Annotated in this window: 37 protein-coding genes (1 of these 37 running past the window's edge); 16 read left to right on the plus strand and 21 right to left on the minus strand. The window is 74.6% G+C overall.

All coding sequences use genetic code 11. The features are described from left to right. The 3 genes from rsgA to AB0R04_RS06495 all read left to right on the plus strand — a co-directional run. Positions 1 to 712, plus strand: the 3' portion of a protein-coding gene (gene rsgA, locus AB0R04_RS06485; RefSeq protein WP_363368696.1) for a ribosome small subunit-dependent GTPase A. Its footprint begins 422 nt before the window's first position; the window shows 712 of its 1,134 coding nt (coding positions 423-1,134); its start codon lies beyond the left edge, outside the window; it ends in the stop codon at positions 710 to 712. A 258-nt stretch (positions 713 to 970) separates the two neighbouring features. Continuing rightward, positions 971 to 2,539 (plus strand): AlkA N-terminal domain-containing protein, encoded by a 1,569-nt coding sequence (locus AB0R04_RS06490; RefSeq protein WP_363368698.1) that lies wholly within the window; start codon positions 971 to 973, stop codon positions 2,537 to 2,539. Further along, a complete protein-coding gene (locus tag AB0R04_RS06495) occupies positions 2,536 to 3,045 on the plus strand; it encodes a methylated-DNA--[protein]-cysteine S-methyltransferase (protein ID WP_363368700.1) in 510 nt (169 codons plus the stop codon). Before AB0R04_RS06490 ends, AB0R04_RS06495 begins: the two co-directional genes overlap by 4 nt. A gap of 26 nt (positions 3,046 to 3,071) precedes the next feature. Here AB0R04_RS06495 and AB0R04_RS06500 read toward each other — a convergent pair whose 3' ends face one another. After that, positions 3,072 to 3,590, minus strand: a complete 519-nt coding sequence (locus tag AB0R04_RS06500) for a GNAT family N-acetyltransferase (protein ID WP_363368702.1) — start codon at positions 3,588 to 3,590, stop codon at positions 3,072 to 3,074. A 95-nt stretch (positions 3,591 to 3,685) separates the two neighbouring features. Further along, positions 3,686 to 4,192, minus strand: a complete 507-nt coding sequence (locus AB0R04_RS06505; RefSeq protein WP_063347089.1) for a MarR family transcriptional regulator — start codon at positions 4,190 to 4,192, stop codon at positions 3,686 to 3,688. Between the two features lie 190 nt (positions 4,193 to 4,382). Here AB0R04_RS06505 and AB0R04_RS06510 point away from each other — a divergent pair, with 190 nt between their 5' ends. Beyond that, positions 4,383 to 5,942 (plus strand): MFS transporter, encoded by a 1,560-nt coding sequence (locus AB0R04_RS06510; RefSeq protein WP_363368704.1) that lies wholly within the window; start codon positions 4,383 to 4,385, stop codon positions 5,940 to 5,942. 46 nt (positions 5,943 to 5,988) lie between these two features. Here AB0R04_RS06510 and pth read toward each other — a convergent pair whose 3' ends face one another. The 4 genes from pth to AB0R04_RS06530 form a co-directional block, all read right to left on the minus strand. Next, a complete protein-coding gene (gene pth / locus AB0R04_RS06515) occupies positions 5,989 to 6,576 on the minus strand; it encodes an aminoacyl-tRNA hydrolase (protein WP_363368785.1) in 588 nt (195 codons plus the stop codon). 110 nt (positions 6,577 to 6,686) lie between these two features. After that, a complete protein-coding gene (locus tag AB0R04_RS06520; RefSeq protein ID WP_244293597.1) occupies positions 6,687 to 7,271 on the minus strand; it encodes a DUF305 domain-containing protein in 585 nt (194 codons plus the stop codon). Positions 7,272 to 7,411: 140 nt separating this feature from the next. Continuing rightward, positions 7,412 to 8,077 (minus strand): DUF3105 domain-containing protein, encoded by a 666-nt coding sequence (locus AB0R04_RS06525; RefSeq protein WP_363368706.1) that lies wholly within the window; start codon positions 8,075 to 8,077, stop codon positions 7,412 to 7,414. Between the two features lie 103 nt (positions 8,078 to 8,180). After that, complete coding sequence (locus tag AB0R04_RS06530) at positions 8,181 to 8,693, minus strand: hypothetical protein (RefSeq protein ID WP_363368708.1); 513 nt, start codon at positions 8,691 to 8,693, stop codon at positions 8,181 to 8,183. Positions 8,694 to 9,035: 342 nt separating this feature from the next. Between AB0R04_RS06530 and AB0R04_RS06535 the strand changes: the two genes are divergently transcribed. Continuing rightward, on the plus strand, positions 9,036 to 10,520 hold the full coding sequence (locus AB0R04_RS06535; RefSeq protein WP_363368710.1) for a hypothetical protein: 1,485 nt from the start codon (positions 9,036 to 9,038) through the stop codon (positions 10,518 to 10,520). Between the two features lie 62 nt (positions 10,521 to 10,582). Here AB0R04_RS06535 and AB0R04_RS06540 read toward each other — a convergent pair whose 3' ends face one another. Next, positions 10,583 to 11,098: a hypothetical protein gene (locus AB0R04_RS06540; protein ID WP_363368712.1), complete on the minus strand. Its 516-nt coding sequence runs from the start codon at positions 11,096 to 11,098 to the stop codon at positions 10,583 to 10,585. 146 nt (positions 11,099 to 11,244) lie between these two features. On the opposite strand from AB0R04_RS06540, the gene AB0R04_RS06545 reads away from it, so the two are divergent. Together AB0R04_RS06545 and AB0R04_RS06550 are read left to right on the plus strand one after the other, a co-directional pair. Then, positions 11,245 to 12,525 carry a histidine kinase gene (locus AB0R04_RS06545; protein WP_363368714.1) on the plus strand — a complete coding sequence of 427 codons (1,281 nt, stop codon included), beginning with the start codon at positions 11,245 to 11,247 and terminating at the stop codon, positions 12,523 to 12,525. Then, positions 12,510 to 13,157 carry a response regulator transcription factor gene (locus AB0R04_RS06550; RefSeq protein ID WP_363368716.1) on the plus strand — a complete coding sequence of 216 codons (648 nt, stop codon included), beginning with the start codon at positions 12,510 to 12,512 and terminating at the stop codon, positions 13,155 to 13,157. Before AB0R04_RS06545 ends, AB0R04_RS06550 begins: the two co-directional genes overlap by 16 nt. 84 nt (positions 13,158 to 13,241) lie before the next feature. Here the strand turns inward: AB0R04_RS06550 and AB0R04_RS06555 are convergent, their stop codons facing one another. From AB0R04_RS06555 to AB0R04_RS06570, 4 genes are all read right to left on the minus strand, one after another. Then, a complete protein-coding gene (locus AB0R04_RS06555) occupies positions 13,242 to 13,841 on the minus strand; it encodes a TetR/AcrR family transcriptional regulator (protein WP_363368719.1) in 600 nt (199 codons plus the stop codon). Between the two features lie 118 nt (positions 13,842 to 13,959). Beyond that, positions 13,960 to 15,006, minus strand: coding sequence for an agmatine deiminase family protein (locus AB0R04_RS06560; RefSeq protein ID WP_363368721.1), 1,047 nt, complete (start codon positions 15,004 to 15,006; stop codon positions 13,960 to 13,962). Positions 15,007 to 15,077: 71 nt separating this feature from the next. After that, positions 15,078 to 16,793 (minus strand): urease subunit alpha, encoded by a 1,716-nt coding sequence (locus AB0R04_RS06565; protein ID WP_363368723.1) that lies wholly within the window; start codon positions 16,791 to 16,793, stop codon positions 15,078 to 15,080. After that, positions 16,790 to 17,500, minus strand: coding sequence for an urease subunit gamma (locus tag AB0R04_RS06570; protein ID WP_363368725.1), 711 nt, complete (start codon positions 17,498 to 17,500; stop codon positions 16,790 to 16,792). The genes AB0R04_RS06565 and AB0R04_RS06570 overlap by 4 nt, the downstream gene beginning before the upstream one ends. 559 nt (positions 17,501 to 18,059) lie before the next feature. On the opposite strand from AB0R04_RS06570, the gene AB0R04_RS06575 reads away from it, so the two are divergent. Together AB0R04_RS06575 and AB0R04_RS06580 are read left to right on the plus strand one after the other, a co-directional pair. Continuing rightward, complete coding sequence (locus AB0R04_RS06575) at positions 18,060 to 18,575, plus strand: ATP-binding protein (protein ID WP_107452835.1); 516 nt, start codon at positions 18,060 to 18,062, stop codon at positions 18,573 to 18,575. Positions 18,576 to 18,953: 378 nt separating this feature from the next. Beyond that, the gene (locus tag AB0R04_RS06580) at positions 18,954 to 21,302 is read left to right on the plus strand and encodes a SpoIIE family protein phosphatase (RefSeq protein WP_363368727.1); all 2,349 of its coding nucleotides are present in this window, start codon (positions 18,954 to 18,956) and stop codon (positions 21,300 to 21,302) included. A 6-nt stretch (positions 21,303 to 21,308) separates the two neighbouring features. Here AB0R04_RS06580 and AB0R04_RS06585 read toward each other — a convergent pair whose 3' ends face one another. The 5 genes from AB0R04_RS06585 to AB0R04_RS06605 all read right to left on the minus strand — a co-directional run bounded on the left by AB0R04_RS06585 (position 21,309) and on the right by AB0R04_RS06605 (position 26,489). Next, a complete protein-coding gene (locus AB0R04_RS06585) occupies positions 21,309 to 22,367 on the minus strand; it encodes a DUF2637 domain-containing protein (protein ID WP_363368729.1) in 1,059 nt (352 codons plus the stop codon). Positions 22,368 to 22,581: 214 nt separating this feature from the next. After that, positions 22,582 to 23,517: a (2Fe-2S)-binding protein gene (locus AB0R04_RS06590; protein WP_363368731.1), complete on the minus strand. Its 936-nt coding sequence runs from the start codon at positions 23,515 to 23,517 to the stop codon at positions 22,582 to 22,584. 168 nt (positions 23,518 to 23,685) lie between these two features. Next, positions 23,686 to 24,624, minus strand: a complete 939-nt coding sequence (locus tag AB0R04_RS06595) for a hypothetical protein (RefSeq protein WP_363368733.1) — start codon at positions 24,622 to 24,624, stop codon at positions 23,686 to 23,688. A 237-nt stretch (positions 24,625 to 24,861) separates the two neighbouring features. Beyond that, positions 24,862 to 25,713 (minus strand): hypothetical protein, encoded by an 852-nt coding sequence (locus AB0R04_RS06600; protein ID WP_244293324.1) that lies wholly within the window; start codon positions 25,711 to 25,713, stop codon positions 24,862 to 24,864. A gap of 164 nt (positions 25,714 to 25,877) precedes the next feature. Beyond that, positions 25,878 to 26,489: an NTP transferase domain-containing protein gene (locus tag AB0R04_RS06605; RefSeq protein WP_363368736.1), complete on the minus strand. Its 612-nt coding sequence runs from the start codon at positions 26,487 to 26,489 to the stop codon at positions 25,878 to 25,880. Positions 26,490 to 26,635: 146 nt separating this feature from the next. Between AB0R04_RS06605 and moaA the strand changes: the two genes are divergently transcribed. The 3 genes from moaA to AB0R04_RS06620 all read left to right on the plus strand — a co-directional run bounded on the left by moaA (position 26,636) and on the right by AB0R04_RS06620 (position 30,142). Next, positions 26,636 to 27,631, plus strand: coding sequence for a GTP 3',8-cyclase MoaA (gene moaA / locus AB0R04_RS06610; protein WP_363368738.1), 996 nt, complete (start codon positions 26,636 to 26,638; stop codon positions 27,629 to 27,631). A 120-nt stretch (positions 27,632 to 27,751) separates the two neighbouring features. Then, positions 27,752 to 28,510, plus strand: coding sequence for an HNH endonuclease family protein (locus AB0R04_RS06615; protein WP_363368740.1), 759 nt, complete (start codon positions 27,752 to 27,754; stop codon positions 28,508 to 28,510). 60 nt (positions 28,511 to 28,570) lie between these two features. Next, positions 28,571 to 30,142, plus strand: a complete 1,572-nt coding sequence (locus tag AB0R04_RS06620) for an alpha/beta hydrolase (RefSeq protein WP_363368742.1) — start codon at positions 28,571 to 28,573, stop codon at positions 30,140 to 30,142. A 105-nt stretch (positions 30,143 to 30,247) separates the two neighbouring features. Here AB0R04_RS06620 and AB0R04_RS06625 read toward each other — a convergent pair whose 3' ends face one another. Then, on the minus strand, positions 30,248 to 32,698 hold the full coding sequence (locus tag AB0R04_RS06625) for a glycosyltransferase family 39 protein (RefSeq protein WP_363368744.1): 2,451 nt from the start codon (positions 32,696 to 32,698) through the stop codon (positions 30,248 to 30,250). A 127-nt stretch (positions 32,699 to 32,825) separates the two neighbouring features. Next, positions 32,826 to 33,944: an alpha/beta hydrolase-fold protein gene (locus AB0R04_RS06630; protein WP_363368746.1), complete on the minus strand. Its 1,119-nt coding sequence runs from the start codon at positions 33,942 to 33,944 to the stop codon at positions 32,826 to 32,828. Between the two features lie 156 nt (positions 33,945 to 34,100). Between AB0R04_RS06630 and AB0R04_RS06635 the strand changes: the two genes are divergently transcribed. Both AB0R04_RS06635 and AB0R04_RS06640 read left to right on the plus strand, forming a co-directional pair. Next, a complete protein-coding gene (locus tag AB0R04_RS06635; RefSeq protein WP_063347071.1) occupies positions 34,101 to 35,060 on the plus strand; it encodes a hypothetical protein in 960 nt (319 codons plus the stop codon). 270 nt (positions 35,061 to 35,330) lie between these two features. Beyond that, positions 35,331 to 36,881 carry a putative Ig domain-containing protein gene (locus tag AB0R04_RS06640; RefSeq protein WP_363368748.1) on the plus strand — a complete coding sequence of 517 codons (1,551 nt, stop codon included), beginning with the start codon at positions 35,331 to 35,333 and terminating at the stop codon, positions 36,879 to 36,881. Positions 36,882 to 37,058: 177 nt separating this feature from the next. Here the strand turns inward: AB0R04_RS06640 and AB0R04_RS06645 are convergent, their stop codons facing one another. Further along, positions 37,059 to 38,315 carry an alpha/beta hydrolase gene (locus AB0R04_RS06645; protein ID WP_363368750.1) on the minus strand — a complete coding sequence of 419 codons (1,257 nt, stop codon included), beginning with the start codon at positions 38,313 to 38,315 and terminating at the stop codon, positions 37,059 to 37,061. Between the two features lie 129 nt (positions 38,316 to 38,444). Between AB0R04_RS06645 and AB0R04_RS06650 the strand changes: the two genes are divergently transcribed. Beyond that, positions 38,445 to 38,903 carry a MarR family transcriptional regulator gene (locus tag AB0R04_RS06650; protein ID WP_363368752.1) on the plus strand — a complete coding sequence of 153 codons (459 nt, stop codon included), beginning with the start codon at positions 38,445 to 38,447 and terminating at the stop codon, positions 38,901 to 38,903. A gap of 31 nt (positions 38,904 to 38,934) precedes the next feature. On the opposite strand, the gene AB0R04_RS06655 is transcribed toward AB0R04_RS06650, so the two are convergent. Together AB0R04_RS06655 and AB0R04_RS06660 are read right to left on the minus strand one after the other, a co-directional pair. Continuing rightward, positions 38,935 to 39,627, minus strand: coding sequence for an aspartate/glutamate racemase family protein (locus AB0R04_RS06655; protein ID WP_363368754.1), 693 nt, complete (start codon positions 39,625 to 39,627; stop codon positions 38,935 to 38,937). A gap of 48 nt (positions 39,628 to 39,675) precedes the next feature. After that, positions 39,676 to 41,544 (minus strand): CocE/NonD family hydrolase, encoded by a 1,869-nt coding sequence (locus AB0R04_RS06660; protein WP_363368756.1) that lies wholly within the window; start codon positions 41,542 to 41,544, stop codon positions 39,676 to 39,678. A 338-nt stretch (positions 41,545 to 41,882) separates the two neighbouring features. Here AB0R04_RS06660 and AB0R04_RS06665 point away from each other — a divergent pair, with 338 nt between their 5' ends. Continuing rightward, complete coding sequence (locus AB0R04_RS06665; protein WP_363368758.1) at positions 41,883 to 43,004, plus strand: HoxN/HupN/NixA family nickel/cobalt transporter; 1,122 nt, start codon at positions 41,883 to 41,885, stop codon at positions 43,002 to 43,004. The last annotated feature ends 129 nt before the right edge of the window (positions 43,005 to 43,133 follow it).

Raw genomic sequence — 43,133 nt, forward strand, 5'->3', positions numbered from 1 at the left:
CGCCGCCTCGCTCGCCGCCGATCCGGACCTCGGCCGGATAGAGCGCTTCCTCGCCCTGGCCTGGGAGTCCGGCGCCGACCCCCTGGTCGTCCTCACCAAGGCCGACCTGGTGGACGACGCCGAGTTCATCCGCGCCGACGTCGAGGCGGTCGCGCCCGGTGTCACCGTGCTCGTGGTCAGCGCCGGGACGGGCGAGGGCATGGACGTGCTGCGCGCCTGCGCGCCCGGCACCACGGCCGTGATCGGCCAGTCCGGCGTCGGCAAGTCCACGCTCACCAACGCGCTCGCCGGCGTCACGGCGATGGCCGTCCAGGAGGCCCGCTCGGTCGACCAGAAGGGCCGCCACACCACGACCACCCGTGAGCTGATCCCGTTGCCCGGCGGGGGTGTGCTCATCGACACCCCCGGGCTGCGCGAGGTCGGCCTCTACGGTGGCGAGGGCGTGGACCTGGCCTTCGCCGACATCGCCGGACTGGCCGAGGACTGCCGCTTCCACGACTGCGGCCACCACACCGAGCCCGGCTGCGCGGTGCAGGCGGCGCTCGCCGACGGCACCCTGCCACAGCGCCGGATGGACAGCTACCTCAAGCTCCAGCGCGAGAACGAGTGGATCGCCTCCCGCTCGGACGCCCGACTGGCCTCGGCCCGGGCGAAGAAGTGGAAGTCGCTCTCCAAGTCGATGCGCGCCGCGGGAGGCTCCGTGAAGCGCTGACCAGGAAATCCGACAAGGAAAGCCGACCAGGAAATCAGGGGGCCGTGGCCAGCCTCCGCCCGGGCCACCCGGCTCAGCGGAGGCCGGGCGGGCCGGCAGCCGGAAGTGCGTGGGCCCCCGGCGTGGGCCCCGGCGTGGCCCCCAGCGTGGGCCCCGGCGTGGGCCCTCCGGGCCGGTGCTCGGGATGGGTGGGTGGAGGTGGGCGGAGGGTGGGGTGGGGGAGGGGGGAGGGGGGAGGGGGGAGGGCCCCCAACGGCCATGTCCGATTCCCGCCAGTCACCCCCACCCCAGTGCCGCAGACTGGACAGCGTGATCGACGACGACATCCGGTACCGAGCCGTGGACAGCCGAGACGCCCGCTTCGACGGCGTCTTCTTCACGGCCGTCACCTCCACCGGCATCTACTGCCGACCGAGCTGCCCCGCCGTGACCCCCAAGCGCGTCAACTGCGTCTTCTACCCCAGCGCCGCGGCCGCCCAGGGGGCCGGCTTCCGCGCCTGCCGCCGCTGCCGCCCCGACTCCGTACCGGGCTCCCCGGAGTGGAACCACCGCGCCGACCTGGTCGGTCGCGCGATGCGCCTGATCGGCGACGGCGTGGTGGACCGCGAGGGCGTCGCGGGCCTGGCCAGCCGCCTCGGCTACAGCTCCCGCCAGCTCCAGCGCCAGCTCATCGCCGAGCTGGGCGCCGGCCCGATCGCGCTGGCCCGCGCCCGCCGCGCCCAGACCGCCCGCCTGCTGCTGCAGACGACCGAACTCCCGGTCACCGACATCGCGTTCGCCGCCGGCTTCGCCTCGGTGCGGCAGTTCAACGACACCGTCCGCGAGGTCTACGACCGCACCCCCAGCGGTCTGCGCGCCGAGGTCGTGGCCGGCCGCCGCGTCGCGACGCCGGCCGGCGGCCTCACCCTGCGCCTGGCCTACCGCGGCGCGCTCGACAGCGACCACCTGATCGACTTCCTCGCCCTGCGTGCCGTCCCCGGCGTGGAGGAGGTCGTCCCCGGTCCGCGCTCCGGCGTCCGCACCTACCGGCGCACCCTGGCGCTCCCGTACGGGCACGGCATCGCCGAGGTCGACGGGCTGGCGCCGGGCGAACCGCGCACCCGCGGCTGGCTCGACTGCCGCCTGCTGCTCGCGGACCTGCGCGACCTCCCGACCGCCGTCCAGCGCCTGCGCGGCCTGTTCGACCTGGACGCCGACCCGGACGCGGTCGACGAGCAGCTCGGCGCCGACCCCGTGCTCGGCCCCCTGGTCCGGGAACGCCCCGGCCTGCGCTCGCCCGGCCACGTGGACCCGCACGAGCTGGCCGTCCGCGCGGTGCTCGGCCAGCAGATCACGGTCGGCGCCGCCCGTACGCTGGCCGGCCGGCTGACCGAGAAGTACGGCGCCGCGCTGCCCGAGCCGAGCGGCGGCCTGCGGTTGCTGTTCCCGACGGCGGCGGTGCTGGCCACCGCCGACCCGGAGGACTTCGCGATGCCCGCCGCCCGCCGCCGCGCGCTCACCGGCCTGTGCGCGGCCCTGGCCGAGGGGGCGGTGCGACTCGACGGCGGGGTGGACCGGGAGGAGTCCGCGGCCAAGCTGCTGGCCCTGCCCGGCATCGGCCCCTGGACCGTCGGCTACCTGAGGATGCGGGCCCTCGCCGACCCCGACGTCTTCCTCCCGGGCGATGTGGGCGTCAAGCACGGCCTCGTCCGGCTCGGCGCCCCCGGCGACCCGAAGAACGCCGCCCGCGCGGCCGAGGCGTGGGCCCCGTGGCGCTCCTACGCCGTGCACCGGCTGTGGGCCGGGCCCGCGAGCGCCAGCACTGGAACGGAGAAGGCAGAGGCATGAGTACCACCGTCTACACCACCATGGAGAGCCCGTTCGGCCGGCTGCTGCTGTCCGGCGTCCTGCCCGAGGGCGGCGGCGCGGCGGCGCTGGCCACCGTCACCGCGCCCGGGCAGAAGTACGCGCTGCCCGAGCCCGCCGACGACTGGGTCCTCGACCCGGAGGCGCTCGCCGAGCCGGTCGCCCAGCTGACCGCCTACTTCGCGGGCGAGCGCACCTCCTTCGACCTCCCGCTCGCCCCGGTGGGCACCGAGTTCCGCCGGCGGATCTGGGCCGCCTTGGACGAGATCCCGTACGGCGAGACCGTCACCTACGGCCAACTCGCCGATCTGGCGGGGGAGTCGCCGCGCGCGGTGCGGGCGGTCGGCGGCGCGGTGGGCGCCAATCCGCTGCTCATCGTCCGCCCCTGCCACCGCGTCATGGGCGCCAACGGTTCGCTGACCGGCTTCGCGGCGGGCGTGGACTGCAAGCGTCGGCTGCTGGAGCTGGAGAGCGGCACGCTGTTCTGACGCGTCCGCCCGGGCGGCGGCGCGGCTCAGCCCGCCGCCGCCCGCAGGTCCACCCGCCAGTTGTGGCTGCGCATGAACCGCCCGGGCGGGAACTCGAAGTCCGTCTCGCCGACGAGGTTGAACCCGGCCTTCGCGCAGACCGCGTTGGAGGCCGGGTTGTCCACCGAGGGGAAGGCGTGCAGGTGGCGGTGGGCGGCCTCGCGGCGGGCGGCCGCGACGGCGGCGCGGGTGGCGGCGACGGCGACGCCCCGCCCCTGGTGGCCGGGCAGGACGTTCCACCCCATCTCGTGGACGGTCTCGCCCTCCCAGGTGCGGGTGCCGTAGCCGACGGTTCCGACGGCCTCGCCCTCGGGGAGCAGCACGATCCGGTACATGCAGCCCAGGCCGGACGGGACGAAGTCCAGGTAGCGCCGGTGCCGGACGAGGAGTTGCTCCTCGGTCTCCGGGCCGCCGACGTGCTTCTTCATCTCCGGGGTGTTGACCCGGCGCAGCAGTGCGAGGTCGGCGTCCGTCCAGGGCTCGATCAGTACCTGTGCTGTGCTCATGCCGGGGACGGTAGCGGTCCGTACGGGTCGGTGACCAGCGGTTTTGCAGGCGTCCGGGGGTGCTGGCCAGGGTTCGGCCGGGGCCCGGCCGGGGTTCAGGCCTGGTCGGGGCCCTGGCCGGCCTCGGCGAGGGCGCGGGCGAGCTGTTCGAGGGCGGGCAGGGCGTGGACGACGGCGTCGCGGTCGGTGGGGTCGAGGGTGTCGAGGGCGGTGGCGATGCGGCGCTCGTGGGCGCGCTGCCAGTCGTCGAGCTGGCGCCGGCCGGCCGGGGTGAGGGCGATGCGGGCGGTGCGACGGTCGCCGGGGTCGGCCTGGCGGTCGACGAATCCGGCGTCGAGGAGCTTGCCGATCAGTCCGCTGACGGTGTTGGGGGCGAGCCGCTGCCGGGCGGCGAGTTCGCCGACCCGCAGGGGCGCGGCGGCGAGGGTCTGGAGGAGTTCGACCTGCGCCATGGGCAGGGACTCCCACGGGTAGTCGGTGCGGATGCTGCTGCGCAGGGCGCGGCGCAGGCGGGTGACGGTGTCGGTGAGCCGCCGGGCGTGGTCGACCGCCGTTTCGGGGGTTTCGGTGGCGGGGTCGGGGACGTGTGGTGACGACGGCATGGCGGACAGCGTATCGCCTGGTACGGGCCGGTCCGGCGGGTTGTCCACCGTCGAGCGGGGCCTCCCGGAACTCTGCGGAGCTCGGTGGAACTCTGCGGATCCCCTTGGAGCTCGGTGGAACTCCCCGGGCTCCCATCGGAAGGCGAGCAACTCGTAGAAAGAACATATCTGCGTCCGATATATTTGTGGCATGAACGCCACCGCCCTTGCCGCGCGGCTGCTCACCGAGCGGCCCCGGCCCCGCGGCATAGCCGGCTGGCGTCACGCCCACTGGCTGGCCGTCGGCACCGTCTGCCTCGGGGCCTTCCTCGGCCAGCTCACCGCCAGCGTCACCGCCCTCGTCTTCCCGGCCCTCGGCCGGCACTTCGACGCCGGCTTCGCGGCCGTCGAATGGGTCGCCCTCGCCTACCTCCTGGTACTGGTCGCCCTGCTCGCCCCGGTCGGCTGGCTCTCCGACCTCATCGGCCGCAAGACCATGTACCTCGGCGGCTTCGCCGTCTTCGCCCTGGCCTCGCTCGGCGCCGGATACGCCGGCAGCCTCGGCGTGCTGGTCGCCTGCCGGGCCGTCCAGGCCGTCGGCGGCGCGATGATGCAGGCCAACAGCGTCGCCCTGGTGGCGCGCGGCGTCCCGGAGTACGCGATGCGGCGCGCGCTCGGCATCCAGGCGGCGGCCCAGGGGCTCGGTCTGGCGCTGGGCCCCAGCCTCGGCGGGCTGCTGGTGGAGCACGCCTCCTGGCGGTGGGTGTTCTGGATCAACGTGCCGATCGGGGTGCTGGGCATCCTGGCCGGCTGGTTCCTGCTGCCCCGCACCCGCACCGGGCCCCCGCCCGCCGTCGGCGCCGGGAAGCAACTCGCCGTCGGCACCGGGAAGCAGCTCGCCGCCAGCACCGGGGGCCCGCCCGCAGGAGCCACCGCGCGCCTGCCCGCTCCCCGCACCGAGGACGGCCCGCTCGCGCCGGGCGTGGCGAGCCCGCCCGCCACCGCGTCCGGCGGCCGCTTCGACCTGGCCGGCCTGCTGCTGCTCACCGGCTCCACCACCGCGCTGCTGCTCGCCCTGTCCACCGCCTCCGGACTGCCGCTGCCCGGCTGGGCCGCCGCCGCACTGCTGCTCGCCGCCGCCGTCCTCGCGCTCGCGCTGGTCCGTCAGGAACGGCGGGCCGCCCGGCCGATCCTGGCGCCCGGCCTGGTCAACACCCCCGGGGTGCGGTCCGGGCTGGTGGTTTCGCTGATCGGCTACCTGCTGCTGTTCTGCCCGCTCGTGCTCGGCCCGGTGCTGCTGACCGGCGCGGGCGTGCCGGTGGCCCGGGCCGGCCTGGTGATCACCCTGCTGCCCGCCGCGTTCGCGCTCGCCGCGACCGTCGGCGGCGCGCTGCTGCCGCGCGGCTGGTCGGACGTCGCCCGCTGCCGCGCGGGCGCGGTGCTCGCGGGCGCGGGGCTGCTGCTGTTCGCGCTGCTGCCGGTCTCCGGGGCGGCCGTGGCGGTGCCGCTGCTGCTCGCCGGCTACGGGCTGGGACTGCTGCTGCCCGCCAACAACGCGCTGGTGATGCGGGCGATCCCGGCGCAGTGCTCGGCGGTCGGCGGCGGCATGGTGAACATGGCCCGCAGTCTCGGGACGGCGCTCGGCACCGCGCTGCCCGTCCTCGGGGTCCATCTGGCGGGCCCGGCGTCCGGCGGCCGGACGGTGCTGCTCGCTCTCGCGGCGGTCGCGGTGGCGGCCGTGGCCCTGACCCGGCCGGTCCGCCAGGCCTGAGCCGGGACCTCTGCCTCCGGGTCCGAGCCCGGACCTCCGCCCCTGGCTAAGCCTCCGAGCGGACGTTCAGTGCGTCCTGGGCCCGGTTGAGGCCGCGCCGCACCAGCGTGTCCAGCGCGTCCGCGCACCGGTCCAACACCCCTGGCAGGGCGGCCTGTTCGTGGTCCGAGAACTTCTTCAGCACGAAGTCGCCGGCGCTCTGCCCCTTCGGCGGGCGCCCGATGCCGAAGCGCAGCCGCACGAAGTCGGGGGTGCCGAGCACCTCGCCCACCGAGCGCACGCCGTTGTGGCCGCCGGGGCCGCCGCCGCGCTTGAGCCGTCCGGTGCCGAACGCGAAGTCCAGGTCGTCCTGCACGACCACCAGGTGCTCGACCGGGACGCCGTAACGCCGCAGCAGGCCGGACACCGGTCGGCCGGACAGGTTGATGAACCACTGCGGCTTGGCCAGCACCACCCGGTGGCCGTCGACCTCGATCTCCGCCACCAGGGCGCTGATCCCGCGCCGCCGGAACCGCGCGCCGTATCGTTCGGCGAGCCGTTCCACGGTCAGGAAGCCGGCGTTGTGCCGGGTCAGCCGGAACCACGGGCCGGGGTTGCCCAGTCCGGCGATCAGCCAGGGTGCGGCGGGGGGCATCGGGAACTCCAGGGGCTTGTCGCGGACGCGGGACGGCCGGGGCACGGTACGCACGGTACGGGACCGTCGACCGCGCCCCGGCCGTCCGAGGACACGCGCAGTGGGGTGGGTCAGGACTCGGGCACGCCGGGGGCGGCGCCGCGCTCCGTGAGCATGTCGGTCATCAGCTGCACCTCCGAGGTCTGCGCGACCACCATCGACTGGGCGAGCCGCTTCTCGGCGTCGTTCTTCGCCAGGTCCACATAGCCCTGGGCCATTTCGACGCCGCCCTTGTGGTGCTGGATCATCAGCTGCAGGTAGTACACCTCGGCGTCCCGCCCGCTGAGCGAACGCAGCTTCGCCAGTTGGGTGTTGGTGGCCATGCCGGGCATCAGCGAACCGTCGTGGGCCTGGTAGTCGTGGCCCATCCTCATCCACGCCATCGGCTTGGCCGCCGAGTGCTGCGGCAGCCCCCACTGGTCGATCCAGCCCATCATCATCCCGCGCTGGTTGGCCTGGGTGTTGATGATGTCGAAGGCGAGGGTGCGGGTCGGGTCGTCGCCGGTGCGGTCCCGGACGATGAACGACAGGTCCACCGCCTGCTGGTGGTGGGTCGCCATGTCGCGGGCGAACCCGGCCTCGGGCGAGTCGTCCGCCGGGACGGCCACCGAGGCCGACCCGGACGCCGACGTCCCGCTCGCCACCAGGGCGGGCACCCCGAGGGCCAGCGCGAGGGCGGCGGCCAGCGCGGCCGGCCACCACAGCCGCCGACGGGCCGGGCGCGGCGCCCCGGCCTCGTCCGCGAACTCCTCGGCGGCGTGCTCGGAGCCGTCCTCGGGCAGCGCCGCGTCGGCGGTCACATCTGCCCCATGGTGCAGGAGGCGCCCGGCTCCTGGGTCTGCTTGCCCTGGACGTACTTGGTGAAGAACTGGTTCACCCGGGGGTCGCTCGCGCTGTCCACGATCAGCTGGGTGCTCCAGGCGTTCAGGGTGATGGCGCCCTTCTCGTCCGGGTACGGGCTCATCAGCGAGTACGGGGTGGTCTTGACCTTGTCGGACAGGGTCTTGATGTCGTCCGGCGTCGCCTTGCCGTTGTACGTCACCCAGACCGCGCCGTGCTCCAGCGAGTGGACGGCGCGCTCGTTCTCGACCGGCTGGTCGTAGACGTGGCCCATGCAGTCCAGCCAGATCGCGTTGTGGTCGCCGCCGACCGGCGGGGTCATCGGGTAGCTGACCTTGTCCTTGACGTGGGTGCGGCTCAGCTCGCCGAAGGTCTGCACGCCCGGGATGTCCGCGTTGGCGGCGGCCTGCTCCTTCTTCTTGCTCTGGTTGGCGTCCATGACGATCCAGGTGCCGGTGGCGATCGCGCCGATCACCAGCACACCGGCCGCGACCGAGGCGATGATCTTGTTGCGGCGGTCGCGGCGCTGCTCGCCGGCGCGCAGCTCGGCTATCCGGGCGCGGCGGTCGGTCGGGCCGGGCTTGCCGGACTGCTTGCTGGACTGCTTCGAGGCGGAACCCATGGTGGTTGTCCTTGTCCCCGCCGCGCACTGCTGGAGGCGCGGCGGTCAGCTGAAAGAAGGGGAGGGGCGGATCCGCCGGCGGATGCCGGGCGGTGGGTTCCGCTCAGGACCGGTGTACTTGCAGCTCGTGCAGATCGGGTGCCGGATGCGGACCGTCCAGCAGCCCGGCGGGCACCACCTTGGGCAGCGCCTCGGCTGCCGGCGCGAGTGGTGACGCGGCCGGCTGCGGATGCGGCGGCGGGTTCGGCAGCTGGGCGTCCTGCGCGCAGTACGGGTGGCTGGAGCAGCCGTTGTCACGGCGGGGCTGCCCGCCGTCGGCGGTGCACCACGTCCAGTGCCGCTGCTCGCCGGCGCGCTGGCGCTGGTCGGAGGCCTTGGCGGCGGGGCCGGCGTGCGGGGCGTGACTGGAGACCGTCGTGACGGTGACGGTGACGGTGACGGCGGCGGTGACGGTGGTCGGCGTCGGAGCGGCGTGCGCGCCGACCGCCTTCGACTGACCGGCGCACGGCAGCGTCGTGAGCAGCGCGACCAGCAGCAGAACCCACAGCACACCCACCGGGCGGCCCGCCGGAGCGGCCCTCCCCGGTCGAGGTGAGCTGGGGGCCGACGCGGTCATGCGCACATTTAATCAGCCGAACGAGTGAAGCGATGCCCCTCCTCCACCCCCATTTTCGGCCGCTCCCGGACCCGAACACCCCGGAAACGCCCTGCTCCGGGCACATCCGGCAAGCAGGGACGGAACGGGACCGAACGCAGGGGTGAACCCGGGGGTGGACGCAGGGGCGGACGCGGCACCGGACTCCCCGGTGAAACCCGAGGTCGACGCGGTGGCCGGGAACGCCCCGGCGCTGACCGGTTGTCGCCGAAACCCGGACAGCGTCGTTGCACTTGGAGACAATGACGTCGAGTCCGGCCCCGCCGGGGGCGGCGCGACCACGGACCGACCAGGAGCCGCCAGATGAGCAAGCAGGGTGCCCCCGCACAGCCGCACCGGCCGGACGACGGCTGGTGGGAAACGGTCTACGACGGCCCGGCGGGCACCCTCCCCGACACCCCGCACGCGGACCCCGGCGACGGCAGCGTCGACGACTGGTTCGATACGGCGGTCGGCCTCATCGGCCAGCAGCGCACGGCCGAACCGGAGCCCGTCCTGGACGCGGAGCCGGAGTCGGAATCGGCAGCGGTGCTGGAACGGGACAGCATCGACGACTGGTTCGACACCGCGATCGGCGTCATCGGACCCCAGCGGACGGACGAGGAGCGGGTCATCGCCCCTGACGTCCAGGAAACCGAAGCCGACACCGCCCCCACACCGGTCTCCCTGGACAAGCCCACCCCCGAGCCCGCGCCGCAACCCGAGCCGGAACCCGAGGCCGAACCCGAGGCCGCCGCCGAGGAACCCGAGCCCGAAGCCGAACCCGAGGCCGCCGCCACCGAGGAACCCGCCCCCGCCCCGGAACCCGCCCCAGAACCCGACACCCTCGCCACCACCGCCGTCCCCGACCCGCGCCCGGCCGTCCGCTCGCCGCTCGCCGACGGCGCCCCCACCGTGCCGCACATCGGCGAGCGCCCGCCGACCTACGGCCCGGAGCCGACCGCCGTCCCGGAGGCGGACCCGGGCGTCCTCGGGGCGCTCGTGCCGGACACCGTCCTGGAGGGCGCCCAGTACGGGCCGTCCGTCCTGCGCGCCGTCTCCGTCCGCGGCGACTCCGCCCGCTTCCGGGGCGAGTCGCGGCGCGACGCGCTGCTGGTCACCAGGTTCGGGGACGGTCCGGACGGGCTGCTGCTCGCTGTGCTCGCCGGCATCGACCGGACCGGCACCGCCGCGGACGAGGCGCTTCCCCCGGAGGCCGTCGCCACCAGCACCCGTGAGGCCTGCCGCCATCTGGCCGCCGCGGTCGGCCGCAGCCGTGAGGGCCTGGCCGCGGACCTGCGCGACGGCGCCCGGGACCGGCTGCGCTACGGCCTCCAGCGGCTTGCCACCGGCGCCGTCGCCCCGCTGCGCGCGCTCGTGCCCGGAAACGAGGGGGACGGCACACCGTCCCCGGCCTCGCTGCACTGCCTGCTGCTGTCGCTCGACCCGGCGGCCGGCCACCGGGCGGCCTTCGGGGTCGGCCCGGGCGGGCTCTACCTGCTGCGCTCCGGCCACTGGATCGACGCCTACGCGGCCCGCCTGCTGCACCACCCGGACGGCCAGCAGCCGTCGGAGGAGCCGAGGCCGTTCCGCTTCCGGCTGGTCCCCGCCACCCCGGGCGACGTGCTGCTGCTCTGCACCCCCGGCCTGGCCCGCCCGATCGCCGACGAGCCTGCCGTCGCCCACTTCCTGTCCACCCACTGGGCCCACCCGCATCCGCCCGGCACCGTCGACTTCCTCCGCCAGGTCCAGGTCCGTGCCAAGGGCTACGCCGACGACCGTACGGCCGCCGCCGTCTGGACCGACTGACGACCGACTGACGACCGAATGGCCGACCGACGCCGACCGCGCACCAGGCGCCCGACGCCCGGTCAGCGCGCCTTGGGAAAGGCGGCGCGCAGCGCGGAGCCGCGGACGGTGACCGCGGCCCGGAGGACGGGCAGCATGCAGACGACCTGAACGGCGGCGTACCAGGGCGGGCAGACGCCCGGGATCAGGTCGACGCCGATGATGGCGATCGGCATGGTGACGGTGAGGGCGCCCAGCCGTTCGAAGGCCCGGCGGGACCCTCGGGAGGTGGCGACCGCCAGCCGGTGGAGCAGCACGGCGACCACTGGTAGCAGCACCGCCCGGACCCACATGAACGTGTTCACCGGGTGGCCGCTGCCCGCCACCGCGACGACCGCCAGGAACGCGACGGCGCCGAGCGCGCCGTAGACCTTGACGCAGGCCGTCACCGTGCCGAAGGCCCGCCGGGTACGGGGGTCGTGGAGCAGCGCCGCCTCGGGCGTGCCGGGCGTGTCGCTGCCGGGCGTGTCCGTGCGGTGGGCGTTCGTGCGGTGCATCTTCGTGCGGTGCGTGTCCGTGTGGTGCGTGTTGGTGTCCATGTCCACCGACGCTATGAACCGCCCGGCCGGGGCGGTATCGGTCTGGGCCCACACGTGGGTGGGGCCAGACCCACTCCTCGGCCGATCGGGGCGGTGGCGGGCTCGGCGCGGTGCACAGTGGGAGCACCGTACGGAAGGGGAGAGACGTGGGACGGCTGGGTTCGTGGGTGGCGCGCGCCGGGGTGGGGTTCGTGCGGGCGTGCGTCGTGGCGGCCGTCTGCCTGCTGCTGCCGGCCGTGTGGGCCGCGGCGGTGGCGCTGGGGGTCTGGTGGGGGGCGGGCAACCCGTGGTCGTGGACGGCGCCGTTCGTGCTGGTGGGCGTGGGCACGCTCGCCCTGCCCCGCCCCGTCTGCCGGATCGTCCGCTTCCTCGTCGCGCGGTGGACCGCCACGGTGATCCCCGCCGGATACCGGCAGGCCGGGCCGGTGGCGCGGATGTCCACCGGGTTCTGGTGGAACGGCTTCTCCTACGAGCGCACCCGCCGGGACGCGCTGATGGACCAGCGCTGGCGGGTCCGCTGGCGGGACCCGGCGAACTGGCGCGACCTGCGGTTCGCGGGGATCGCGCCGTTCACCGCCGGTCTGCTCGCGTGCCTCCCGCCGGCCGGGGTGGTCGTGGCGGCCTGCGCGGTCCTCGGGTTCGGCGGGCCGGAATCCGCTGCGGGCCTGGCCGGGGCGCTCGGCGCGGTCGTGGCCGTGGCCTCCGCCCCGTACGCCTGGCGGCCCGTCGTGCCGGTGGCGGTCCGCTTCCTGCGCCCGTCGCCGGCGATGGCGCTGGCGGAGCGGGTCGGGGAACTGACTGCCCAGCGGGCGGAGGTGACGGTCGCGCAGGCCGCCGAGATCCGCCGGATCGAACGGGATCTGCACGACGGGGCGCAGGCCCGCCTGGTCGCGCTCGGGCTCTCCCTGGCGACCGCCGGGAAGCTGATGGAGCGTGACCCCGACCAGGCCAGGGCGCTGATGCGGGACGCGCAGGCCGGTGCCACCGCCTCGCTGGCCGAACTCCGCGACCTGATCCGGGGGATCAGCCCGCCGGTGCTGAGCGAGCGGGGGCTCGTCGACGCCGTCCGCGCGCTCGCCCTGGACGTCCCGCTGGAGGTGGCCGTCAGCGCCGACGCCCCGTTGCGCCTGGACCCGCCGATCGAGTCCGCCGTCTACTTCGGCGTCGCCGAGCTGCTGACCAACGCCGTCCGGCACGCCGGGGCGTCCGGGGTGCGGATCTCCCTCACGCGGGACGGCACCGGTGTCGCCGCCGCGGTCGTCGCCGAGGTCGAGGACGACGGCCGGGGCGGGGCCGACGTCCGGGCCGGCGGCGGGCTGGCGGGCCTGCGCCGCCGGCTCGCGGCCTTCGACGGAACCCTGGAGGTCACCAGTCCGTCGGGCGGGCCGACCCGTGTCAGGATGACGGTGCCATGCGAATCGTTGTAGCCGAAGACCTCTACCTCCTGCGCGACGGGATGGTCCGCCTGATCGAGGCCTGCGGGCACCAGGTGGTGGCCACGGCCGCCACCGGGCCCGAGACGCTCGACGCGTTGCGCAGGTGGCGCCCGGACGTGTCCGTCATCGACGTCCGCATGCCGCCGACCCAGTCGGACGAGGGGCTGCGGGCGGCCCTCGCCGCCCGCGGCGAGATGCCCGGGCTGCCGGTCCTCATCCTCTCCCAGCACGTCGAGCAGCTGTACGCCCGGGAGCTCCTGGCGGACGGCTCCGGCGGCGTCGGCTACCTCCTCAAGGAGAGCGTGTTCGACGCCGACCAGTTCATCGGTGCCCTGGAGCGCGTCGCGGACGGAGGGACGGCCATGGACCCGGCCGTCATCGCGAGACTGCTGTCCAACACGCCACCGAACCGGGGGCTCGAACGGCTCACCGAACGCGAGTACGCCGTGCTGGGGCTGATGGCCGAGGGGCTCTCCAACCAGGCCGTCGGCCGCCGGCTCTTCCTGAGCGAGAGCGCCATCGGCAAGTACACCACCGCGATGTTCGGCAAGCTCGGCATCACCGACGACGACGACACCAACCGTCGCGTCCGCGCCGTCCTCACGTACCTGAACAAGTCGTAGCCTGACGGGCCGCCCGGCCCGGGCCCTTTGGCGGAGAAGTCCGTGGACCGGTCGGTCTGTCCACCCCGCCTCAGCCCCCGGGGGTCAGGTGCGCAGGAGGATCGCGGTGACGGCGGTGGCCTGGGTGAGGGCGGCGGGGCGGTGGGCGGCGGGGAGGCCGATGGCGATGGGGACGGCCAGGCCGTCGAGGAGGGCGCGGATCTGGGTGGCCCGGTCGGCGGCGGGCCCGGGGGTGAAGTGGCCGGTGGCGGTGCCCTCCTCGATGAGGGCGACCAGGTCGGCCTGCCAGGGCGCCTCGATCTCCTGCTGCCCCTGGCGGATCTCGGCGCTGGCGGGGGAGCGCCCCCACACCTCGACCCACAGGATCCAGCGCGGATCGCCCGCCCCGTCGGGCAGGTAGAGGCGCAGGTAGGCGTCGAGCCGCTGCCAGGGGTCGCGCGAGCGGTCGGCGAGGGCGTCACGGCGCCGGGCGCCGAGCTGGTCCTCGCTCCAGCGGAGGGTTTCCAGCAGCAGCTGGTCCTTGCTGCCGAAGTAGTAGAGCAGGTGTCCGGCGCTCATCTGGAGCTGTTTGCCGAGCCCGGCCATGGTGAGTTTGGCGAGCCCGTGTTCGGCGATCGCGGCCCGGGCGGTGGCGAAGACCTCCTCGCGGGGGCGCGCCGGCCGGCGCGGGCGGGGGTCGGCCATGTGCGGTGCGCTCCCTCGGTGGTGCGGAGGTCGGAAGGCTGCCGGGGCGGGGGAGGTGCCCCCGCCCCGGCAGCCGGGTGGTGCCCAAGGTGGCCCAGGTGCCTCAAGTGGCTTGGGGTCAGGCGGGCTTCGGCTGCTGCTGGGTGATGCAGTGGATGCCGCCGCCGTTGGCGAAGATCTCGCGGGCGTCGACGAGTTCGACGGTGCGGCCCGGGTAGGCGCGGCCGAGGACGGCGGCGGCCTCCTGGTCGCGCGGGTCGTCGAAGGCGCACAGGATCACGGCGTCGTTGGCCACGTAGTGGTTGATGTAGGAGTAGTCGACCGGTTCGCCGTCCTCGTCCAGCAGGACGGTGGGGGCGGCCAGTTCGATGACCTCCAGCGCCCGGCCCCGGGCGTCGGTGGCGGCGCGCAGGATGGCGACGAGCTCCTGGCAGACGGCGTGGTCCGGGTGGGCGGGGTCCGGCTGGACGTGGGCGACGACGACGCCGGGGCGCACGAAGGAGGCGACGATGTCGATGTGTCCGCGGGTGCCGAACTCGTCGTAGTCGCGGGTGAGTCCGCGCGGCAGCCAGATCGCCTTGGTGGTGCCGAGGAAGGCGTGCAGTTCGGCCTCGACCTCCTCCTTGGTCCAGTCCGCGTTGCGGCCCTCGCCGAGCTGGACGGTCTCGGTGACCAGGACGGTGCCCTCGCCGTCGACGTGGATGCCGCCGCCCTCGTTGATCAGCCGGGAGGCGAAGCGCTGGACGCCCGTCAGTTCGCTGATGTGCTCGGCGATGTGCTGGTCGTCGTCCCAGCGGGCCCAGGACTGGGCGCCCCAGCCGTTGAAGATCCAGTCGGTGGCGGCCAGCGAGCCCTTGCCGTCGATCAGGAAGGACGGGCCGATGTCGCGCATCCAGGCGTCGTCGAGCGGGCGCTCGACGATCTCGACCTGCTCGGAGACGTACCTGCGGGCGTCCGCGGTCTCGCCGGTGTTGACGACCAGGGTGACCGGCTCGTACCGGACGATGGTGTTGGCGACGGCGGCCCAGGCCTCGCGGCCCGCGTGCAGGTTCTCGGGGGTGTCGAAGGTGGGGTTGGCGGTGGGGAAGGCCATCCAGGTGCGGTCGTGCGGGTGCCACTCGGCGGGCATCCGGTAGCCGAGGGAGGCGGGCGTGGGGGTGGTCATCCGGGAGTCCTAGGGGGAGGCGTTCGGCGGAAGTGGCAGCGGAAGCGGAAGTGGCAGCGGCAGCGGAAGTGTCAGAGGAAGTAGAGGCGGCTGAGCGAGACGCTGTCCGCGGGTTCGGAGCGCAGCGGTTCGCCGTCCAGCGAGACCAGGCCGGTCTGGGTGACGTCGACGCGGCCGACCCGGGCGTTGCGGACCATGTCGCGGGGGCCGATGCCGCGGGTGTTGCGGACGCCGACGCGGCGGCGGCGGGTGGGCAGCCCGTCGGCGGGGCGGTCGAGGTAGGCGCCGTCGGCGGCGGCCTGGGCGACGAAGGCGACGGAGATGTCGGCGGCGGTGGCGCCGTGGGCGCCGAACTGCGCTCCGAGGACGAGGGGTTCGCAGGTGTCGGTGGAGGCGTTGGGGTCGCCGACCACGCCGTAGGCGGGGAAGCCGGCCTTCAACACCAGTTGGGGCTTGGCGCCGAAGTGGTCGGGGCGCCACAGGACGATGTCGGCGAGCTTGCCGACCTCGATGGAGCCGACCTCGTGGGAGAGGCCGTGGGCGATGGCGGGGTTGATGGTGAGCTTGGCGATGTAGCGCAGCACGCGTTCGTTGTCGTCGCCGCTCTCGGTGGTGCCGTAGCCGCCGTCGAGGGGGCCGAGTTCGGCCTTCATCTTGCCGGCCATGGCGAAGGTGCGGCGGACGGTCTCGCCGGCGCGGCCCATGCCCTGGGCGTCGGAGGAGGTGATGCCGATGACGCCGAGGTCGTGCAGGACGTCCTCGGCGCCCATGGTGCCGGCGCGGATGCGGTCGCGGGCCATGGCGGCGTCGCCGGGCAGGTCGGTCTTGAGGTCGTGGGCGGAGACGATCATGCCGAAGTGCTCGCCGAGCGCGTCGCGGCCGAAGGGCAGGGTGGGGTTGGTGGAGGAGCCGATGACGTTGGGCACGCCCGCCATCTTCAGCACGTTGGGGACGTGTCCGCCGCCGCAGCCCTCGATGTGGAAGGCGTGGATCGTCCGCCCTTCCAGCACCTTCAGGGTGTCCTCCACCGACAGGCACTCGTTCAGGCCGTCGGTGTGCAGGGCGACCTGGACGTCGTACTCCTCGGCGACGCGCAGCGCGGTGTCCAGGGCGCGGGTGTGGGCGCCCATGTCCTCGTGGACCTTGAAGCCTGAGGCGCCGCCCTCGGCCAGGGCCTCGACGAGCGGGGCCGCGTCGGAGGACGAACCGCGGCCCAGGAAGCCGATGTTGACGGGCCAGGCGTCGAAGGCGTTGAAGGCGTGGCGCAGGGCCCAGGGGGAGTTGACGCCGACGCCCCAGACCGGGCCGAACTCCTGGCCGATGATCGTGGTGACGCCGGAGGCCAGCGAGGCCTCCATGATCCGCGGCGAGAGCAGGTGGACGTGGGTGTCGATGGAGCCGGCGGTGGCGATCATGCCCTCGCCGGAGACGATGGTGGTGCCGGTGCCGACGACGACGTCCACGCCGTCGAGGGTGTCGGGGTTGCCGGCGCGGCCGATCGAGGCGATCCGGCCGTCGATCAGGCCGATCGAGGTCTTGCGGATGCCCTGGATGGCATCGATCACCAGGACGTTGCTGATCACCACGTCGCAGGTGTCGCGGACGGCGGCGGCCTTGAGGTGCAGTCCGTCGCGGGCGGTCTTGCCGAAGCCGGCCAGGAACTCCTCGCCGGGGGCCTGCGAGTCGGACTCGACGCGGACGATCAGGCCGGAGTCGCCGAGCCGGATCCGGTCGCCGGCCCGGGGGCCGTGCACCGAGATGTAGTCGTGGGGGGTGATGGACGTCATGACGGCACCTCCGTGTCGTCGAAGGTGGTCAGGTAGCCGGTCGCGCGGGCCTTGGCCAGGGCGGCCTCCTTCGCGCCGGGCGCGTCCAGCGGGCCGTCGACCAGGCCGGCGAAGCCGATCGCGACGCGCTGGCCGCCGATCGGCACCAGGCCGACCTCGACGGTGGCGCCCGGGTCGAAGCGCACCGAGGAGCCGGCCGGGACGGCCAGGTGGGTGCCGTAGGCGGCGGCGCGGTCGAAGGCGAGGCGCGGGTTGGCCTCGAAGAAGTGGAAGTGCGAGGTGACCGAGATCGGCACCTGGGAGGTGTTGTGGACGGGCAGCAGCACCGTCTCCTCGACCGGGTCGTAGCCGGTGCCGTCGCCGATCAGCGCGCCGCCGGGGGCTTCGTCGCCGAGCGAGCCGGCGCCCCGGAACGGGTCGTTGACGACGGCCAGGCGGGTGCCGTCGTCGAAGACGGCCTCGACCTGGATGACGGTGACGACGTCCGGCACGCCGGGCAGCACGTCGTCGGCGGTGAGCACGCTGCGGCCGGCCTCGATGGCCTCGGCCAGGCGTCGGCCGTCGCGGGCGGCCTCGCAGACGGTGTCCGCGATCAGGGCGGTGGCCTCGGGGATGTTGAGGCGTACGCCCCGGGCGCGGCGGGCGCGGGCCAGTTCGGCTGCTGTGAAGATCAGCAGCCGGTCCCGCTCGGTGGGGGTCAGTCGCACGGTTCCTCGCTCGCGGTCGCCGGGGGAGGGGGGTCGGCTTTCGGGGGCGATGTTAGAACGTCGTTCAAACATCTCGGGCCATTGAACCCGGACCGGGCCGCCGTGTCCAGCGTTGCCGGTCCGCAGGGGTTCGGCTCGCCGGGCCCGCGGCGGGGGTGAAGGCCCGCGGGGAAGGCCCGCGGGGAAGGCCCGCTGGGAAAGCGCGCCACCGGGGTGCGCCGGGCGCGCGGAGCGGGACGGGGTCGGCCGGGGCCCGGCGCACGGCGGGGGTGCGACGGGGAGCGGGAGGGCGGCGCGGGCCGGCGCCCGGGCGCCGGGTGTGCGCGGGATCGGGCGGGGGCGGGCTCGAAAACAGGCTCTGCGCTTCGCAAACCTGTCCGGCGCGGGCAGTTGGATCACGTGAACCTCCCCGTGCCCCTTTCACCCCACGTGATCGGACGCACACTGTTGCAAACGCCGTCAACTGGGCATGAGGATGAGTGGTCAGAACGTAGGGGCCACCCGGCCGGCGGGGGATCCGGAGGCGGGGGCCCGGATTCGAGGGCGGGGGCATGTGTTGATGGACGGTCAGTCGCGATTCCCGCGGCAGCGGACGAGTTCGGGTGACGCCTACCGGTCCGGGCCCGCCCCGGGCGCAGCCGGCGGCACCGGGACGACCCTGCCGGGCACCTCGGCCCCCGGCTGCGCCCTGCACCGCCGGCTGCACCTGACGCTCGACCCGGCCGACCTGGTCGCGGTCGGCTCGGTCCGCCGGCGGCTGCGGACGGCGCTCAGCCACTGGGGGGTGCCGGAGCTGTCGGACACCGCCGAACTGCTCTCCTCCGAGCTGGTGACCAACGCGCTGCTGCACACCGGCAAGGGCGCGGTGTTCGACGCGGTGCTCGGGTCGGACCACCGGCTGCGGATCGAGGTGCAGGACGGCACGACCCGGCTGCCCGGCCGGCGCCGCGATCCGGACGCCGAGTACGCGACCTCGGGGCGCGGCCTGCTGCTGGTGGAGTCGCTCGCGGACGCGTGGGGCGTGCAGCTGCGGGGCGACGGCAAGGTCACCTGGTTCGAGCTCGCCCTGCCCTGAGCCCGGCCGCTCCCGGGGTGCGGGCTCGGGGCTCGGGTACGGGCACGGGGCGCGGGAACGGGGCGCTCGGGGCATGCGGGGGCGCGGGGCGGGCGGGGGCGCGCGGCCCGCCGCACCGTTCGCCGTCGATTCATTCGCCTTCGAAGCATGCCCAGAACAGAAGGCGGAACGGAAGATTTCCGGCCCGTTGCCATTGCCGCTCGGCCCAACATTGGACAGGATGGTGGGAATGTGTGTCCACGTGCGGGAAGCAGCGGGGAGACCGAACCTCGACCGACCCCGCCCGTCGACACCGTCCGATCCAGCACCACCCATCACACCGCCACGCGGCCCGGCCGGACGGTCGGCGCGGTCCGCCACGGCAGCGGCAGGAGCAGCATGCCCACTGAGCCCGAGTCGCCGGGGCCGGCGCTTCCACCCGGTGTGCCCACCGCCGAACCGCAGCAGGCAGCCTCCGCCCGCACCACCGGTCCGAACCCCTCCGGTCCCGGTCCCGTGACGGTCGACCAGCCCCCCGCCGGCCCCGCCACGACCGGGCCGGGCCGGGCGAAGCCGCCCGCGCAGGCGGTGCGCCGGCCCGTGCCGCGCCCGGCGCCCGCGCTCGCCGCCGGACGGCTGGCGACGGTGCTCCCCGGCAGCCTGCCGCCCGCCTCCGCGGACACCATGCCGGACTGGCTGGAGCCCGCGATGGCCGCCAACGGCATCGGCTCCTTCGACTGGGACATCCGCCGCGACGTCCTGGAGGGCGACCACCGGGCCTGCGCGATCATCGGCCTGGACAGCATGGACCAGGGCCGCTTCGACCGCACCGCCGGTTCCTTCCTGGCGCTGCTGCACCCCGAGGACGCGCCGGTGGTGCGCCGCCGGGTCGAGCGCGCGGTGGCCGAACTGGGCCAGTGCGGCGCCTACTACCGCACCGTCGGGCCCAACGGCACCATGCGCGCGGTGCGCTTCCGCGGCCGGGTGCTCGCGGACGCCTTCGGCCGGGCCTCGCGGATGGTGGGCTTCGTCTGGGACGCCACCGTCGAACTGCACAAGCGCGACCGCGCCGACCGGATGGCCCTGCTGCGCGAGGAGCGCTCCCGGTTCATCAAGGAGGCGGCCCGCGCCCTCTCCGAAGCCGTCACCGTCCGTGACGTGGCCCGGGTGTTCACCGGGCTGCCGTTGCCCGGCCTGCCGCCGGACGGCCTGGTGCTGGCCTCCTTCGAGGCCGGCCGGGCGCAGGTGCTCGGCGCCTCCGGCTACCGGACCGAGGCGCTGGCGGTCTGGGACCGCACGGTGCTGCCGGCCGGGCACCCGGCCGCCGAGGCGGTGCGCCACCGGGCGCCGGTGTTCATCCCGACCCGCGAGGAGTTCCGCGCGTCCTACCCCGACGTCTGGGAGCCGACCAGCCGTACCGGGCGCGGCTCCTGGGCGTTCCTGCCGCTGGTGGCCAGCGGGCGGGCGATCGGCGTCTGCGTGGTCAGTTTCGACGACGAGCGCGAGCTGGACGCCGACGAGCGCACCCTGCTGTCGACCCTGGGCGGGCTGGTCGCCCAGTCCCTGGCCCGGGCCCGGCTGCACGACGCCGAGCACGAGCTGGCGGCCGGCCTCCAGCGGGTGATGCTGCCGCGCACCGTGCCGTCGGTGCCGGGGGTGACGACCGCCGTGCGCTACCTGGCGGCCGGCTCCGGCCTGCAGATCGGCGGCGACTGGTACGACGTGGTGCCGCTGCCGGGCGGGCACGTCGGCCTGGTGATCGGGGACGTCCAGGGCCACGACGTGCACGCCGCCGGGATCATGGGCCAGCTGCGGATCGCGCTGCGCGCCTACGCGGCCGAGGGGCACCCGCCGGCCGCGGTGATGGCCCGCGCCTCCCGCTTCCTCGCCGACCTGGACACCGACCACTTCGCGACCTGCGCCTACGCCGAGGTCAACGTGGACTACGGCGTGGTCTACGCCGTCCGGGCCGGCCACCTCGACCCGGTGGTGCGCCGGGCGGACGGCACCGCCGCCGTGGTGCCGGTGGCCGGCGGGCTGCCGCTGGGCATCGACCCGGACCAGGAGTACCGGGTCACCCGGTTCAGCCTGGACCCGGGCGAGACGGTGCTGCTCTGTACCGACGGCCTGGTCGAGGCGCGCGGCATGGACCTGGACGAGGGCATCGCCCGGCTCACCCGGGCGCTCGCTCGCCCGCTGCCGCGCGCCGAGGAGGCGGCCCGCGACCCGCTGGAGGACCTGGCCGACCGGATCGCCTCCCAGGCCGCCGACTCCAGCGAGCGCGAGGACGACATAGCGCTGCTGCTCCTGCGCTGGGACGGTCCGGCCGGCGGCCTGGCCGCCCAGCAGCTGCGCCGCCGGATCGGCCAGGCCGACCTGGCGCGGATCTCCGAGGTCCGGGCGGAGCTGCGCGACGCGCTGCGCCGCTGGGGCGTCGCCGAGTTCATCGACACCGCCGAACTGCTCTCCTCCGAACTGGTCACCAACGCCATCCGGCACACCGACCGGGACGCCATGTTCACCGCCCGGCTCTACCGGGAGCCGGCCTCGGACGGCGGCCGGGCCCGGCTGCGGGTCGAGGTGGAGGACGAGTCGGACCTGTGGCCGACCCGCCGGACCCCGGGGGAGCAGGCCTCCTCCGGGCGCGGGCTGATGCTCGTCGAGGCGCTGGCGGACGCCTGGGGCGTGGAGCCGCGCGGCTCCGGCAAGCGGATGTGGTTCGAGCTCAGCGGCACGCCCGCAACCTAGATCCGGTTACCCGAACTGCTGCTCCAGGTCCTTCAGTTTGCGCTCCAGCGAGTCCAGCCGCGGCAGCGTCACGGTGTCCTCGTCGACGGTCAGGTCGATGGTGCGCCGCTCCGGGCGGGCGGGCAGGCCCGGCTGGGTCACCGTGCCCTCGGCGGGCACCACCGCGCCCTCGGCGGCCTCGACCTCGCGCGGCCCGGCGGGCCGCTCCGCCGTGGGCCCGCCGGCTATGGCGGGTTCCGAGCCGGACTCCAACTGCCGTGTGGCGCCGCCGCGTCCGCGCCAGGCGCTGTTGCTGCGGCTGATCGCCCGGATCTCCGCCCGCTCGCGGCGGCCGGCGAGCCTGCGGCGCTCCCGCTCCACGGCCCTCTCCCGCTTGTCCTCGCGGACCTCGTCCACCGCCTCGTCGAGGCTGCGGACGCCTTCCAGGAGCATCAGCGACCAGGCCGCGTAGGTCTCGCGCGGGGCGCGCAGCCAGCGCACGATGCGGATCTGCGGCAGCGGGCGGGGGACGAGCCCCTGCTCGCGCAGCGCGGCCCGGCGGGTCTGCTTGAGCGCCCGGTCGAACAGGATGGCCGCCGAGAGGGACATGCCGGAGAAGAACTGCGGGGCGCCGGCGTGGCCGAAGCCGCGCGGGGCGTGCACCCAGTTGAACCAGGCCGAGGCGCCGGCGAACAGCCAGACCAGCAGCCGGGAGCCGAGCGCGGCGTCGCCGTGGCTGGCCTCGCGCACGGCGAGCACCGAGCAGAACATCGCGGCGCCGTCCAGGCCGAACGGCACGAGGTACTCCCAGCCGCCGGACAGCCCGAGGTTCTGCACCCCGAAGCCGACCAGTCCGTGGAAGGAGAGCGCGGCGGCGACACCGGCGCAGCAGAACAGCAGCGTGTACGAGGCGCCGCCGTACAGGGATTCCTTGCGGCGGCGCCGTTCCTCGGAACGCTCCCAGGAATCCGGCCCTCCGGCGGCGGCGGATCCCCGGCTCCGGACCAGGGCCACCAGGAGCGCGCTGACCAGCAGCCCCGCACCTCCGGTGACGGCCCAGCCAAGCGGTATGTCGGACAATTTCATCGCCGGAACCAGCCTCGCTTTCCTGCGTCGCGTTCCTGCGTCGTGATGGCGGGGACCATCATGGCGGATGCTCGGCGGGGGAATGGCCGATTCGGTGCCAATGCGCTGAGTAGAGGGATTTCTGACCCCGCGACAATCGCATTTTCTTATGCATTCGAAGCGGGCTATTCCCGGAATTCCGGGCTTTCCGGATCCGGCTTCGCACGTGTTTTCGTCAACCCCGCATGACGCGGGGGCAGCCGCCGCAGATGTCCTCCGGTTGGGCGGTATACACGAGGCAGCAGCTGGCCCGGGCCCGGTCGGTGCCCGAAGCATCCCCGCACCCGGCCGCCGGCGCGGCGAAACCGGCACCGGGGGTGAAGGGGGACGGGGCCGGAGCGGGGCCGCCGGTCACGCCGGGCGCGCACGCCGGTGCCGCCGCCGCGCCGCCCGCCTGCGGGGGCTCCAGCAGCGCGGACAGCTCGGCGCGCGCCCGCTCCTGCTCCCCGAGCAGCCCGCCGGCGTACCAGAGCCCCTCCACCGCCGCGTCCGTGGCCATCGCCCACAGCACCCGCGGCCCGCGCCGCACCTCGGGCCGGAAGGCGGCCAGCACCGGCTCCAGGAACCCGCCCAGCGCGCACCGCAGTTCGGCGGCCAACGCGTTCCCGTCCGGCACCGTACGGGCCTGCGGCACGCCGGCCGCCGGGTCGTCCGGCAGGCAGGCGAACGCCTCCGGGTGGACCGTCAGCTCCACCCGGTCGGTGCCGCGGCGCACCGAGACGTCCTCCGGGTCGAGCAGCGGGACCCGGCGCTCCAGGAACCACGGCAGCGTGAACAGCAGCGAGAGCGGCCACACGACGCGGTGCAGGCCGAAGCCGGCCGCCACGTCCGGGCGCAGTGGCCGCCCGTAGCGGGCGAGGCCCTGCCGGGCGTCGTGGGCGATCAGCTCGCGGACCGCCTCGGGCCGGGTGGTCAGGTCGGCGGCGGGGATCCAGCCGTCGCCGCGGCGGGGCGGGGCGCAGCGCACCCGTAGGACGGGGGCGAGCGCGGTGAGCCGGTGGTACGAGGTCGCGCCGGGGGCGGTGGCGGCCGGCGCGGGGGTGAGGGCGTGCGCCTCGGTGGTGCGGGGGGCGCACGGCGTGGGGCCGGGCCGGGTGCTGCTCGCGGTCATGGGCGGGCCCCATCGGGTCGACCGGGGACCGCCCATGGACCGCCCGGCGGTGCCCGGTCGGGGTGGTGGCCCGCCCGGGCCCGGCCGGACCGGGGCATGGCGGTGCCCGGGGAACGGCAAGGCGAACCCGGCCGGGGTACTGCTCACCCCGGCCAGGTTAGGCTCACCTTAGCTGATTGTCCCCCAGGTCTCGCGGGTGATGCGCCCGTCCGGGGGAGGCCCCGGCGTGTGGGCCCCGCCCGGGGGGAGCCCCGGCGTGCGGGCCCCGTCCGGGAGAGGCCCCGGCGCGCGGGCCCCGTCCGGGAGAGGCCCCGGCGTGCGGGTGGTGCCCAACTGGCGCGCGAGCCAGACCGGCACGCCGCCCAGGGCGTGGACGAGCCGGGCCGCCTCGGCGCGCAACCGGGCGGCCTCGGCCGGTTCGGACACCTCGGCGAGCGCCGCGAGCGCCGGCGCCACCCCCACCGTGAAGCCGAGTTGCTCGCGCAGCCGCAGCGAGGCGTCGAAGCCCTCGCGGGCGTGGTCGCGGTCCCCGCGGGCCAGGGCCAGCGCCGCCAGGTGGCGCCAGGTGTACGAGCGCAGCAGTTCGTCCCCGCGTTCGCCCGCGCCGTCGTGCGCCCGGCGGTAGGCGATCCAGGCGGCGCCGCGGTCGCGCAGCAGGTTCTCGGCGACCAGTCCGCGCCGGAAGTCCAGCAGCGGGCGGCCCGGCGCGTCCGGCGGCAGCAGTGCCGAGGTGCGTCCGAGCGCGGCCTGCGCCTCGTCCAGTCGGTCCCGGGGGCCGAGCACGCTGGCCACGTACGCCAGGAAGCCGCGGGCGCAGGCTGCGGCCGCGCGCTGCTCGGTGCTGGCCACCACGGCCTCCGCGAGGCGCAGGGCCTGTTCCGCCTGGGTCCACTGTGCGGCGGTGAACAGGCACTGCTCGATGAGGAGTTCGGCCCGTGCCAGGGCCGCTGTCGGGTCCTGTTCGGCGGCCGGGCGCAGCAGTTCGGCCGCCTCCTGCCAGCACCCCCGGGACCTCAGTCGCCACACGGTGTCGCCCGGCTCCTCCGCTGCCGCCCGCCCCCGCCCGTTCGGGCCGTTCGGGCCCCATCCGTGCTCTGACAACGCCACCTCCTTGTGTGCGCCATCCAGCGGGGCGCGGCCCTGCCCGGCGTCGCCGCCGTCGACTGTCGGCGGCACGGCGACGGCAGCGCAAGGGCCCGCGCTGTGGCGGCAATTCAACACGGGGGTGAGCTTGTGCACCAGATCACGAGCGGAGGTTCTTGCATTCGCGGGGGAAATGATCTAGGGCTCGGCGTGATCCACAGGACGCGCCCTGGCGGATGCGCCCCGGTGGCCTCCGGTCGGTCAGGACGTCCAGCCGGTTTCCATCAGGGCCTCGGCGGCGCCGTTGGCGGGCTGCGGCACCCCCGCCAGGTCCAGGCTGAACAGGGCGACCAGCAGTTGTTCGCCGCGCACGGTGGCCTGGTGGGAGTAGCCGGCCAGGGTGAACATGGCGGCGGCCATCTCCTCGGCGTGCAGGGTCTGCAGCCACAGGCACTCGACCGACTTCACGTCGGCCGGCTCGGTCCAGGTGTCCACCTGGGCGACCATCCGGCTGCCCAGCAGGGTCACCCCGTCGCGCTCCTGGGCCTCGGTCAGCTCCAGGTCGTCGAAGCCGAGCCACTCCAGGTAGCGGGCGGCGGTGAAGACCGCGTCCTGCGAGGTACGCACCGGGTGCGGGCGGAACGGCGCGCGGTGGCGGAACGGCTTGGGCTGGCCGCCGGAGCCGCCGGGCGGGGCGGGCACCGGGGTGCTCATCGGGTGGGCCGGGTACGGGCGGGAGGCCTGCGGGCCGGGGGTGGCGAGCGGGCCGGCCGTGCCGCCGCCGAGCCGGGTGGTGCGGTCCACCGGCAGCCGGACGGTGGCGCCGCAGTTGCAGGTGAACTCGGGCTGCGGCCACTGGTCGGAGCGGCCGCAGTGCGGGCAGCGCATGCTCAGCCAGGAGTCCTCCCAGGAGCGGAACCGCACCTGCACCGGCACCCCGCCGCGCAGCAGCGGCACCTTCAGCGAGGCGCCGCACGGACAGGGCAGCGACGGCGGCTCGTAGAGGTGCTCGCGGCGGCAGGCGGGGCAGCGGATCGCCCGGGCGCCACCGCCCGCCCCGTGCCCTGGCCTCGCGGGGTCGTGTCCGGTGAAGTCGTCGGGCAGTCCGGCCATCGCGGGCTCCGTCCGTTCGAGTCGGGTGGTGGAACGGTTTCCATGCTCCCCGAAACGGTGGGTCCTTGGCGCGGAATGGGGCAATCCTCAGGGTCGGATCAGGGGTGTGCGCCCGGCCGGTGCCCGCCACGGGTGCTTCGGGCACCCGGGCCGCCGGGGTGCGGTCAGCCGGCGGACCAGCGGGCCAGGTCGGCGGGGGTGTCCAGGTCGTCCGGGACGGCGACGTCGGCGCACTCGACCAGGGTGACCGCGTCCGGGTGCGCGGCCAGCAGGGTGCGGGCCCCGGCGTCGCCGCAGGCGCCCGCGGCCGCCTGCGCGAAGTACCGGGCGCCGATCAGCACCGGGTGCCCGCGCCGCCCTGCGTAGGCCGCCGCGGCCAGGTCCGCGCCGGCCCGGTGCGCGGCCAGCAGCCGGGCCACCGCGGCCGCGGTGACGCCCGGGGTGTCCACCAGCATCACCAGCACCGCCGACACCTCCGGCGCCAGCGCGGCCAGCCCGACGCGCAGTGAGGAGCCCATGCCGCCCGCCCAGTCCGGGTTGGCCACCAGCCGGCAGCCCGGCAGGTGCGCCGTGGAGCGGACGCGGTCGCCGGCCGCGCCCAGCACCACCGTGACGTCCGCGCAGCCGCCCGCCCGCACCACCGCCACCGCGTGCTCGACCAGCGGGCGGCCCGCGTACCGGATCAGGGCCTTGGGCCGCCCGCCGAGGCGTCGCCCGCCCCCGGCGGCGAGCACCAGTGCGGCGACGGGCCCGGTTCGGTCTTCGGTGGTCTGCATGGGCCCAGCCTGCCCGCCGGGGCCGTCGCCGCGCAGCCGTACGAACCCACAGTTGTACGAACGCACAAGGGGAACCCGCAGGTGGTGGCCGCCCCCCGGCGGTTCGGCCGCTGGTCCTGCGGCCCGCCGGCCCCTGTACTGGGTCGATGAACACCGCACCGCGCCCGCTGCTGGACCGTTTCGGCCGGGTCCACACCGACCTGAGGGTCTCGCTGACCGACCGCTGCAACCTGCGCTGCACCTACTGCATGCCGGCCGAGGGCCTGGACTGGCTGCCGAGGGCGCAGGCGCTGGGCGACGACGAGGTGGTGCGGCTGGTGCGGATCGCGGTCGGGCGGCTGGGGGTCGCCTCGGTGCGGCTGACCGGCGGGGAGCCGCTGTTGCGGCGGGGCCTGCCGGACCTGGTGGGGCGGATCGCCGCGCTGGGGCCGGAGGTGTCGTTGACGACGAACGGGATCGGGCTGGCCCGCACGGCGGTGGCGCTGCGGGCGGCGGGGCTGGAGCGGGTGAACGTCAGCCTGGACACGCTGCGCCCGGAGCGGTTCGCGCGGATCACGCGGCGGGACCGGATCGCGGACGTGTTCGCGGGCCTGGCGGCGGCGCGGGCGGCGGGGCTGGGGCCGGTGAAGGTGAACGCGGTGCCGGTGCGCGGGGTGAACGAGGACGAGATCCCGGAGCTGGCGGCCTTCGCGGTGGAGCACGGGTACCAGATGCGGTTCATCGAGTCGATGCCGTTGGACGCGCAGGGCGCCTGGGACCGTTCGGCGATGGTCACCGCCGCGGAGGTCCTGGAGCGGCTCGGGGAGCGCTTCGACCTGCTGCCCGTGGGGCGGCGGGGCAACGCCCCGGCGGAGGAGTGGCGGGTCGCGGGCACGGACGCCGTCATCGGGGTGATCGCCTCCGTGACCCGCCCGTTCTGCGGGGGCTGCGACCGGGTCCGGCTCACCGCCGACGGCCAGTTGCGCAACTGCCTGTTCGCGACGCAGGAGTCCGATCTGCGCGCGCTGCTGCGCGGCGGCGCGGACGACGACCGGATCGAGGCGGCCTGGCGGGCCTCGGTGGCCGGGAAGGGGCCCGGACACGCCGTCAACTCCGCCGACTTCGTCCGGCCGGACCGCCCGATGTCCGCCATCGGCGGCTGACGCCCGGAGTGTGAGCTTCGACATGGTCGGCGGGGTTCGCGTGGCGCCGCCTTGACCTGCTCTCGGGGTGGCTGATCTGCTGGTTCGCCGTCAACCCGCCCCAGATCCCGGGAGTTATCCGTGCCCGCCCGCCGCACCGCCCTGTCCGCCGCCACCGTGTTCCTGATATGCGCGCTCGCGCTGGCCGGCTGGCTGCTGGGCGGCCGTGACCACAAGAGCGGCGACTCCGCCGCGCCCGCCGGGGGCCTGGGCACCAGCCCGCTGCAGAACCCGGACGGCACCAAGCCCGGCCTGGCCCCGCTGACCACGCCGGAGGAGCAGAAGGTGGGCCGCGACGTGATAGCCAAGGTCGCCACCGCCGCCGCCGGCCCCAAGGACGGCTACGACCGCAACGAGTTCGGCCCCGCCTGGACGGACAACGTCGACGGCGTCCCGCTCGGCCACAACAACTGCGACACCCGCAACGACCTGCTCGCCCGCGACGGCACCGCCGTCGAGCGCAAGGACGGCTCGAACTGCGTCGTCACCGCGATGACCATCTACGACCCGTACACCGGCAAGAACGTCCAGTGGACCAAGCAGCAGGCCTCGAAGATCCAGATCGACCACGTGATGCCGCTGTCCTACGACTGGCAGCTGGGCGCCGCCAAGTGGGACAAGGCCAAGCGCGTCCAGATCGCCAACGACCCGCTCAACCTGATCCCCGCCGACGGCTCGCAGAACGCCTCCAAGGGCGACTCCGGCCCGGCCTCCTGGCTGCCCGCCAACACCGCCGTCCGCTGCTCGTACGCCGTCCGCTTCGCCCAGGTCTCCCTGAAGTACCAACTCCCCGTCACCGTGGCCGACAAGCAGGCCATGCTGCAGCAGTGCGGAGGCTGAGGAATCGTTACGGCAGATGCTGGTGTGACGGGAGCGGGCGCCGGGTGGTATTCGTGGGCGGTGCACTCGTCGAACCCCCGCCGCCCGCTCCGCGCCCTGCTCACCGTCGCCCTCCTCGTGCTCGCCGCGGGCTGCACCGGGCCCTCGGACCCGGGCGCCCGCCGGCCCGGCACCGCGGCCGCGGCCCGGCCCCAGGACCTGGTGCCCGGCACGGCCGCCCCCGCGCTCGCGGCCCTGTACCTCCAGCCGCTGGACTGGAAGGACTGCCCGGACCGGCCTGAGCGCCCGGCCGGAGAGCCGGTCGCGCAGTGCACCGGACTCAAGGTCCCGCTGGACTACGCCGATCCGGGCGGCGAGACGATCAACGTCGCCGTCTCCCGGATCCGCGCCACCGAGGCCGACCGGCGGATCGGCGCACTGGTGCTCAACCCCGGCGGGCCGGGCAACTCCGGCGTGGACCGGGTGGTCTGGGGCTGGGAGGACTACCGCGGCACCCTCTCCGACCACTTCGACCTGGTCGGCTTCGACCCGCGCGGCGCCGGCCGCACCACCCCCGTGCACTGCCTCGACGACCGCACCCGGGACGAGTGGACCAGCACCGACGACCCCGGCTACGACCGCGGCCGGGTGCTCGCCGACGCCTGCCAGGCCCGGTACGCCACGCTGCTGCCCCACCTCTCCACCCGCGACACCGCCCGCGACCTCGACGTGCTGCGCGGCGCCCTGGGCGAACGGCGGCTCGACTTCCTCGGCAGCTCCTACGGCACCTACCTGGGCGCCCTCTACGCCGAGGAGTTCCCCGCCCGCACCGGCCGCCTCGCCCTGGACGGCGCCTTCGAGCGCAGCCTCGACCCGGTCCGGCTGAACGTCGAGGCCGCCGCCGCCACCGAGACCGCACTGCGGGACTTCGCCGCCGACTGCGCGGGCCGCGACGACTGCCCGCTCGGCCGCGACCGCGCCGCTGCCCCGCAGCGGCTCGCCGACTTCCTGGACGGCCTGCGCGCACACCCGCTGCCCGCCGCCGACGGCCGCCGCCTCACCGCCACCCTGGCCTGGAACGGCACCCTCGACACCCTCTACGACGGCCACCGCTCCTGGGAGCGGCTGCGCCAGGCCCTCGACCCGGCGATCACCCGCGGCGACGCCGCCGAACTGCTCGCCCTCGCCGACGGCGCCAACGGCCGCGGCGAGGACGGCGGCTACTCCACCGCGGCGGACGCCTTCGCCGCCATCAGCTGCGCGGACGCCCTGATGGCCCCCACCGCTGGGGACCTGCGCACCGACCGCGCCGAACTCGCCACCCGCGCCCCGCTGATGAGCCGGCACGACACCGCGGCGGCGCTGTTCGCCCCGGACTGCCGCTCCTGGCCGTACCGCACCGCCGAACGGCCCGCCCGGATCCGGGCCGAGGGCAGCGCCCCGATCCTGGTGATCGGCTCCACCGCCGACCCGGTCACGCCGTACCCGTGGGCGCAGCGGATGGCCTCCAACCTCGCCGACGCCGTCCTGCTCACCCGGGACGGCGACGGGCACACCGGCTACGACAAGAGCGGGTGCGTGCGGGACGCGGTGGCCGCGTTCCTGGTGGACGGCACGCTGCCCGCCGCCGGGACGCACTGCCCGTCCGCCTGACGGGGGCTGGCGGCGCCGACGGGGGCTTTCCAGGGGGCAACGCGAGGGGGCGCACCGCCGGCTGCGGTGCGCCCCCTGGGGTGGGACGGTCAGGAGGTGGGACGGTCAGGAGGTCGGGGCCGTCAGGTCGTAGAAGGTGGTGGAGCCGACCGTCTTCGCGGTGAAGTGGCTCGTCACCCAGCTCTCGATCTGGGAGGTCTCCGACTCCTTCTCCCCGGAGCCGCCCTGTCCGCTCTCGGCCCCGCCGAAGCCGCGGTGGGAGCCGCCGGCGATGAACCAGTGCACCTTGCCCTCCTGGACGTACTTCTGGAAGCCGGCCAGGCTGAGCGAGGGGTCGGTGCCGTTGAAGCCGCCGAGGGCCATCACGGGCTCTTCGGTGGCGAGTTGGTAGCTGGCGGCGGTCTGCGAGCCGCTGGTGGCGGCCGCCCAGGTGTACTGGCCGGCGCTCTCCTTGAGCAGGGCGGCGGCCTCCTCGCTCACCTTGGTGCCGCCGAGCAGGCCGCCCATGCCGCCCGCGCCTGCGGGGCCGCCCGCGCCGCCCGTGCCGCCCATGCCGCCGGGGCCGAAGGTGCCGGGGTCCTCGCCGCTGCCGGGGTTGCCGGGGTTGCCGGGGTTGCCGGGGTTGCCGGTGCCCGGGTCGGTGGTGCCGGGGTTGGCGCCCGTGCCGCGCTCGCGGTGACCGTTGCCGCCGCCCAGGCCCTTGCCCGAACCACCGCCCGGCCAGCCGCCGTTGCCGCCGCCGTTGAAGCCGCCTTGGCCGCCCGGCCAGCCGCCGTGCTGCCCGCCGCTGTTCTGGCCGGGCTGGAACGTCCGCCCGTTGCCCGCGAAGCCCTGCCCGCCGTGCCGGCCGCCGCCGCCCGGACCGGAGGCGCCCTGGACGGCCGGCCCGGCCGTCACGATGGAGCCGCTGTGCGCCGTGCCGACGGTGTCCACCGCGTACGCGGCGGGCCCGCCGAGCGCCGCCGCCAGGCCGACCAGGCCGGCGACCGAGGCGATCCGGGCGCCGAGCCGCCCGTCGGCCCGCCCGGCCAGCTGTCCGGCGACCAGCGCGGCCGCCGCCACCAGCCCGCCGACCAGCACCGCCCAGCGCAGCCAGGGCAGGAACTCCGTGCTCCGCCCGAGCAGGACGAACGCCCACACCGCCGTCACCGCGAGGGTGCCGGCCAGCACCAGCGCCCACGGAAGCCGGTGCCGGGCCCGCCACAGGCCGTCCACGCCCATGCCGACCAGCGCCGCGACGGCCGGGGCGAGCGCCACCGTGTAGTACTGGTGGAAGATCCCGGACATGAAGCTGAACACCAGCGCGGTGGACAGCATCGCGCCGCCCCAGACCAGGAACGCCGCGCGGGCGGTGTCGGTGCGGGCGTAGCGGCGGGTCGCCCACAGGGCGGCGACCAGCAGGATCAGCGCGGCCGGCAGCAGCCAGGCGATCTGCCCGCCGATGTCGCTCCCGAACAGCCGGGTGAGGCCGGTCTGGCCCCAGCCGCGGCCGCCGCGCATCGCCCCGGCCGGCAGGTCGAGCCCGGCCGGGAGCCGCCCGCCGCCGCCGACGCTGCCGGTCTCGTCGCCGTTGATCCGGCCGAGGCCGTTGTAGCCGAAGGTGAGGGAGAGGAAGCTGTCGTCCTGCGAGCCGCCGACGTACGGGCGGGCCGAGGCCGGCAGCAGTTCGACCACCGCGACCCACCAGCCGCCCGCGACCACCATGGCCGCGCCCGCGAGCAGCAGCTGCCGCACCCGCCGCCACAGGCCGGTGGGCGCGACGACCAGGTAGACCAGCGCGAAGGCGGGCAGCACGAGGAAGGCCTGCAGGGTCTTGGTGAGGAAGGCCAGGCCGAACATCGCCCCGGTGAACACCAGCCACCGGGTGCCCGCCGCCTCGATGGCCCGCACCAGCCCGTACGCGGCCAGGGTGAGCAGCAGGGCCAGCAGCGCGTCGGGGTTGTTGAAGCGGAACATCAGCGCCGCGACCGGGGTGAGCGCCAGGGCGGCCCCGGCGAGCAGGCCGCCGAGCGGGGAGAAGCGCCGGCGCACCGTCGCGTAGACGACGCCCACGGTGGCGGCGCCCATCAGGGCCTGCGGGGCGAGCACGGACCAGGAGGACAGGCCGAAGACCCGCACCGAGAGGGCCATCGGCCACAGCGACATCGGGGGCTTGTCGACGGTGATGAAGTTCCCGGCGTCGGAGGAGCCGAAGAAGAAGGCCTTCCAGCTCTGGCTGCCGGCCTGGACGGCGGCCGAGTAGAAGGCGTTGGCCCAGCCGGAGGCGCTCAGGCCCCAGAGGTAGAGGACGACGGTCGCGGCCAGCAGTGCCAGCAGGGCCGGGCGCACCCAGCGCGGGTCGTCCGCGCGGCCGCGCCAGGCGCGGGCGGGGAGGGTGCGCAGCCGGCCGGACCAGGAGGCGGGGCCCTTGGGGCCGGCGGGCGGCAGGGGATGCTCGGGGAAGAGCGGCGCCGGGTCCGGCCGGGCTGGGTCCGGCTGCGGCACCTCCGGCGGCGGGAAGTCCGCGGCCTCGGGCCACGGTTCGCCGGCCGGAGTGGAGTAGCTGGTCGTGGTCATGCGCCATACCGTGCGTGGTGCGGCTGAGAGGAGCGTGAGACGACGCTGTGAGACGGGTGTGATCTGCGGGGCCGATCGGGTGATCGGGCGGGCCGCCGGGGGATCGGTCAGGCGGCCTTCGGCGTGGTCAGGTGGCCTTCGGCATGGTGAGGTGCTGGCCGAGCCACTCCAGGGCCGGGGGGATCTCCCGGGTCCAGGTGTGGAAGTTGTGGCCGCCGGTGTCCAGGGTGATGGTGGACACCTTGGTGGGGGCCTTGAAGGCGCCGACCATGGCCTGGGTGTCGGCGTAGTTGTTCTCGTCGTAGCTGGTGGTGAGCAGCAGGGAGACGGGGGCGGCCGGCTGGTTCTTCAGCCGCCACAGCAGGTCGTTCTGCTGCTTCAGCTGGTCGTTGCCGCCGAAGAGGTCGCCGGTGGTCTCGTCGTGCGCCGCGCTGTAGTAGCCGGAGAGCGCGACCGCCGCGCGGTAGGCGTCGGGCTTGCGCATCGCGAACTTGAGCGCGCAGTAGCCGCCGGTCGAGTTGCCGATCACGGCGCGGCTCGCCGGGTCGGTGCCGAGCCGGTAGGTGGTGGCGAGCGCCTTGGGCAGGTCGGTGGTGAAGAAGGTCTCCGCCTGGGGGCCGCCCGGCACGTCGACGCACTCGGTGTCCCGGTTGCCGACGACCGTGGGGCGCATCATCACCAGGACGGTCGGCGGCAGCTTCTTCTGCTCGATCGCGGTGAGGGTGGAGGCCGGGTACTGCATCAGCGAGATCAGCTTCTCCGGGGTGCCCGGGTAGCCGGTGAGCACCAGGGCCATCGGGAACCGCTGCTGAGCGTAGTCCGGCTGGAAGTACTGCGGGGGCAGGTAGACGAACGCCTCGGTGCTCAGGCCGGTCGAGGCTCCTTTGACGGCGACCTGCTGGATCAGCCCGGAGCGCTCCCGGTCCGAGCCCTGGGCCGAGTAGAACTTCTGCTCGCCGGTGACGGCCACGGAGGCGTTCGGCGTGTGGTCGACGACCGTGCCCGGCTTGCCGTCGGTGCCGAGCAGGTCGCTCCAGGAGCTGTAGAAGCCGAAGTAGCCGTTGGCGATCAGGCCCATGGCGACCAGCACGGCGATCTGGGTGGCGAGGAAGGCGCCGATCCGGCCCGTCCAGGACTTCCAGCCCTTCCCGCCGAAGCGCGGCCAGAGCCACATGGTGGCGCCGAAGACGAGGATCGCGACGACCGAGGCGACGATCTGGAGGGGGAATCCGGTGAGGCTGAGCACGCCCCGATCGTAGTTGACCTCGATCAGCGCCCCCGGGCGCCCCCTGCACGCCCTCCGCACGCCCTCGGAATCCGGTTGACCGCGCCGGGCGGGGCCGCCAGCATGGCGGCGGACACGTGCACGCTGTGTGCGCGGGGCGTCACCGGGGCGGGATTCATGAAGTCCATCACCAAGGCCGGTCTGGCCGTCGGCACCGTACTGCTGCTCGCGGCCTGCTCCAGCGGCACCAGGGGGAGCGGGGGCGGCGGGGGGAGCGCTGCGGGCGGGCCGTCCACCGGCGCGGCCCCGGCCCTGCCCGCGCCGACGCGGACGCCGACCCCCACCCCGACGCCGCCGCCGTACGGCCCGGTGCTCGGCACGACCATCGACCCGGTGAACACCGCGCTCGGCCAGGTGGCCGGGGCCAAGACCCTGGGCGACCTCGACGGCGTGCTCGGCGGCATCGCCACCAGCGCGCGGACGGCCGGGCGGAGCCTGGGCCTGGCGGACGAGCCGGCCGCGGTCGCGACGGCGCAGACCGAGCTGGTGAGGGCGCTGACCTCGCTGGCCACCGACGCGACGAAGGTCCGCGGCGACATCAAGAGCAGGGGCGTCTGCGCGGTGGGCTCCGCGCAGGCCGAACTGGGCGCCTCGGAGGGCCTGGCGGCGGTGTCGGCGGCCCTGGCCAAGATGGCGGCGGCCGGCTACCCGACGACCTTCGCCGTCCCGCAGACCCCCAAGCAGCAGTCCCGTTCGCTGGACAACGGCACCCTGGTGCGCGAGGGGCGGCTGCGCGGCGAGGGCGTGTTCAAGGTCGACAACGGCGGCAGGGGGGACGCGGTCGTCTCGCTCGCGTTGAACGGCAAGTCGGTGCACTCGGTGTACGTGGCCAAGGGGCAGAAGGCCAGCATCGAGGGCGTCGAGGACGGCACGTACGAGGTGTACTTCGCGGGCGGGGTGGACTGGGACTCCGACACGAAGGCGTTCACGCAGAGCTGCCGGTTCACCAAGTTCCAGGACACGCTGGCGTTCGAGACCGGGCGCACCGCGACGTCCTGGTCGATCACCCTCCAGCCGACGGTCGGCGGCAACGCCAAGACCGACGAGGTGGACGAGAACTCCTTCCCGCAGCCGTAGCCCCCGCGAGCGGGCGAGCGGGCGAGCGGACGGGTGGGCGGACGGATATGACGCCCCGACGGGCGGGCACGGCCGGTGCCGTGGGGTGCCACCGCGCCCGCCCTTAACGGGCATACCGGGGCGGATGGTTGCCGCCCCGGGCCGCAACGGCCGATTGCCGTCGGCGAGTTCGGCCAATACGGTTGACCACTTGAAGTGGCCATGGCACTTTCGTGCGGCGCGGGCCTCGGCGACCAGTCGTACACCCCGCGATCCCCCACAAGGAGAGCCATGTTCAAGAGACTTGCCGCGATGGCCGGCGTCGGCGCCGTCGTCGCGGGCGGGCTGACCCTCGCCGCCGCCCCCGCACACGCCGTCCAGGCCAGCGACCTGACCTCCACCATCGCGCTGAGCAACTGCTCGGCCTCGTTGGTGCGTTACCCCAGCTCGGTGGCCGGCGACCGGGCCCTGATGCTCACCAACGGCCACTGCCTGCCGACCATGCCCACGGCCGGCCAGGTCATCCAGAACGTGAGCGCGAGCCGCAGTGGCACCCTGCTCGACGGCGCCGGCAACAGCCTCGGCACCGTCCAGGCCGACAAGGTCGTCTACGCGACCATGACCGGCACCGACGTCGCGCTCTACCAACTCACCGACACCTACGGTTCGATCAGCTCCAAGTACGGCGCCACCGCGCTGACCGTCAACGACACGCACCCGACCGACGGCGCCGCGATGTACATACCCTCCTCGTACTGGAAGCAGGTGTGGAACTGCTCCGTCAACGGGTTCGTGCCTACCCTGCGCGAGGACCAGTGGACCTGGCACGACTCGCTGCGCTACAGCTCCGGCTGCAACACCACGCACGGCACCTCCGGTTCGCCGATCATCGACTCCGCCAGCGGGCGGATCATCGGCATCAACAACACCGGCAACGACAACGGCGAGATGTGCACCCTGGACAACCCGTGCGAGGTCGCCGCGGACGGCACCACCACGGCCACCAAGGGCCAGAGCTACGGTGAGGAGACCTACTGGTTCACCACCTGCCTCGGCAACGGCCGGGTCATCGACCTCAACGTGGCGGGCTGCCTGCTCACCAAGCCGGCCGGCAGCGGCGCGGTCTCCGTCAGCAGCCCCGGTGACCAGTCCACGGCGGTCGGCGGTGCGGTGAACGTCCAGATCAATGCTTCCGGTGGTACCGCGCCGCTGTCGTACAGTGCGACGGGTCTGCCGGCCGGGCTGGCGATCAACGCCTCGACGGGTGCGATCACCGGTACGGCGACGGCGGCGGGTTCGTCGAGCGTGACGGTGACGGTGAAGGACTCGGCGGGCAAGTCGGGTACGGCGAGTTTCACGTGGACGGTGACCGGTGGTGGTGGCGGTACCTGCACGCCGGCGCAGCTGCTGGGCAATGCGGGCTTCGAGACGGGCTCGGCGGCGCCGTGGACGACCAGCTCCGGTGTGGTGGACAACAGCTCCTCGCAGGCGGCGCACGGTGGTTCGTGGAAGGCGTGGCTGAACGGCTACGGCTCCTCGCACACCGACACGCTGGCGCAGACGGTGACGATCCCGGCGGGTTGCAAGGCGACGCTGAGCTTCTGGCTGCACATCGACACCGCTGAGACGGGCAGCACCGCGTACGACAAGCTGGCCGTGTCGGTGAACGGCACCACGCTGAAGACGTACTCCAACGCGGACGCCGCGGCGGGCTACCAGCAGCGGACCTTCGACCTCTCGTCCTACGCGGGCCAGAGCGTCACCCTGAAGTTCACCGGCACCGAGGACGCCTCGCTGCAGACGAGCTTCGTGATCGACGACACCTCCATCCAGACCAGCTGACGCATCCATCCGGACCAGCTGACGCAGCACCAGCGCACCGTCCGGCCCCGGGGCTTCCACACCCCGGGGCCGGACCGTGCGGGGCCCCGGGGGTGACGGGGTGGCGCGCCCCCCACGCGCGCGCCGCCCCGCCACCCCCGGAGGCCGTCCGGTGTCACGCCCGGCGGCCGCCCGGTCTCACGCCCGGCGGGCGGCGGTGATCTGGGCGGGGACGGCGCCGAGCCACCAGGTGGGGTTGGCGGTGCCGTCGGTGGTGCGGCCGTCGTGGTGGACGTAGTGCCGCACGTCGCGCCCGGCCTCGGCGAACTCGCCGTTCAGGGCGCGCTCGATCCACTCCGCGCCGAAGCGGAAGATCTCGGCGGCGACCCCGCCCAGCGGGTGGAACTCGTTCTCGTAGACGCGCAGTTCCTTGGGCGCGCGGATGCGCTCGTAGTTGGCCAGGGCCTGCTCCAGCCGGGTCAGTTCGTCGAACTCGCCGATGCCGTACAGGACCGGGCAGTCGATCTCCTGGACGAGGTCGCCGAGCGGCATGCGGGCGACCAGTTCGCGGTCGAAGGCCTCCTCGTCGGTGTAGCCGGCCATGTACATGTAGTTGTTCTTGAAGGTCGGCTGGGCCTGCTCGAAGATCGTCTGGAAGTCGCCGGTGACCGCCTCGAAGGCGGCCAGCGCGGCGAGCCGGCGGTCGGTGGCGGCGGCGCGCGAGCCCCAGTAGCCGCTCATCGAGATGCCGAACATGCCGATCCGCTGAGGGTCGACCTCCGGGAGCGAGGCCAGGTGGTCGAGGTAACGGCTGATCGCCCGCTCGTAGTTGGTGAGGTCGACGGTGAGCCCGCCCGCCCGGGTCTCGCCCTGGCCGGGGCCCTCGATGGACAGGGCGACGATGCCGCGGGAGGTGTAGTACCGCTCGGCGGCGTAGATGTAGTCCTCCTTGATCATGTCCATCCCCGGGCCGAGGATCACCGCGGGGGCGTTGCGCACCTCGCCGGCCGGCAGGTGCAGCAGGCCGTAGATCCGGCCGCCCTCGAAGTCCAGTTCCACCCGGCGGACCCGGTCGTCGCGCAGCGCGCCGAGGCGCTCCACGCAGTGGTTGGCGTGCTCGCGGAAGGCGAGCTTGCGCGGGTCGGTGGCGTCGAAGACGGAGTACTGGGCGCGGCCCCACATCACCGCGGCGCGCACGTACAGGTCGGCGGCGGTCTGGGCGAAGCCGCCCCGCTCGTGGTGGGCGGCGCGCTCCTCGGCCTGCCCGGCGACGGTGGCCCAGGCCTTGGGGAGCATCGCCCCGCTCTGCACCAGCGCGAAGACCTTGTCGAAGTCGGTGTGGTCGTGGCCGAGCTGCTCCAGGGTGCCCTTGGCCTGGGGGTGCAGGGCGTCGAAGCCGCCCTGGGCGAGGGCGATGTCCAGGGCCCAGCTCTGTCCGGTCGAACGAACGGTCATGGCGGGTGTCCTCCGTGTCGATAGGGGGCTCGGTGGCGGTGCCGCCGAGTCGCTAAGTACTTATCTATTAAGTACTTAGGATATTCTGTTGTCAACCCGCCCATCGATCGAGCCACGGAGGACGCCCCCATGTCGCAGCCCCAACCCACCCCCGCCCGCGAGCAGGCCCTCGACCGGCTCGCCCGCGCCGCCTACAGCCTCAGCGCCGCCGACTCCCGCCTGCGCGGACGCGCCACCCGCACCCCCGGCGCGCTCTCCCTCACCCACGCCCGGGCCCTGCGCGTCCTGGCCGAGACGGGCCCCCTGTCGATCGGCCAGCTCGCCGCCGCCACCGAGACCACCAGCGCCGCCACCACCCAGCTGGTCAACAACCTCGCCACCGCCGGCTACGTCACCCGGGAACGCCCCCCGGGCGACAAGCGGTCCGTCCTGGTCGCCCTCACCGACGCGGGCCGGCGCCGCCACGACGAACGCCAGACCACCCTGGCGCAGGCACTCGACACCGCCCTCGCGCACCACGACGCCCCCGCCCTGGACGCCGCGACCGACGTGCTCCGACAGCTGTCCGCCATCTATGACCGCCTCTGACCGGGGCCGTCGCGGGGCCGCCGCGGGGCCGTTACGGGGCCAGGGCGGCGGTGATGGCGGCTTCGGCGTGCAGGCGGGTGGTGGGGAAGGTGGGGACGGGGCTGTCCTCGGGGCGGACGAGCAGTTCGATCTCGGTGCAGCCGAGGATGATCCCCTGGGCGCCGGCGGCCACCAGTTCGTCGATCACCCGGCGGTACGCCGCGCGGGACTCCTCGCGGACCAGGCCGAGGCACAGCTCCTGGTAGATCACCCGGTGGACCAGGGCGCGGCTGTCGGCGCCGGGGGCGAGGACGTCGAGGCCGTGGGCGGCCAACCGGCCGCGGTAGAAGTCCTGTTCCATCGTGAAGGCCGTTCCGAGCAGCCCGATCCGGTGCAGTCCGGCGGCCCGGACGGCGTCCGCGGTGGCGTCGGCGAGGTGCAGCAGCGGGACGGGGGTCGCGGCCGTGACCTGGTCGGCGACCTTGTGCATGGTGTTGGTGCAGATCAGCAGCAGTTCGGCGCCGGCCGCCTCCAGGGACCGCGCCGCGCCGGCCAGGGTCTCGCCGGCCTCGGTCCAGCGGCCGTCGGCCTGGAGGCGTTCGATGGCGGCGAAGTCGACCGAGTACAGCACGAGCGGCGCGGAGTGCAGGCCGCCGAGGCGGTCGCGGGTGAGCTCGTTGAGGAGGCGGTAGTACTCGGCGGTGGATTCCCAGCTCATGCCGCCGATCAGGCCGAGGGTCTTCATGCCGCCATTTATAAAGCAATGCGGGAATTGAAAGCAAAGGTATAAGGATTACTTGGAATCGCCCTGCGGAATCCAGCGCGGCACGCGGTGCTGCCATTCCCGGGCGAACACCACCGAGCCGGCCTCCAGCGCGCGCAGCTGCACGATGCTGAGGAAGTGCCCGGCGTCGCAGCGCAGTTGGGTGCGGGTCTGGACGGTGACGTCCCAGCCGATGTCGGGGCGTTCGAGGCGCACGGTGTGGTCGGTGCGGGCCTGGGCGCTGAGCGGGGCGCCGGTGAGCACCCGGTAGGCGGTGACGGTGTGCTCGTCGCGGACCAGGCCGTCGGGGTGGGTGCGGCTGCCGTCGGTGGCGGGGGAGAGTTCGGCGCGCCATTCCCGGCGGCCGATGTCGTGCACGGTGACGTGCTCGGGCCGGGCGGTCAGCGGCTCGGTGCGGTGGATGTCGAGCGGCTCGGGCAGGGCGGGGGCCTCGAAGGCGACGGGGGCGGCGCCGACGTCGGCGGCGAGGTGCCGGGTGGGCAGGGTGAGGGCGGAGCGGGACGGGTCGAGCGCGTAGCCGGCGTCGTCCGGGGTGGGCCACACCCACGGCCAGTAGACCGAGGAGAGGGCGAGCCGCAGCCGGTGCCCGGCCGGGAGGGTGCCGGCGCAGGCGGCGAGCTCGACGTCCGCGTCGGGGCCGGTGGCGACCAGGACGCCCCGGGTGAGCAGCGTGGAGGTGCCGTCCGGGCCGACGGTGCAGAGCCGGGCGGTGATCTGGGCGGGCGGGCCGTCCTCGCGCAGGCGCAGCCGTACGGTCGGAGTGCCGAGCAGTTCGACCGGGTCGGGCAGCGGCTGGGAGTCGAAGCAGACCGAGCGGCCGTCCTCCTCGCGCTGGTCGGGCGGCTGGTCGGCGGGGCGGCCGAGCGGGACGTAGGCGCCGGCGTTGAGGCCGGTGTGCTGCGGGGAGCGGACGCGGACGTGGCGGTCGTCGGAGGCGGTGCCGGCGGTGCGCAGCGGGCCGTCGAGGCCGTAGTGGATCTCCCGGACGTCGGGGGAGGGCCAGGTCTCCTCGCCGGTCCAGCGGGTGCCGATCCAGCTACGCAGGGCGGGCTCGGCCAGGGCGCCGGTGTCGAGGTCGCGCAGCCAGTGGTCCCACCAGCGCAGGGTCTCGGGGAGGGTTTCCTCGGGCAGGCCGTGCGGCCAGGGGCCGAGCAGGGCGCGGGCGGTGGGGGAGGTGGCGAGCAGGCGCAGGACGAAGGAGCAGGACGGGTCGCCCCAGCCGGCGACGGCGAAGGTGGGGGCGGGGACGGGGACGGTGGTCTCGCCGGCGGCGAGCCAGGCGTCGACGGGCGGGTCCAGGGATTCGAGGCGGGCCAGCCAGTCGGTGCGCCAGGCGTCGCCGACGTGCCGGGGGTCGGGCGGGAGGGCGGCGTCGGAGACCAGGGTGGTGAGCCGGGTGTGCAGGTCGGCGGCGAGCAGGGCGCCGCCGAGGCGGTGGCCGCCTTCGGGGCAGACGGTGACCACGGCGCCGACGGTGTCGGGGGCGCGGGCCGCGAGCAGCAGGGCGGTGGTGCCGGCGGCGCCGACGCCGAGCAGGCCGGCCCGGCCGCTGCACCAGGGGCGGCGGGTGAGCCAGTCGAGGACGGCGGCGCCGTCGTCGAGCTCCTGGTCGCCGCCGGGTTCGCCGGGCAGGCCGTCGGAGTTGCCGTGGCCGCGGGTGTCGACGCGGACGGCGCCGTAGCCGTGGCCGGCGTACCAGGGGTGGCGGCGGGCGTCCTCGGCGGCGGTGCGGTCGGTGAGCCGGCCGGCGGAGTACTCCAGCAGGGCGGGGACGGGTTCGTCGCTGACCGGGCGCCACAGCCGGGCGGCCAGCCGGGTGCCGTCGGGCAGCGGGATGCGGACGTCCTCGCGGGTGGTGCGGAAGGGGTAGGACGGCATGGCCGCTCCCATCGGATCCCGGGCCGGTGAGCGCCGGCGGGCCCGCGGCGCGTACGGGGAGTGCGCTGCGGGCGTCGGCATCTCGACCCTAGGGGAGGAATCGTCTGATTTCCTGACGAAGGCTGCGCGGTGGTCGCGGCCCGCCGACCGGGGCGGTCGGTCGGGGCGGCCGGGTGGGGCCCGGCGCGAGCGGGCGTGTGCCCGCCGCCGCACGCCCCTCGTCCGCGCCCGCGTGCCCCCGTTCGCCGTCGTCCGGCATTTGCACATGACTTGCAACTACTTCCCCGAGGGGGGAAAGATGGCCCAGCTTCGCCCGGACCACCCGAAAGGACCACAGGATGTCCAGCCCCGCCGCAGGTGCCTCGCCCGTCAGATGGCGTGACCGGCTCACCCGGGAGGAGTGGATGCGCCTGGCCGGGATGGGCGGTTTCATCCTCGTGCTGCACGTCGTCGGCTGGTTCACCCTGCTCGCGCTGGTCGCGCCCGAGCACTACAACGTCGGCGGGCAGGTGTTCGGCGCGGGCATGGGCCTGACCGCCTACACCCTCGGGATGCGGCACGCCTTCGACGCGGACCACATCGCGGCGATCGACAACACCACCCGCAAGCTGATGGGCCAGGGCAAGCGGCCCCTGTCGGTCGGCTTCTGGTTCTCGCTCGGGCACTCCTCGATCGTCTTCGGCCTCTGCGCGCTGCTCGCCTTCGGCATCCGCTCGCTCGCCGACCAGGTGGAGGCGGACGACTCGACCCTGCACACGATGACCGGCCTGATCGGCACCACCGTCTCCGGGACGTTCCTGCTGCTCCTCGGCCTGATCAACCTGGGCGCCTTCAACGGCATCCTCAAGGTGTTCCGCCGGATGCGCGTGGGCGAGTACGACGAGGCCGAGCTGGAGCGCCAGTTGGAGCGGCGCGGGCTGATGAACCGCATCCTCGGCCGGGTGACCAGGGCCGTCACCAAGCCCTGGCACATGTACCCGGTGGGCCTGCTGTTCGGCCTCGGCTTCGACACCGCCACCGAGGTGTCGCTGCTGGTGCTGGCCGGCGGCGCGGCCGCGTTCTCGCTGCCCTGGTACGCGCTGCTCACGCTGCCGATCCTGTTCGCGGCCGGGATGAGCCTGCTGGACACCATCGACGGCTCGTTCATGAACTTCGCCTACGAGTGGGCCTTCTCCAAGCCGGTCCGCAAGATCTACTACAACCTGACCGTCACCGGCCTGTCGGTGCTGGTCGCGCTGGTGATCGGCCTGGTCGAGCTGATCGGCCTGCTCGGCCAGAAGCTGGACATCACCAGCGGCCCGATCGCCTGGATCGGCGGGCTGGACCTCAACTTCGTCGGCTACGCGATCGTCGGCCTGTTCGTGCTGACCTGGGCCGCGGCAATCGCCTACTGGAAGTTCGGCAAGGTCGAGGAGAAGTGGTCGGCCGGCCTGGCCGCCGCGGCCGCCAAGTCGGAGTAGCACAAACCCCGAGGGGGGCGGTGACCGGACTCCGCACCGCCCGGTACGCGGGCGACAGCTCCGGGCCGCAGTACCTGATAGCCCTGGCCAACTCCACCGAGTACGGCGGCGCCGGCGGCACCGGGGTGA

Source organism: Kitasatospora sp. NPDC056731 (genome assembly GCF_040687675.1).
GTDB lineage: Bacteria > Actinomycetota > Actinomycetes > Streptomycetales > Streptomycetaceae > Kitasatospora.

Excerpts from the sequence above, each read along its gene's own strand:
- AB0R04_RS06490 (WP_363368698.1), top strand. The coding sequence starts at position 971 with ATGTCCGATTCCCGCCAGTCACCCCCACCCCAGTGCCGCAGACTGGAC.
- AB0R04_RS06495 (WP_363368700.1), top strand. The coding sequence starts at position 2,536 with ATGAGTACCACCGTCTACACCACCATGGAGAGCCCGTTCGGCCGGCTG.
- AB0R04_RS06500 (WP_363368702.1), bottom strand. The coding sequence starts at position 3,590 with ATGAGCACAGCACAGGTACTGATCGAGCCCTGGACGGACGCCGACCTC.
- AB0R04_RS06505 (WP_063347089.1), bottom strand. The coding sequence starts at position 4,192 with ATGCCGTCGTCACCACACGTCCCCGACCCCGCCACCGAAACCCCCGAA.
- AB0R04_RS06510 (WP_363368704.1), top strand. The coding sequence starts at position 4,383 with ATGAACGCCACCGCCCTTGCCGCGCGGCTGCTCACCGAGCGGCCCCGG.
- pth (WP_363368785.1), bottom strand. The coding sequence starts at position 6,576 with ATGCCCCCCGCCGCACCCTGGCTGATCGCCGGACTGGGCAACCCCGGC.
- AB0R04_RS06525 (WP_363368706.1), bottom strand. The coding sequence starts at position 8,077 with ATGGGTTCCGCCTCGAAGCAGTCCAGCAAGCAGTCCGGCAAGCCCGGC.
- AB0R04_RS06530 (WP_363368708.1), bottom strand. The coding sequence starts at position 8,693 with ATGACCGCGTCGGCCCCCAGCTCACCTCGACCGGGGAGGGCCGCTCCG.
- AB0R04_RS06535 (WP_363368710.1), top strand. The coding sequence starts at position 9,036 with ATGAGCAAGCAGGGTGCCCCCGCACAGCCGCACCGGCCGGACGACGGC.
- AB0R04_RS06540 (WP_363368712.1), bottom strand. The coding sequence starts at position 11,098 with ATGGACACCAACACGCACCACACGGACACGCACCGCACGAAGATGCAC.
- AB0R04_RS06550 (WP_363368716.1), top strand. The coding sequence starts at position 12,510 with ATGCGAATCGTTGTAGCCGAAGACCTCTACCTCCTGCGCGACGGGATG.
- AB0R04_RS06555 (WP_363368719.1), bottom strand. The coding sequence starts at position 13,841 with ATGGCCGACCCCCGCCCGCGCCGGCCGGCGCGCCCCCGCGAGGAGGTC.
- AB0R04_RS06560 (WP_363368721.1), bottom strand. The coding sequence starts at position 15,006 with ATGACCACCCCCACGCCCGCCTCCCTCGGCTACCGGATGCCCGCCGAG.
- AB0R04_RS06565 (WP_363368723.1), bottom strand. The coding sequence starts at position 16,793 with ATGACGTCCATCACCCCCCACGACTACATCTCGGTGCACGGCCCCCGG.
- AB0R04_RS06575 (WP_107452835.1), top strand. The coding sequence starts at position 18,060 with ATGGACGGTCAGTCGCGATTCCCGCGGCAGCGGACGAGTTCGGGTGAC.
- AB0R04_RS06580 (WP_363368727.1), top strand. The coding sequence starts at position 18,954 with ATGCCCACTGAGCCCGAGTCGCCGGGGCCGGCGCTTCCACCCGGTGTG.
- AB0R04_RS06585 (WP_363368729.1), bottom strand. The coding sequence starts at position 22,367 with ATGAAATTGTCCGACATACCGCTTGGCTGGGCCGTCACCGGAGGTGCG.
- AB0R04_RS06590 (WP_363368731.1), bottom strand. The coding sequence starts at position 23,517 with ATGACCGCGAGCAGCACCCGGCCCGGCCCCACGCCGTGCGCCCCCCGC.
- AB0R04_RS06600 (WP_244293324.1), bottom strand. The coding sequence starts at position 25,713 with ATGGCCGGACTGCCCGACGACTTCACCGGACACGACCCCGCGAGGCCA.
- AB0R04_RS06605 (WP_363368736.1), bottom strand. The coding sequence starts at position 26,489 with ATGCAGACCACCGAAGACCGAACCGGGCCCGTCGCCGCACTGGTGCTC.
- moaA (WP_363368738.1), top strand. The coding sequence starts at position 26,636 with ATGAACACCGCACCGCGCCCGCTGCTGGACCGTTTCGGCCGGGTCCAC.
- AB0R04_RS06625 (WP_363368744.1), bottom strand. The coding sequence starts at position 32,698 with ATGACCACGACCAGCTACTCCACTCCGGCCGGCGAACCGTGGCCCGAG.
- AB0R04_RS06635 (WP_063347071.1), top strand. The coding sequence starts at position 34,101 with ATGAAGTCCATCACCAAGGCCGGTCTGGCCGTCGGCACCGTACTGCTG.
- AB0R04_RS06640 (WP_363368748.1), top strand. The coding sequence starts at position 35,331 with ATGTTCAAGAGACTTGCCGCGATGGCCGGCGTCGGCGCCGTCGTCGCG.
- AB0R04_RS06645 (WP_363368750.1), bottom strand. The coding sequence starts at position 38,315 with ATGACCGTTCGTTCGACCGGACAGAGCTGGGCCCTGGACATCGCCCTC.
- AB0R04_RS06650 (WP_363368752.1), top strand. The coding sequence starts at position 38,445 with ATGTCGCAGCCCCAACCCACCCCCGCCCGCGAGCAGGCCCTCGACCGG.
- AB0R04_RS06655 (WP_363368754.1), bottom strand. The coding sequence starts at position 39,627 with ATGAAGACCCTCGGCCTGATCGGCGGCATGAGCTGGGAATCCACCGCC.
- AB0R04_RS06660 (WP_363368756.1), bottom strand. The coding sequence starts at position 41,544 with ATGCCGTCCTACCCCTTCCGCACCACCCGCGAGGACGTCCGCATCCCG.
- AB0R04_RS06665 (WP_363368758.1), top strand. The coding sequence starts at position 41,883 with ATGTCCAGCCCCGCCGCAGGTGCCTCGCCCGTCAGATGGCGTGACCGG.